At 62.4% G+C, this 55539-nt stretch carries 55 protein-coding genes, 1 rRNA gene and 2 pseudogenes; 26 read left to right on the top strand and 32 right to left on the bottom strand.

Translation table 11 applies throughout. The annotated features are described in order from the left end of the window. Window positions 1–252 precede the first annotated feature (252 nt). Together GCT13_RS21020 and GCT13_RS21015 are read right to left on the bottom strand one after the other, a co-directional pair. Window positions 253–447 (bottom strand): hypothetical protein, encoded by a 195-nt coding sequence (locus tag GCT13_RS21020; RefSeq protein ID WP_152761216.1) that lies wholly within the window; start codon window positions 445–447, stop codon window positions 253–255. 241 nt (window positions 448–688) lie between these two features. Then, window positions 689–1741 (bottom strand): FUSC family protein, encoded by a 1053-nt coding sequence (locus tag GCT13_RS21015; RefSeq protein WP_152761214.1) that lies wholly within the window; start codon window positions 1739–1741, stop codon window positions 689–691. A gap of 170 nt (window positions 1742–1911) precedes the next feature. Between GCT13_RS21015 and treF the strand changes: the two genes are divergently transcribed. The 3 genes from treF (at window position 1912) to GCT13_RS21000 (ending at window position 4874) form a co-directional block, all read left to right on the top strand. Further along, a complete protein-coding gene (gene treF / locus GCT13_RS21010; protein ID WP_152761369.1) occupies window positions 1912–3726 on the top strand; it encodes an alpha,alpha-trehalase TreF in 1815 nt (604 codons plus the stop codon). 221 nt (window positions 3727–3947) lie between these two features. After that, entirely contained in the window at window positions 3948–4187 is a 240-nt protein-coding gene (locus tag GCT13_RS21005; RefSeq protein ID WP_152761212.1) for a hypothetical protein, read from the top strand. A gap of 201 nt (window positions 4188–4388) precedes the next feature. Then, the gene (locus tag GCT13_RS21000; RefSeq protein ID WP_152761210.1) at window positions 4389–4874 is read left to right on the top strand and encodes a hypothetical protein; all 486 of its coding nucleotides are present in this window, start codon (window positions 4389–4391) and stop codon (window positions 4872–4874) included. A gap of 71 nt (window positions 4875–4945) precedes the next feature. Here the strand turns inward: GCT13_RS21000 and GCT13_RS20995 are convergent, their stop codons facing one another. Next, window positions 4946–5656: a lysophospholipid acyltransferase family protein gene (locus GCT13_RS20995; protein ID WP_152761208.1), complete on the bottom strand. Its 711-nt coding sequence runs from the start codon at window positions 5654–5656 to the stop codon at window positions 4946–4948. Window positions 5657–6272: 616 nt separating this feature from the next. Here GCT13_RS20995 and GCT13_RS48470 point away from each other — a divergent pair. After that, complete coding sequence (locus tag GCT13_RS48470; RefSeq protein ID WP_193727715.1) at window positions 6273–6416, top strand: hypothetical protein; 144 nt, start codon at window positions 6273–6275, stop codon at window positions 6414–6416. A 90-nt stretch (window positions 6417–6506) separates the two neighbouring features. Here GCT13_RS48470 and GCT13_RS48465 read toward each other — a convergent pair. The 3 genes and pseudogenes from GCT13_RS48465 to GCT13_RS20985 all read right to left on the bottom strand — a co-directional run. After that, window positions 6507–6662: pseudogene (locus GCT13_RS48465) on the bottom strand (hypothetical protein); the annotation flags it as partial. 14 nt (window positions 6663–6676) lie between these two features. Continuing rightward, complete coding sequence (locus GCT13_RS20990) at window positions 6677–7378, bottom strand: SDR family NAD(P)-dependent oxidoreductase (RefSeq protein ID WP_152761206.1); 702 nt, start codon at window positions 7376–7378, stop codon at window positions 6677–6679. Beyond that, window positions 7375–7566, bottom strand: a complete 192-nt coding sequence (locus GCT13_RS20985) for a hypothetical protein (protein WP_152761204.1) — start codon at window positions 7564–7566, stop codon at window positions 7375–7377. The genes GCT13_RS20990 and GCT13_RS20985 overlap by 4 nt, the downstream gene beginning before the upstream one ends. A gap of 439 nt (window positions 7567–8005) precedes the next feature. Between GCT13_RS20985 and GCT13_RS20980 the strand changes: the two genes are divergently transcribed. Continuing rightward, complete coding sequence (locus GCT13_RS20980; protein WP_152761202.1) at window positions 8006–8545, top strand: hypothetical protein; 540 nt, start codon at window positions 8006–8008, stop codon at window positions 8543–8545. Here the strand turns inward: GCT13_RS20980 and GCT13_RS20975 are convergent. Continuing rightward, window positions 8500–9507, bottom strand: coding sequence for an AraC family transcriptional regulator (locus tag GCT13_RS20975; protein WP_152761200.1), 1008 nt, complete (start codon window positions 9505–9507; stop codon window positions 8500–8502). The genes GCT13_RS20980 and GCT13_RS20975 overlap by 46 nt on opposite strands. A 267-nt stretch (window positions 9508–9774) precedes the next feature. Between GCT13_RS20975 and GCT13_RS20970 the strand changes: the two genes are divergently transcribed. Beyond that, entirely contained in the window at window positions 9775–10377 is a 603-nt protein-coding gene (locus GCT13_RS20970) for a phosphatase PAP2 family protein (RefSeq protein WP_152761198.1), read from the top strand. Window positions 10378–10421: 44 nt separating this feature from the next. Here the strand turns inward: GCT13_RS20970 and GCT13_RS20965 are convergent, their stop codons facing one another. The 5 genes from GCT13_RS20965 to gtdA form a co-directional block, all read right to left on the bottom strand. Further along, a complete protein-coding gene (locus tag GCT13_RS20965; RefSeq protein WP_152761196.1) occupies window positions 10422–11786 on the bottom strand; it encodes an MFS transporter in 1365 nt (454 codons plus the stop codon). Window positions 11787–11865: 79 nt separating this feature from the next. Next, window positions 11866–13074, bottom strand: a complete 1209-nt coding sequence (locus tag GCT13_RS20960) for a 3-hydroxybenzoate 6-monooxygenase (RefSeq protein ID WP_152761194.1) — start codon at window positions 13072–13074, stop codon at window positions 11866–11868. Between the two features lie 54 nt (window positions 13075–13128). Next, on the bottom strand, window positions 13129–13770 hold the full coding sequence (maiA, locus tag GCT13_RS20955; protein WP_321574509.1) for a maleylacetoacetate isomerase: 642 nt from the start codon (window positions 13768–13770) through the stop codon (window positions 13129–13131). A 35-nt stretch (window positions 13771–13805) separates the two neighbouring features. Next, the gene (locus GCT13_RS20950; RefSeq protein ID WP_152761190.1) at window positions 13806–14504 is read right to left on the bottom strand and encodes a fumarylacetoacetate hydrolase family protein; all 699 of its coding nucleotides are present in this window, start codon (window positions 14502–14504) and stop codon (window positions 13806–13808) included. 99 nt (window positions 14505–14603) lie between these two features. Continuing rightward, complete coding sequence (gene gtdA, locus GCT13_RS20945; protein ID WP_152761188.1) at window positions 14604–15650, bottom strand: gentisate 1,2-dioxygenase; 1047 nt, start codon at window positions 15648–15650, stop codon at window positions 14604–14606. A 198-nt stretch (window positions 15651–15848) separates the two neighbouring features. On the opposite strand from gtdA, the gene GCT13_RS20940 reads away from it, so the two are divergent. Then, entirely contained in the window at window positions 15849–16793 is a 945-nt protein-coding gene (locus tag GCT13_RS20940; protein WP_152761186.1) for a LysR substrate-binding domain-containing protein, read from the top strand. 29 nt (window positions 16794–16822) lie between these two features. Here GCT13_RS20940 and GCT13_RS20935 read toward each other — a convergent pair. Both GCT13_RS20935 and GCT13_RS20930 read right to left on the bottom strand, forming a co-directional pair. Then, window positions 16823–17071 (bottom strand): annotated as a pseudogene (locus GCT13_RS20935) (FAD-dependent oxidoreductase); the annotation flags it as partial. A 201-nt stretch (window positions 17072–17272) separates the two neighbouring features. Then, window positions 17273–17593 (bottom strand): DUF4148 domain-containing protein, encoded by a 321-nt coding sequence (locus GCT13_RS20930; protein ID WP_152761182.1) that lies wholly within the window; start codon window positions 17591–17593, stop codon window positions 17273–17275. A gap of 285 nt (window positions 17594–17878) precedes the next feature. On the opposite strand from GCT13_RS20930, the gene GCT13_RS20925 reads away from it, so the two are divergent. The 3 genes from GCT13_RS20925 to GCT13_RS20915 all read left to right on the top strand — a co-directional run bounded on the left by GCT13_RS20925 (window position 17879) and on the right by GCT13_RS20915 (window position 19125). Further along, window positions 17879–18223 (top strand): cupin domain-containing protein, encoded by a 345-nt coding sequence (locus GCT13_RS20925; protein ID WP_152761180.1) that lies wholly within the window; start codon window positions 17879–17881, stop codon window positions 18221–18223. Window positions 18224–18381: 158 nt separating this feature from the next. Continuing rightward, window positions 18382–18657 (top strand): hypothetical protein, encoded by a 276-nt coding sequence (locus GCT13_RS20920; protein WP_152761178.1) that lies wholly within the window; start codon window positions 18382–18384, stop codon window positions 18655–18657. Between the two features lie 192 nt (window positions 18658–18849). Next, complete coding sequence (locus tag GCT13_RS20915) at window positions 18850–19125, top strand: hypothetical protein (RefSeq protein ID WP_321574508.1); 276 nt, start codon at window positions 18850–18852, stop codon at window positions 19123–19125. Window positions 19126–19149: 24 nt separating this feature from the next. On the opposite strand, the gene GCT13_RS20910 is transcribed toward GCT13_RS20915, so the two are convergent. After that, a complete protein-coding gene (locus tag GCT13_RS20910; protein WP_152761176.1) occupies window positions 19150–20115 on the bottom strand; it encodes an alpha/beta fold hydrolase in 966 nt (321 codons plus the stop codon). Window positions 20116–20523: 408 nt separating this feature from the next. Between GCT13_RS20910 and GCT13_RS20905 the strand changes: the two genes are divergently transcribed. Next, window positions 20524–22527, top strand: a complete 2004-nt coding sequence (locus GCT13_RS20905) for a sigma-54-dependent Fis family transcriptional regulator (protein ID WP_152761174.1) — start codon at window positions 20524–20526, stop codon at window positions 22525–22527. Between the two features lie 173 nt (window positions 22528–22700). Here the strand turns inward: GCT13_RS20905 and GCT13_RS20900 are convergent, their stop codons facing one another. Further along, on the bottom strand, window positions 22701–23870 hold the full coding sequence (locus GCT13_RS20900) for an NHL repeat-containing protein (RefSeq protein ID WP_152761172.1): 1170 nt from the start codon (window positions 23868–23870) through the stop codon (window positions 22701–22703). 180 nt (window positions 23871–24050) lie between these two features. Next, entirely contained in the window at window positions 24051–24467 is a 417-nt protein-coding gene (locus GCT13_RS20895) for a plastocyanin/azurin family copper-binding protein (RefSeq protein WP_152761365.1), read from the bottom strand. 270 nt (window positions 24468–24737) lie between these two features. Between GCT13_RS20895 and pqqA the strand changes: the two genes are divergently transcribed. The 5 genes from pqqA (at window position 24738) to GCT13_RS20870 (ending at window position 29286) form a co-directional block, all read left to right on the top strand. After that, window positions 24738–24812 (top strand): pyrroloquinoline quinone precursor peptide PqqA, encoded by a 75-nt coding sequence (gene pqqA, locus GCT13_RS20890; RefSeq protein WP_143810907.1) that lies wholly within the window; start codon window positions 24738–24740, stop codon window positions 24810–24812. A gap of 80 nt (window positions 24813–24892) precedes the next feature. After that, window positions 24893–25174 (top strand): pyrroloquinoline quinone biosynthesis peptide chaperone PqqD, encoded by a 282-nt coding sequence (pqqD, locus tag GCT13_RS20885; protein WP_152761170.1) that lies wholly within the window; start codon window positions 24893–24895, stop codon window positions 25172–25174. Window positions 25175–25502: 328 nt separating this feature from the next. Beyond that, window positions 25503–27230: a methanol/ethanol family PQQ-dependent dehydrogenase gene (locus GCT13_RS20880; RefSeq protein ID WP_152761168.1), complete on the top strand. Its 1728-nt coding sequence runs from the start codon at window positions 25503–25505 to the stop codon at window positions 27228–27230. A 59-nt stretch (window positions 27231–27289) separates the two neighbouring features. After that, complete coding sequence (locus GCT13_RS20875; RefSeq protein ID WP_152761166.1) at window positions 27290–28528, top strand: c-type cytochrome; 1239 nt, start codon at window positions 27290–27292, stop codon at window positions 28526–28528. A 317-nt stretch (window positions 28529–28845) separates the two neighbouring features. Further along, window positions 28846–29286, top strand: a complete 441-nt coding sequence (locus tag GCT13_RS20870) for a zinc-finger-containing protein (protein ID WP_152761164.1) — start codon at window positions 28846–28848, stop codon at window positions 29284–29286. 51 nt (window positions 29287–29337) lie between these two features. Here GCT13_RS20870 and GCT13_RS20865 read toward each other — a convergent pair whose 3' ends face one another. Next, complete coding sequence (locus GCT13_RS20865; protein WP_152761162.1) at window positions 29338–30045, bottom strand: DNA-3-methyladenine glycosylase I; 708 nt, start codon at window positions 30043–30045, stop codon at window positions 29338–29340. Window positions 30046–30319: 274 nt separating this feature from the next. Here GCT13_RS20865 and msrB point away from each other — a divergent pair, with 274 nt between their 5' ends. Next, window positions 30320–30772 (top strand): peptide-methionine (R)-S-oxide reductase MsrB, encoded by a 453-nt coding sequence (gene msrB, locus GCT13_RS20860; protein WP_152761160.1) that lies wholly within the window; start codon window positions 30320–30322, stop codon window positions 30770–30772. A gap of 73 nt (window positions 30773–30845) precedes the next feature. Here the strand turns inward: msrB and GCT13_RS20855 are convergent, their stop codons facing one another. Continuing rightward, entirely contained in the window at window positions 30846–31361 is a 516-nt protein-coding gene (locus tag GCT13_RS20855) for an MOSC domain-containing protein (RefSeq protein WP_152761158.1), read from the bottom strand. A 113-nt stretch (window positions 31362–31474) separates the two neighbouring features. Between GCT13_RS20855 and GCT13_RS20850 the strand changes: the two genes are divergently transcribed. Continuing rightward, entirely contained in the window at window positions 31475–31795 is a 321-nt protein-coding gene (locus GCT13_RS20850) for a hypothetical protein (RefSeq protein WP_152761156.1), read from the top strand. Between the two features lie 13 nt (window positions 31796–31808). Here GCT13_RS20850 and GCT13_RS20845 read toward each other — a convergent pair whose 3' ends face one another. Next, a complete protein-coding gene (locus GCT13_RS20845) occupies window positions 31809–33089 on the bottom strand; it encodes a DUF445 domain-containing protein (RefSeq protein ID WP_152761154.1) in 1281 nt (426 codons plus the stop codon). A 264-nt stretch (window positions 33090–33353) separates the two neighbouring features. Between GCT13_RS20845 and GCT13_RS20840 the strand changes: the two genes are divergently transcribed. After that, on the top strand, window positions 33354–33782 hold the full coding sequence (locus tag GCT13_RS20840; protein WP_152761152.1) for a DUF3293 domain-containing protein: 429 nt from the start codon (window positions 33354–33356) through the stop codon (window positions 33780–33782). Between the two features lie 249 nt (window positions 33783–34031). On the opposite strand, the gene GCT13_RS20835 is transcribed toward GCT13_RS20840, so the two are convergent. The 5 genes from GCT13_RS20835 to GCT13_RS20815 all read right to left on the bottom strand — a co-directional run bounded on the left by GCT13_RS20835 (window position 34032) and on the right by GCT13_RS20815 (window position 41333). Further along, on the bottom strand, window positions 34032–34328 hold the full coding sequence (locus tag GCT13_RS20835) for a hypothetical protein (RefSeq protein ID WP_152761149.1): 297 nt from the start codon (window positions 34326–34328) through the stop codon (window positions 34032–34034). Between the two features lie 1569 nt (window positions 34329–35897). Next, complete coding sequence (locus tag GCT13_RS20830) at window positions 35898–36866, bottom strand: ParB/RepB/Spo0J family partition protein (RefSeq protein ID WP_152761147.1); 969 nt, start codon at window positions 36864–36866, stop codon at window positions 35898–35900. 11 nt (window positions 36867–36877) lie between these two features. Further along, entirely contained in the window at window positions 36878–38029 is a 1152-nt protein-coding gene (locus GCT13_RS20825; protein WP_152761145.1) for a ParA family protein, read from the bottom strand. Between the two features lie 84 nt (window positions 38030–38113). Beyond that, entirely contained in the window at window positions 38114–39817 is a 1704-nt protein-coding gene (locus tag GCT13_RS20820; RefSeq protein WP_321574516.1) for a replication initiation protein, read from the bottom strand. Window positions 39818–40493: 676 nt separating this feature from the next. After that, on the bottom strand, window positions 40494–41333 hold the full coding sequence (locus GCT13_RS20815) for a MipA/OmpV family protein (protein ID WP_152761143.1): 840 nt from the start codon (window positions 41331–41333) through the stop codon (window positions 40494–40496). A gap of 271 nt (window positions 41334–41604) precedes the next feature. On the opposite strand from GCT13_RS20815, the gene GCT13_RS20810 reads away from it, so the two are divergent. Continuing rightward, window positions 41605–42021, top strand: a complete 417-nt coding sequence (locus GCT13_RS20810; RefSeq protein ID WP_152761141.1) for a MarR family winged helix-turn-helix transcriptional regulator — start codon at window positions 41605–41607, stop codon at window positions 42019–42021. A gap of 225 nt (window positions 42022–42246) precedes the next feature. After that, a complete protein-coding gene (locus GCT13_RS20805) occupies window positions 42247–43188 on the top strand; it encodes a LysR family transcriptional regulator (RefSeq protein WP_152761139.1) in 942 nt (313 codons plus the stop codon). 328 nt (window positions 43189–43516) lie between these two features. Here GCT13_RS20805 and GCT13_RS20800 read toward each other — a convergent pair whose 3' ends face one another. The 3 genes from GCT13_RS20800 to GCT13_RS20790 are packed head-to-tail and all read right to left on the bottom strand — an operon-like array spanning window position 43517 to window position 49478. Then, a complete protein-coding gene (locus GCT13_RS20800; RefSeq protein ID WP_152761137.1) occupies window positions 43517–44977 on the bottom strand; it encodes an efflux transporter outer membrane subunit in 1461 nt (486 codons plus the stop codon). A 19-nt stretch (window positions 44978–44996) separates the two neighbouring features. Then, entirely contained in the window at window positions 44997–46271 is a 1275-nt protein-coding gene (locus GCT13_RS20795) for an efflux RND transporter periplasmic adaptor subunit (protein WP_152761135.1), read from the bottom strand. Between the two features lie 9 nt (window positions 46272–46280). Beyond that, on the bottom strand, window positions 46281–49478 hold the full coding sequence (locus tag GCT13_RS20790; RefSeq protein WP_152761133.1) for an efflux RND transporter permease subunit: 3198 nt from the start codon (window positions 49476–49478) through the stop codon (window positions 46281–46283). Between the two features lie 352 nt (window positions 49479–49830). Here GCT13_RS20790 and GCT13_RS20785 point away from each other — a divergent pair, with 352 nt between their 5' ends. Next, a complete protein-coding gene (locus GCT13_RS20785; protein ID WP_152761131.1) occupies window positions 49831–50157 on the top strand; it encodes a DUF4148 domain-containing protein in 327 nt (108 codons plus the stop codon). 133 nt (window positions 50158–50290) lie between these two features. On the opposite strand, the gene GCT13_RS20780 is transcribed toward GCT13_RS20785, so the two are convergent. Together GCT13_RS20780 and GCT13_RS20775 are read right to left on the bottom strand one after the other, a co-directional pair. Beyond that, on the bottom strand, window positions 50291–50971 hold the full coding sequence (locus tag GCT13_RS20780; RefSeq protein WP_152761129.1) for a hypothetical protein: 681 nt from the start codon (window positions 50969–50971) through the stop codon (window positions 50291–50293). Between the two features lie 231 nt (window positions 50972–51202). After that, a complete protein-coding gene (locus tag GCT13_RS20775) occupies window positions 51203–51463 on the bottom strand; it encodes a hypothetical protein (RefSeq protein WP_152761127.1) in 261 nt (86 codons plus the stop codon). A gap of 35 nt (window positions 51464–51498) precedes the next feature. Here GCT13_RS20775 and GCT13_RS20770 point away from each other — a divergent pair, with 35 nt between their 5' ends. Next, window positions 51499–51810: a hypothetical protein gene (locus GCT13_RS20770; RefSeq protein WP_152761125.1), complete on the top strand. Its 312-nt coding sequence runs from the start codon at window positions 51499–51501 to the stop codon at window positions 51808–51810. 111 nt (window positions 51811–51921) lie between these two features. Beyond that, window positions 51922–52356, top strand: coding sequence for a response regulator (locus GCT13_RS20765; protein WP_152761122.1), 435 nt, complete (start codon window positions 51922–51924; stop codon window positions 52354–52356). A gap of 40 nt (window positions 52357–52396) precedes the next feature. Here the strand turns inward: GCT13_RS20765 and GCT13_RS20760 are convergent, their stop codons facing one another. Together GCT13_RS20760 and GCT13_RS20755 are read right to left on the bottom strand one after the other, a co-directional pair. Further along, window positions 52397–53791 (bottom strand): FAD-binding oxidoreductase, encoded by a 1395-nt coding sequence (locus GCT13_RS20760; protein ID WP_321574506.1) that lies wholly within the window; start codon window positions 53789–53791, stop codon window positions 52397–52399. Window positions 53792–53983: 192 nt separating this feature from the next. Beyond that, entirely contained in the window at window positions 53984–54727 is a 744-nt protein-coding gene (locus tag GCT13_RS20755; protein WP_152761120.1) for an SGNH/GDSL hydrolase family protein, read from the bottom strand. Window positions 54728–55140: 413 nt separating this feature from the next. On the opposite strand from GCT13_RS20755, the gene GCT13_RS48460 reads away from it, so the two are divergent. Both GCT13_RS48460 and GCT13_RS20750 read left to right on the top strand, forming a co-directional pair. Then, window positions 55141–55284: a hypothetical protein gene (locus GCT13_RS48460; protein ID WP_193727713.1), complete on the top strand. Its 144-nt coding sequence runs from the start codon at window positions 55141–55143 to the stop codon at window positions 55282–55284. A 179-nt stretch (window positions 55285–55463) separates the two neighbouring features. Continuing rightward, window positions 55464–55539 (top strand): 16S ribosomal RNA (locus GCT13_RS20750); the annotation flags it as partial.

The raw sequence follows: 55539 nt of genomic DNA, 5'->3' as shown, positions 1-55539 counted from the left end.
GTCGGGGTCCGGCATGCGTGACGCTTGACTGATGTGAGAGACGCTTGATTATCGCCCACGCCCCGCGCCGATATTCCTTCTTCGTGGTTGATAGATTCTTTCGGCCAGGGAGTTGTGGGCGCGTGCGTGGCTATGCTGCGGCGGCTGATGAAATCAGCCATCAAGGCGCAAAGACGCTTTGCAGAAGCAGGGATTTCGTTGCGGCGGGCAGCCGGGACCGATCCACCGCAAACAGAACCTACCGCGAAACCACTACCGGCCCGAAGTCGACGACGCCTGGCCATGCTCCGCCTGCCGCGCAGCGTCTTTCGGATCTCCGGACGTATTCCGCACGCGATCTTCAGCGCGATAGTAGTCCGCGTTCTGGTCGATCTTCGCGTAAGAGGCCAAGGGCGCGGCCAGCCCGGCGAAACCAGCAAGTGCAAGTGCAAACGCAAGGGTCTTCATTTTTCAACTCCTTGTCCGATCGTTGCAACTTCAATCGATTGACGCGAGCGCGCAAGCTCACGCGGCCCTGGCAAAGTCGTTTGCTAACGTCGAAGCTATGTTCAACACACGTCAGCTCGATATAACCGACGCAATGCCCAAGCCTCATAAAAGGATAGTCGCTGGATCGCGAGGGCGTTAGTTTTGCCGAAGCGGGACGTGCGCCAGACCACGCATGCGTGTACAACGCGCACACGATTCGTCACATCGAGCCGCCTTTGCCGGACGGCATCAGCACTTGTACGAGCCCGTCCATATCCTTGACGATCAGGCTCATCACAAGCTCGACACCCGGCGCGAATGCGGGACGATTGCCGCCCGCATGTCCGTTGATCCTTTCCAGCAACGGCGCGAGCGACGCCCGCGCGTCGCGCAGCTTGCGCTGACTCACAGGCACAGCGCCGACCGCATCGGCGAGCAACGTCAATACGCGCGGCAATGCCGGCCACGCCTCATCGACGCGCGCCGAACCGTCGCCCATCCGCTCATGCAAGAGCGCCTGGCCGAACACGAGCACATCGCGATGCAGGCGGACTAAAAACGGCTGCACCTTGTCGATCGCATCCGAGCTGCCGCGCAATATCGGCACGAAGACGTGCTCGCGCCCGGCCTCCTGCAACGCTTCGGCAAGCGCCGACTGCGCGTCGATGCTGCGCTGTTCGAGCCGCGCCAGCGCGGCATCGTCGCTCGTCGCCGCAAGCCGAAGCTGGATCATCTGTGCGAGCGCTTCCAGACATTCGCGCGCATTGCGATGCGCGAGCTTCACCGCGCGATTCGGCCACATCACGGTCGCGATGAACGCGGCCGCCGCGCCGATCATGATTTCGGCCACGCGATGCAAAGGCCGCTCGAATGCCGACCCGCCGCCGCCCGGAACCAGCACGACGATCACGAGCGTCACGCATGCGAGCCGCAGTCCGGGCCGCGCCGCGGCGAGCGCCGCGAGCGGCAGTAGCGCGATCGAAACGACGGCGACCGGGTCCGCGCCGCGTTCGATCACGACGATGCCGATCCCGCCGACAATCGCACCGATGCACGCGCCGATGACCTGGTCGCGCGCCGTCGTAATGGCTTGCGTGAGGCTCGGCTGCGTGACGACGATCAGCGTCGTGATCAGCGCCCAGTATCCCTCCGGCAAAGTCGCGAGCCGCGCAGCGCCGTAGCTGAGCACGCAGCCCGTCAGCGTGCGCGCGAAACGGCGCGTCTCGGGCGCGATCACCAGTCTTCTGATCCAGTTTTGCTGTTGAACAGTCATCGCGTGTTTCCGTCTAAACGCATGGTGCGATGCGCCGGCCGTCGTGCGCTTCGTTCGCGAACGCGCGGACATCCGCCGCCGGGGAACATACCTTGCTCGCGCGACTCCTTGTCTTCGAACGGTCTTCACTGAGGAGCGCCCTTCCGATGCCGCAACCCCAAGCCCGCCGCATGCTTTCGATAGCCTTCGACGCCGCCCGCATCGTTCGCATTACCCTGTGCGCCGGCGCGCTGCTCGCGTTCAACGCGCAGCCCGCCGACGCGCAGGCCTTACCCGCAAGCGCATCGTCCGGTGCATCCGCTACAGCGTCGGTATCGAACCGGGGCACACAGAACGCATCGCCCGTCGTGCCCGTTCCGCCTTCGGATTTATACGGCGACCTGTATCGAGACGTCGAACTCGCGCATCTCTATCCGGACAGCAAGACATTCGCCGATATGGTGCCCAACGTGCCGCCGAAGGAAATCGTCGCCGATTATGCCGGTCAGAAATCAGACGCGCATTTCGATCTCAAGTACTTCGTCGACGAGCGCTTCACGCTGCCCGCACGCGAAACGAAAAACTACGTGTCCGATCCGAACCAGAGCGTCACCGCGCATATCGACACGCTGTGGCCCGTGCTTCGGCGGGACCCCGATTCGAACGCGAGCCCGTGGTCGTCGCTGCTGCCGCTTCCGCATCCGTACATCGTCCCTGGCGACCGCTTCGACGAAATCTACTACTGGGACTCATACTTCATCATGCTGGGTCTTCGACAAAGCGGCCGTGAAGATCTGCTGAAAGACGAACTCGACAACTTCGCGACGCTGATCGAACGCTACGGCCACATTCCCAATGGCAACCGCACGTACTACCTCAGCCGTTCGCAACCGCCGTTCTTCGCACAGATGGTGCGTCTCGCGGCCGAACGCGAAGGCGATCGGGTCTATCTGCACTATCTGCCCGCGCTGCGCAGAGAATACGCTTACTGGATGGACGGCCAGAACCAGATCGCACCCGGCAGCGCATATCGTCATCTCGTGCGCCTGCCCGATGGCACATTGCTCAACCGGTATTGGGACGAACGCGGCACGCCGCGCGACGAATCGTATCCGGAAGACGTCGTCACCGCGCAAGCGACGCCTCAGCGCAACGCGGACGACCTGTGGCGCAACCTGCGCGCGGGCGGCGAAACGGGCTGGGATTTCAGTTCGCGCTGGTTCGCCGACGGCAAGTCGCTCGCGACAATCGAGGTCACGTCGCTGATTCCCGTCGATCTGAACTCTCTGCTCGTCGATCTCGAACGCACGCTGGCGAAGGCGTATCGCGTGCAGGGCGACGCGTCGCACGCAGAAAACATGGAACAGCGCGCGGCTGTGCGCGCCGAAGCGATTCGCCGCATCACATGGGATTCGCAGCTGAATGCGTTCGGCGACTACGACTTCGTCAAGCATCAGCTTACGCACCGGCTCAGCGCGGCGACCGTCTATCCGCTGTATTCGGGCATCGCGACAAAGGCGCAGGCTGCGTCGGTTGCCGCGACGGTCCGCGCGCGCCTGCTGCGTCCCGGCGGCATCGCAACGACGACAGTCCAGTCGGGACAGCAATGGGACGCGCCGAACGGCTGGGCGCCTTTGCAATATCTCGCGGTGACGGGCTTGCGTCGCTATGGCCACGCGGACCTCGCGCAGCAGATTGCGACGCGCTGGATACACACCAACGTCGCGTACTACCAGCACACGGGCAAGCTGGTCGAAAAATACGACGTCGATGCGAGCGCGGGCAAGACGTCGGCGGGCGGCGGCGAGTACCCGTTGCAGGATGGATTCGGCTGGACGAACGGCGTGCTGCGCACGCTGATGGCGATGTATCCGAACGCTGCGGGCCCTGCCACGCGTCCCGCCGATGTGCCTTCGGGTCCGAGCGGCGTATCGGAAGCGGCATCGGCGGCGGCCGCCGCGCCGAAGACCTCGCACCGTCTGCGCGCGACGCCGCCGCCGCAGTGACCGTGCACTGTCACGTGACGCCCCGCGCTGGAATTGAAGGGCGCCACGCCCTTCAATTCCGTCTAACTGCTTGTTACGAAACTCGCAGACGTGTTGCACCTTCGGCCTGGGCTGCCGCGTACACTGCGCTGACGCTATCGTTGCGAATCGACTCGTGAAGGCTATTGAATTCAGCCGCGCCGACGCAACATCGGATCGAACAACTGAAACGGGGTATCAGCATGACAGCATTCGGTAAGGCCGCGCTTGCCGCCGCAACACTTCTTGTCGCCGTCAGCGGGACGGCGCACGCGGCGGGTTGCCTCAAGGGGGCTGTGGTCGGCGGCGTCGCGGGACACTACGCGGGGCATCACGCCGTCATCGGCGCGGTCGGCGGCTGTGTCGTCGGGCATCACGTTGCGAAGAAGCATGCCGAAGAACAGGCGGCGCAGCGTCAGGCAGCGCATGCGCAATACCAGTAACTTTCAATGAAGCCCGCGTGCGGTGATCGGCACGACACTCGCGATTTAATTCTGTCTTAATTGTCGCGGCTCATTATCCGTACGCAGATAGTCATTGATTTCTTTCCCCTGTACGTGCCGCCAGTGCATCGGCGGCATCTTTTTCCGCGCGTTCATGAGCTATCCGCACTCGCCGGAATCGAAGAGAAGAGGTACACCACCATGTCGCACAAATCGCGAAGCCGCAAACAGACCCGTCCCGCCATGTCGCCGCTGCTGCGCGCGCTGACGTTCAGCCGCGCCGCGCACGAGCCCATTACGCGCGCGATGCTGCTGCAGGCGTACGCGAGTCTCGACGCGTTCCGCCGAGGTCACGGCACGCGCGAGCTGTACACGACGCTCGGACGGCAACTGCTCGTCGCCGAAGAACTCGGCCGCATCGGCCATCTTCCTGAAGCGCTCGACGATATCGCCGAAGCGCAGATCGCAATGACGGAGATCGATGCGATCGAGAAGATGCACGGCAAGTGGATCATCGAAGGTGACAACTACGCGTGGCTGACCATCGCGCTCGGTATCTTCGAGCGGCAACTCGCCGATGCATCGCTGGATGACATTGCGAAGGCCGAAGCGCGGATGATCGAAGGCCTGATGCGCATCGAGCAGCAAATCTCGCACGGCACGCTCGCTGCCACCGTGACGGCATGAGCAGCTAGCGCGTCACGCGGCGCGCGATCCGGCGACCCGGCCTTCGCGTGGCACGATGCGAAAGGCCCGCGCTAGAGCTTCTTCAGCTCCGACTGCATCCAGTCGTGAACGTCGTGAATCAGTTCCTGCGGCGATCGCTCGGCAGGCGACAGCGTAGGACCGACGACGACACGGATGTGTCCCGCCCCCGTCGGCCAGCCTTTCGCGGGCCACACCTTGCCCGCGTTGTGCACCACGGGCACGATCATCGCGCCCGTTGCGCACGCGAGGCGCACGCCGCCCGATGTCAGCCTGACGGGCGCATCATGCTGCACGCGCGTGCCTTCCGGAAAGATCACGACGACATCGCCTTTCGCAAGGCGCTCCGCTGCTTCGCGCGTGACGGCGACATGTGCCTGCCGCGGCGAGCCGCGGTCGAGACTCACCATGTCGAGTCCCTTCAGCACCCAGCCGAAGAACGGGATGCGCAAAAGATCCTGCTTGAACACGAAGCTGATCCGGCGCGGAAAGAGCGCGAGAAACGCGAGCGTCTCCCATGTCGACTCGTGCCGGCAGAGGATGATCGACGGTTCTTTCGGCAGATGCTCCAGGCCTTCTATCGAGCAGCGGATGCCAGGCAACACGCGCATCACCCGCACCAGCGCGCGGCACCATAACGCCGCGAGCGAATAACGGCCCGAGCGGCCGACAAACGGGTAGAGCAGCAGCATCACCGTGGACCAGATCGTTCCGCTGCCCAGCAGGTAGACGATGAAAAGCCATTTGTTGAGCACAGCGCGCATGTTATGTGGCATCGACGGATAGGGAGCGAAGGCGCAAGCCAAACCCAGATACTACCGGCGATGCGCGATCCGCACGCAGTAATGCTGCAATGCGCGGGCGATCGGCGTCGGGCTATCCGCTGTGTTGTCCTTTGATCCGCTACCGCGCCGCACGGCACGCGATGAAGAAAACGCCGGCCAGAGCCGGCGTTCAGTCTTTGGTTTTTGAGGCCGAAGTGCCGGGCGGCGCCGCAAGGCCAGATGTTCGGCAAAGGTTCGCGCCGCGTGGCGCTGGTGGCTTGCAGACGCCACAACGCTTTGCCTCTTTCGACTTGTCGTGATGCGCAAGCTTCCCCGTGCGCGAGCACAGTATCGCCGACAAATGCGCGCTGCACCGTGGGCAAGCCAACGTTCAGACGAAACCTGCCGCGCGTATCGACATTCAAATCATGCGTCGCGTGAATCGTCCTCCTCTTCATCGACGCATCCGTTTGCGCATGCCCTGCTTCGCGCGCACGTGATGCTTCGGTAGCGGCGAAGTCTGGGTCCGGAACTTCCAGATTGTGAGCGGCACGCAAGGGCATTACGCTCCAGTCTCACGTTGCCGGCACCCATCGCCCGTGAAGAGGAGACGTTCATGCTTTCCGCGTTGGTCGAAACAATCGGTGCGCTCGGCATTCTGGCGAGTGTCGCGGCGAAGATCGCCGAGTTGCGCAAGCAGTACAAGCGTTGCGCAAAAGTGTGCGGCGATAAAAAGGCCCCTCCGAAGAGGGGTCGATGAACCGCGTGAGAGCCATGCCTTTCGTTTCGGCCCGAAGCGTCATCAATTTCCCCGTGATGCGTCTTGACGGGACCGCTGCGAGCGTTGCCGTCAAGCCGGCTTGATCGAGGTGGGGTCTGCCGTCAGATAGCCGACCGCCGCACCGGAGCGATCCTTGTAGTTCGCGCGCACGAGCGGATCGAGCGTGGACTGCACCTTCGCGTGCGGGCTGCTCCAATCGCCCGCATGCTGGAAATTGCTCATCATGCAGGGCGATAGGTTCAAACACGTCCGGCGACCGGAATCAGCGCCCCTGTGATGCACTGCGCCTCTTTCGACAGCAGGAACGCGATCACCGCGGCGATCTGCTCCGGTGTCACCCAGCGCGTGAAATCGGCGTCGGGCATGTCGGCACGGTTCTGCGGCGTATCGATGATGCTCGGCAAGATCGCATTGACGGTCGCGCCCTTGTCCTTGAGTTCTTCGGCAAGCGCTTCCGTCAAACGCATCACGGCAGCCTTCGACGCCGCGTAAGCGCCCATCCCCATTCCCGCTTTCAACGCAGCCATCGCGCCGACATTGACGATGCGGCCGCCCGCCACCGCGGTCAGATGCGCAAGCGCCGCTTTCGATGCGTTCAGCGTCGTCTTCACGTTCACGTCGAACATTCGCTCCCAGGTCTGCGCGCTGCCATCGGCGACCGTCTCCCAACTGAAGCCGCCCGCCACGTTGACGAGCGCGTTCAGGCCGCCGAACCGGTCCGCGATCGAATCGATCGCACGTTGGGCGGCTTCTGGTTCCGCGAGATCGACAGCGCTCGCGATGCAGGCCTGCGCGAGCGGCGCGGGCAGGTCCGTGGGCGCCGCTCCGCGTCCGATGAGCGCGACTTTCGCGCCGCGCTGCGCCAGCAAGTTCGCCGTGCCGAGACCCAGGCTGCCGAAGGCGCCCGTCACGGCGACGATGGTTCCGTCGAGACTGTTCATGAAGTACGCGCTCCCAAATCTTTGTCCGTCTCATGCCGCTTCGAAAACGAAATGCCATGCGCGTTGCTGCGCGCCGCGAAGATTTCGTCGGGCGGAAAGCCGATGCCCTCCGCGAGATGCGAAGGATCGAAGACGGTGTTGTCGCACGGCTCGCTCGCGCCGACAGTGTTACCGCCTTGAGCATTCATATGACCACTCCTTTTTAGTCGACGCAGACGCCAGGTCCACAGACCAGTTTTAGAGCAATCGAAACGAAAGCGCACGTCAAGAATAACTAAAGGGCGGTCGCGTCAACGCTATGCGGCGCGTCCGGCGCGGTTTGCGTGCTGTCTTGCCGTGCGCCGCTTGCAATATGAGTCCGCTCGACGCACCCACGAAAACAGGACGATCGGACAAAGAGGCGCGACGCAAGGGCAATGGTCATTCGCATGCGCGGCCTCATAGTGATTCACAAGACGGCATCGAGCACCATGAATCATCTGTTGCAGCAAGCGCGTTTCTTAACGTCGGGCAGCAAGGTCTTCTGAAATCAGGGTGTCCTGCCTTTTCCGTCGCCGTGACCGGATGCGATGCATCACCGGCTATCGGCGACAAAAACGCGCCCCTTGCGAACGAGGAGACCCTGTCATGCATCATCTGCCGGACCCGCGCCGACGCTCCATCAGCGAAGACCCATACGAGCAACTCCTGCTGCAACTGCAAGGCGATGCGCTGATGCAAGGCGGCCTCGCGCTCTTGCCGCCCGTGTTGTTGCTCGCGCTGCTGCATGTGCATTCGCATGTCGGCTGGGATGCCTGCTATGCGGCGCTGCGTCAGCTGAACAACGATCACGGCAGACATATGCGGGAACTCGGCACCGCGCTGTCGTTATTGAAGTCGCTGCGCGGCACCCGGATACTCGATCCGCTCGCATGGCACGCCGCGATGCGCCGGTTGATGCATGACATCGGAAGCCGTTTGCATCCATCGCCTTCGACGCGGATGCGAGCGATGCGGCGCGCGGTCATTGTCCGCGTCACGCGCATCGACCCGCGCGGTTTTACGTTGCGCAAGCCTTCATGCATTACACCCACAGTGAGCCCGATGCGCGCCGCGCGAACGCCGGTCGATTGGCAGCAACGTTACTGGCTTTCGGCGATGACCTCGGCGCCGTCGACATGGCTATGACGCTTTCGCCACGCCGCGGGCGGCATGCCGAACTCGCGCCTGAACGCGCGATGGAACGCCGATTCCGATTCGTAGCCGACCTGCTCGGCGATCGCCGCAATCGCCTTGCTGCTGTACGACAGCTCCTGCGCCGCGACGATCAGACGCCAACGCGCGAGATATTGCATCGGCGGCTGCCCGAGCAGATCGCTGAAACGATGTGAAAATGCGGAGCGCGACAGACCGACTTTCCGCGCAAGCTCGTCGACGGTCCAGTCGTATGACGGTTGCGCGTGCAGCATCGACAGCGCGCGGCCGACGAACCGGTCCTTCACGCCCGCGAGCCAGTTCTTGCGTTCGGCTGGCAAGTCGTCGATGCAGCGTCGCACGGCCCACACGAACAGCAGTTCCGACAGCCGTGCGAGAACGATCGCGCTGCCCGCGCGCGATTGCGCGGCCTCGGAGGCGGCGAAGCGCAGCGATGCTTCGAGCCACGCCGACTGCGGATCGTTGCGCACATCAACCTTGAAGAGGCGCGGCAGCGAGCCGAGCACGGGATTGCTCAGCGCGTCGTCGCAAGCAAGAAAGCCGCACAGGATGCGCGTGGGCGCGCCGCCGCCGCCATGCGAGAGATTCAGCAGTTCGCCCGGTGTGGTATCGAGCTGCGATTCGAGGAGCGGTCCCGCCGGCACGGGCGCGAGATCGAGCGCGCTTCCCATGATGTGCGCCTCGCCTTGCGGCACGACGAGCAGTTCGCCCGCGCTCACGCAGATGGCGGGATCGGCGCGGTCGGGAAGATGCGCCCAGCAGGTCCCTTCCGTGATCAGATGATAGGAGACCACGCGATCCGCTCGTGGCAGCCAGGCGGTGCACAACGTCTGATCGGCGTGGCCGATCAGACACCACGGCGCCGTCAGTTCAGCGTGCAGATAGACTGCGCCGGACAGACGCACGACACGCAACACATCGGAGACCGCATCCATGAAGCACCGCCATTCGATTTCGGCACGTAGCTAAAAAGACGGCGATGACGCCGTCTTTTGCAAGCCCATCGAAAGAATACTCCGTTCACCCGATGGCGGTGGCGTGAGGCGCCATCAATGCCCTGCGCGGATAGGCAGCGCGTCGGAGCGCCGTTCTGAACGCCTAAGCGTGACATAAGTTTCGGCCGGTACGATTGGGCCGTTCTTCTGCCTTCCTTTCTTCTGCCTTCCTTGTCAGGCAGCTCCGTTCATCGACACGATCGCAGCATGCATACACTCGAAACATTCAATCAGGCGCTCTTTCTGATGATCAACGCGACGGCCTCGACGCCGCGCGGGCAAATCGACATCGCGATTGCGATCGCCGATTACGTTATCTATCTCGTTCCGCTGACGCTCGCCGTGCTGTGGCTGTTCGGCGGCCAGCACCAGCGCGCAGCGGCCGTGCGCGCATGCTGCGTCGCGCTGCTTGCACTCGGGTGCAATCAGATCATCGGGCTTTACTGGATGCATCCACGGCCCTTCATGATCGGGCTCGGCCATACGTTCGTCGAACATGTCGCTGATTCGTCGTTTCCCAGCGACCACGGCACGGTATTCGCCAGCGTCGCGCTGACACTGCTGCTGGCTCGCGTTCGATGGTACGGCGCGCTAATGCTCGTGGCCGGGCTGGCGGTTGCGTGGGCGCGCGTGTTTATCGGTGTGCACTTTCCGTTCGATATGGCGGGCGCAGTCGTGATTGCATGCGCAGCGTTCGTCGTTGTGACGCCGCTTTGGTCGTCGGCCGGCGAAGCGATGATGGGCGTGCTGATCGCGCTCTATCGCAAGTTGCTCGCGTGGCCGATCGGGCGTGGGTGGATTTCGCGGTGAGCGTGACGTAGTCCTGGCGCGTGCACGCGCCGCGATCATGTCGATCAGCCCATCTGCTCCGGCGCAAGCGTATCCAGCGTCTCGCCGCGCACATCCCGCATCGCCCACGCACCCAGCACGAAGATCGACGCGGCAGCAACGACCGCGGGTATCGCGATGAGCACGAACATCGCCGGCAGCGGCAGCCCTGCCGCCAGCATCGCGCCGCCCGCCAGCGAACCGACGACCGATCCGCTACGTCCGATTCCGTTCGCCCAACTGACGCCCGTCGCGCGGCAGTTGGTCGGGTAGAACACGGCCGACAATGCATTCGCGCCCACTTGCGAACCCGACACGCAAAAGCCCGCCGCGAACACAGCCAGCGCCGCGAGCCACGGCGACGCGGCAAGACTGCCGATGGCCGCCGTGAAGAGCCCCGCCAGCGCATAGCCGAGCGCCAGCACGTAATGCGGATTGAAGCGGTCCATCAGCCAGCCGAGCACGATCGCGCCAACCGAACCGCCGACCTGGAACATCGCCGTCACGAGCGCCGCCGTATGCAGCGAAACGCCTGTCGTGCGCAGAAGCGTCGGCAGCCAGCTCGACAACAGATAGATCACGAGCAGACTCATGAAGAACGTCAGCCACAGCAGCAGCGTGCCGCGCAGCAGATCCGCGCGAAACAGGTGGCTGACGGGCGAGCCCGCCGGCTCGCCATGCGGCGCGACGAACGTCGCTTGCGAAAAATCTTCATGCGGCGCGATGCGCGCGAGCAGCCGCGTCACATGCTCCGCGCGCTTACCCGCGTTGACGAGATAGCGCACGGATTCGGGCAGCCGCCACGCGAGCAGGGGCACGAGCAGAAGCGGCGCGACACCGCCCGTCAGCAGCACCGAGCGCCAGCCGAAACGCTCGATCAGTTCCGCCGCGACGATGCCGCCCAGCGCCGAGCCGATCGTGAAGCCGCAGAACATCGTCGTGACAAGAAACGAGCGGCGTCTCGCCGGGCAATACTCTGACGTGAGCGTGATCGCATTCGGCATCGCGCCGCCGAGACCGAGTCCCGTGAGAAAGCGCCACGCGATCAGCTCATGCAGTCCGCCCGACCACGCCGACGCCGCACTCGCAGCGCCGAAGCACAGCACGCACGCGAGCAGCAGGCGCTTGCGTCCCACGCGATCGCCGAACGGGCCGAACACAAGCGCGCCTGCCATCAAGCCCGCGAGCCCCGCGCCGAACACAGGCGCAAGCTGCGCCGGCGACAACTGCCACTGCGCGCGAATGACGGGCGCGATGAAGCCGATCGATGCCGTATCGAATCCATCGATCGCGACGATCAGAAAACACAACATGACGATCGTCAGCTGAAACGGCGAAACCGGATTGCGGTCGATTACGTCCGTGACGTTGACTGGCTGCGCGTACACCATCACCTGTCTCCTTCAGTTAGACGCCGGCGTCCGTTGTATTTTTTTGGCGGGCCGCCCGTCATTCATTTCACTTCGCGTTTCAGGCGATGCTCTTCAAGCAATCTTCCGCGCGCCATCCATGCAGCCATTGCAACGCATCGTAGAACTGCTCCTGCGTGCGGCCGACCCACAGCGAATTGCGCACCAGACGCTCGACGCCCTTCGCGTGATAGATGCGGCCCATTTCGCGCGTCGAGTACAGCACGCGCGCAGTGCGCGGAATACGCACCGTCTCGTACAGCTTGAACGCCGCTTCGAAATCGCCATCGGTGGCGGCGACGGCAGCGCCGAGCGTGACGGCATCTTCCAGCGCCTGACAGGCGCCTTGCGCGAGGTATTGCGTCATCGGATGCGCGGCGTCGCCGAGCACGGTCGCGCGTCCATAGCTCCAGCGCTCGACAGGCTCGCGATCGGCCGTGGCCCAGCGCTTCCATGAAGTCGGCCGGTCGAGCATCTGATGCGGCAGCGGATGAATGCCTTCGAAGTACGACAGCACTTCCTCCTTGCTGCCTTCGCGCACGCCCCATTCCTCTTTCTCGCGACTATGGAACGTGACGACGAGGTTGTATTGCTGGCCGCCGCGCAGCGGATAGTGCACGAGGTGGCAATGCGGCCCGGCCCACACGACGGGCGCATTGATCTGCAGATCCTTCGGCATGTTGTCGACTTCGACGACGGCGCGATACACGACGTGTCCCGTCACGCGATGATCGTCGCCGATCAGCGTGTTGCGTATCGCCGACTTCACGCCGTCGCAGCCGATCACGGCATCCGCGCGATAACGCTCGCCGTGCTGATCGGTGACGGTCACGCCGCTTGCATCCTGTTCGAGCGAGCAGACCTGCGTGTTCGTGCGGAACTGGATCAGCGGATGATCCTGCACGGCTTCGAGAATCGACAGATGGATGTCGGCGCGATGAATCACCGCATACGGATTGCCGAAGCGCGCGCGATACGGCGCGCCGACGTCGATGCGCACGATTTCCTTCGCGTCGAGCGCATCCATCAGCTTCATGTAGTCGGTGAACACGGCGCGGCTGCGCGCCGCCTCGCCGACGCCGAGCGCATCGAGCGCATTGAACGCGTTCGCGCCGAGCTGGATGCCGGCGCCGATCTCCTTGATCTCGGCGGCCTGCTCGAGCAGTTGCACGCGAATGCCTTGACGCGCGAGCGCCAGCGCTGCCGCAAGGCCGCCGATCCCGCCGCCGATCACGAGCACGCGCCCGCCTTTACTGTTTGTCTCACTCATGACTGTCTCCATGCCTTACTCGTGGTCTCGTGCAAGATGGTTGCGATCCTGCAATCAAGCGGTGTAATCGGGCTGACGCTGCGGCTGCGCGGCGTCGAATGCCGGATGTTTCAATGCATGCTCATACACGGCGAGGCTGCGTCGATACGCGCGCAGATCGCAGTCCATGCGCAGCGCGTTCGCGATCTGCGGCACGAGGCACACGTCGGCGAGCGTCGGTTGCGCGCCGAAGCACCACGGCCCTGCGTTGCTGCGTTCGAGCAGGCGCTCGATGCCCGCCATCCCTTCCGCGATCCAGTGCCGATACCACGCGGTCTTCTGCTGCGGCGTGACCTTCAGCTCCGCGTCCAGATAGCGCAGCACACGCAGGTTGTTGACGGGATGAATATCGCAGGCAATGAGCGCAGAGAGTTCGAGCACGCGCGCGCGCAATTCGCGTTCGAGCGGAATCAGGCGCGGCTCGGGATATTTCTGGTCGAGATAGTCGATGATCGCGAGCGACTGGCCGAGTCGAAAGTCGCCGTCGATCAGCGCGGGCACCGACGCGGACGGATTCACGTTCGCCACGTAATCGTCTGCGCGATGTTCGCCGACGCGGATATTGACGGGCAGCGTGTCGTACGCAAGGCCTTTGAGCGCGAGCGCGATGCGCACGCGGTACGACGTCGAGCTGTTGAAGAAGCTATGGAGTTGCACGGCTTGACCTTCCATCGAAATAGCAGAGCGCCGCGTCAGACGACGCGCACAGTCAGTTCACCCAGACGCTCGACGCCGACTTTCATCGTGTCGCCCGGCTTCACCGCGCCGACGCCCTCGGGCGTGCCCGTGAAAATCACGTCGCCGGGTTCGAGGCGGAAGAACTTCGACAGATATGCGACCGTCTCCGCGACCGACCAGATCAGATGCGATACATCGCTCTTCTGCTTCGTCTCGCCGTTGGCCGTCAGCCACAGGCCGGCGTTCTCGAAGTGGCCGGCCGTGCTCGCGGGATGAATCGGGCCCATCGGCGCGGAACGGTCGAACGCCTTGCCGATTTCCCACGGACGGCCCATTTCGCGCATCTTCATCTGCAGATCGCGGCGCGTCATGTCGAGGCCGACCGCGTAGCCCCAAACGTAATCGAGCGCATCTTCGACGGCAATATCCGAGCCGCTCTTGCCGATCACGGCGACGAGTTCCGCTTCATAGTGATAGTTCTGCGTCTGCGACGGATACGCGAGTTCGAGCGTTTCGCCATAGGCGACGGGCACGACGGCATCGGCTGGCTTGCAGAAGAAGAACGGCGGCTCGCGATCGGGATCGAAGCCCATTTCGCGCGCATGTGCCGCGTAATTGCGGCCCACGCAGTAGACGCGGCGCACCGCGAATTGAGCGTCGCCACCGGCGACGGGAACAGCGACGGGCGCTTCGGGCGGGAAAACAAAAGCCATGATGAGTTCGACTCGACAGATAAAAGGATGGAGCACGCGCCGCCGATGCGGCGCGCGACGACAAAAGATGCCGAAAGAGGCGGACGAAAAAGCGCGCGTCTAGCTGCGTTCTTCGCGCAGCAGATTCAGCGCGGCGAGCACAGGGCGATCCGAATAGCTGAACAGCACGCTTTCCGCCGACGCCGACAGTTGCACGGGCGCCCACGACGGCGCGACGAACACGTCGTGCGGCTCGAACGCGAATTCGTCGTCGCCGATCTTCACCGTGCCCTTGCCCTCGACGACGCAGTAGATCGTCGCGTCAGTGCTGCGATACGTGCGGCCCTTGAATCCCTTCGGCAGGTATTGCATGAAAGTCGCGATGGTCGGCATCGGCCAGCCGCCCGTCGCCGGGTTCACGTAGCGCAGCTTCACGCCGTCCCATTCGTCGAACTCGCCGTTGCGGTACAGCGCGTCGAGCGCCTCGCGGCTGCGCTCGTACGGGTAGCTGAAAATCGGCGACGTCGGATCGGACACGCGATGCCGCACGGGCACCATGTTGTGACCGAAGCGCGCGAAGCTGTCGCCTTCGGGGCGCGAGACGGGCTGCGTCGCTTCGGGATAGTTTTCGGCAAAGCCTGCATCCATCTGCGCAACGAGCGGGATGTCGAGACCATCGAGCCACACGACGGGCTCGCCGCCTTCTTCGACGGACGGATTGCCGTGGTCATGCCACGTCCACGACGGCGTGATGATGAAGTCGCCGGGATGCATCGTCGTGCGCTCGCCGTTGACGGCCGTCCACGCGCCCTTGCCTTCGACGATGAAGCGCAACGCCGATTGCGTATGCCGATGGCTCGGCGCGATCTCGCCAGGCAGGATCAGTTGCAGTCCCGTGTACAGGTTCGGCGTCATGCTCGACTTGCCGGGCAGGCCGGGGTTTTCGAGCACCAGCACGCGGCGCACGGCTTCTTCCGCGCTGATCACGGACCCCGCCTCCATCACGAGGTCGCGCACCTGCGCATACTTCCAGATCGCGGGCCGCGCTTTCGGCTGCGGCGACTTCGGCACGAGGTTGTGCAGCGACTCCCACAGCGGCGTCATGCGCTGGCGGGCGATCTGCTCGTAATAGGCCGCGCGCGATGCGCCCGGATTGTTGTTCGTCATTCGCGTCTCCTGTCTTGCTTTCGGTGTCTCGCGGGCCGGATACGCTGGACCGCGCGTCGCTTTCCCGGACCCTGTGCATCATTTATATGCGACGGAGCTATACCCGGTAAAATGGCGAATTAATCTAATTCATATGGTTTCGGATATACCTCCGCCAATCCGGGCTGGATCGGCGGATCGTCAAGGGAGGACTGTGCGATGGACTGGACTTACCGCCTGCGTCTGCGGCATCTGCAGGTGCTGCTGAGCCTTGCGAGCACGGGCAACCTGAGCCAGTCGGCGGCCGCCCTCAATACGACGCAGCCGGCGCTATCGAAATGGCTGAAGGAACTGGAGGAGGACGTCGGCCTGGCGCTCTTCGAGCGACATGCGCGCGGCTTGCGGCCGACACCTTATGGCGAGGCGCTGATCGAACACGCGCGCCGCATCGAAGCGCATCTCGACAACGCGCGCGACGACATGCTGGCGCTGCGCGAGGGCGGCAGCGGACTCGTGAGCATCGGCACATCGGGCGTATCAGCGGCGGACACAGTGCCGCTCGCGGTGTCGCGGCTGCTCGAACGCATGCCTCGCGCGAAGGTGCGGATCATCGAGAGCACGATGAACCAGCTGATGCCGCAACTCGCGCGCGGCGAGCTGGATATCGTCGTCGGCCGCTCGGGTCAGGAATACGACGATCCGCAATTGCAAACCGAGCCGCTCTATACCGAGCCCATCAACTTCGTCGCGCGGCCGCATCATCCGCTGACGGACAAGACAAAGGTCGGCTGGGACGACGTACTGGCGTATTCGTGGATCGTCTGGCCGCAGGGCACGCCCGTGCGCAATGCGCTGGAGACCGCGCTCTCCGCAGTGGGCCGCGCGTTGCCGAACCATTGCGTCGAAACGAATTCGTCGATCCTCAATCTCACGCTGCTCAACAACACGGACCTGGTGGGCGTCGCCTCGCATCGGGCCGCGCTGCGCTTCGAGCAGTTGAATGCCGTCCACATTCTGCCGATGCAGCTCGAAGGGTTCGGCTCGGTGTCGATGTACTGGCACGCGGAAAACGAGAATCGCGCAGCCGTGGCGACGGCGCTCGAAGCGCTGCGCGCCTACGCTGACCCGAAGACGGGCGGATGGCATATGGCGCGCGAAGGCTGATCCGCGTCTGAATCGTCCGTTAAGCGCGCTCAGCGCAATCCACCCGCGAGCCGCTGACGCTCGCGCAGCACGCCATGAATCTGCCCGACTACGGCGGCACCTTCGCCGACGGCGGCCGCCACGCGTTTGGTCGATCCCGAGCGCACGTCGCCGATCGCGAACACGCCCGGCACGCTCGTTTCGAGCGTGAGATCGACGTCTTCGTAGCCTGCGTGCACGGCGGAGCCTGTGCGGATGAAGCCTTTGTCGTCGGTCTCGACGCTGCAGCCTTCGAGCCAGCCGAATTGCCACCGCCCACGACGACGACATCGAGCGCGCGGCAGATTGGGCGGCCGCCACTACGATACGAACAGCGTGTTCGCCGCAAGCGACGCTCGTCAAAAGAAGAAACCGCGACATGCATTCCGTCGTCTGACGGCGCGTGTCGCGGCTGGCTGGTTTGCTACGTCACGCTGGCTGCATGGAGCCAGCGCCGTCGATCAATGATGCTCGAAGACGGGAACCGAGTACGAGCTTGCAGCGAACGATGCACGTTGTCCTGCCTGCGACGTGCCATCCGCCGTGCCGCCGATGCCGCTGGTTTGGGCGCCATTCGCAGCTTGAACCTTTGCTTCGGCTGACTGGATGTTGGCGGGGTATTGCGTGTCGCTGCTGTTCGAAGGCACATAACCGGTCTTCTCCAGTTGCACCAGTTCAGCGCGAACCTGTGCACGGCTAACCGGCTGACTGGATTGCGCGAACGATGCAACCGGGACAGCGAGGACAGCAGCAAGTGCAACGGCCTTGATGAGCGATTTCATGATCATTACCTCCAGATTGATTTGAATGCGTCGAACGATTTGTTCGTTGCGTTGAAGACAGTCTAGGAGTGTCGGCACCTGGGATAAACACCTATTCGGCCAACTCACAGTTGCGCCAAACGTGACAAATCGGAATCGCTTTACATCGATGAATTTCCGTCGCGGCAGGGCTCGTCGCTGATCGCATTCCGAGCCGCATCTACACTTCGACTACGCACACTCCGGCGGATCGCGCAGAAGTGATTGCGCGTCAACGCTCTGACGCCATACGAAAAGGGAGACGAAATGAACGGACAACACGCCACGCCGCACTTCTCTTCTGTCGATGCGCAAGCGCTGCCGTGGACACAATCGGTTTGTGCGAGCGGCGTGCAGATCAAGAATCTCGGCAAGGCCAACGGCCGCGCGATGCAACTCGTGCGGTTCGAGCCGGGGACGGTCTTTCCCACGCATCTGCACACAGGCCCGGAGTTCATCTACGTGCTCGAAGGCGAAGCGACGCAGAACGGGCAGCGTCTGTTGCCGGGCTGGGTCGGTATCGCCGAATCGGGCACCGTCGACACGGGCTTCAAAAGCGATACCGGCTGCGTGTTCCTGTTGATCTACGAGCTGACGCAGCGCTTCTGCTAGTGGCGCATCTATCACACGCGCGAGCGAAGACAGCCGGCCGTTACTACCCGTTACAGACGCAACATGCGGGATGCAACATGAGAACGAGTGCATTTATAGAATGCCATCACTCGCCACCGTGGCATTCATTGCGCGAACGCCCGCAACGGAGCAACAAGTTGAAACGCCTAACCCTCATTTGCACCGCAGGCCTCATCGCCGCCTGTACGTCTACGGCCGCATTCGCCCATGTCGATGTCGGCGTGACGTTCGGCATCCCCGCTCCCGTTTATGTCGAGCAGCCGCCTGTCGTGTACGAAGCCCCGCCGCCCGCCGTCTATGCGCCCGCGCCCGTCTACTACGACTATGGATACGGCTATCGCGACGACCACTGGCGGCACGACCACGGCCGTCATCGCGGCTGGCATCATCATCACGACGATGACGATGATTGAAGGCAAGGCGCTTGAACGCGCTTGAATCGTCTCGAAGTCGATCGGGCCAAAGCTTCATTTGTTGAACTCGACGACAGCCGCTCCACGATTTTCGGCAAAGAAGTCGAATCAGGCATTGCCATCCGACGAACCGTCGTGGTAGAAGCTCCGCTCGCCCGTTTCCGGCGCGAAGTCAGTGAACAGGAGCATACGGTGAAGAGGACCGCCGAAAACAAGTTGAAGGTGGTTGCGGTACGGGTGGACCCCGCGATCGAACGAAGGTTGCGGCTATTGGCCGAAGTCACGGGGCGCAGGCAGTCGTTCTTCCTGCAACAGATGATCGAGAGCGGGATCGGCGCGATGGAAGAGACCTGGCTGCCGCCCGCCGTACTCGCACAGGTCCGCGACGGCACGTTGCCGCCGCGCGAGCAGATGGACGATACGATGCCCGATCTCTTTAGCGGCATCGTCGCTGAACACGAAAGCTAACGCGTGATGCCTTTATCGGCAGGTTTATCGGCTAAGAAACGCTTCGCGAATCGTTGCGATCAGCGCGCGTGCAAGACGCGGATCGGATGCGAGATGACCTGCATCGACGAAGCGTCCGTGCACGGCAGGAACCGCGTGCATCAGTCGATGCAGATTCTCCGGCGAGCACACGGGGTCACGCAGGCCATGCACTGCGCGGATCGCGACACCCGCTGAAACGGCCCGCTTTGCCAGCGCAATCAGACGCCGCTCGCCGAGCCAGCAGCCGTGCATCAGATAGTGGGCCTGGATGCGGTACTTCGCCGTTATCGCATCGTCCCGGCCACGCGTTCTCGTCTTGCGCGACGCTGAGGGTCGCGACGACGCCTGCATGAGGATCGCGTTTTCATACGCGCGCCACGCCGACGCGACGGCATCGGCCTGCATGCGCCGCATCGCGGGCATCCGCATGCACGCCGCCGACAACGACGACGTGCGCTCGCATCCTGCCGCATGCATCAGCGCGCGCCAGGCTCGCGGCGCACGAGCACGCGACGTCACGAACAGTCGGCGCACTTCGCGCTTCGACGTCAGGAAGAGTCCGCGCAACACGACGGCGCCGACGGCCGCCGGATGCGTTCCCGCATAGGCCAGCGCAAGCGCGGCGCCCCACGATCCGCCCACGACGCCCCATCGCGCGATGCGCAGTTCGGCGCGTATCGCTTCGAGATCGCCGATCAGCCGTTGCGTATCGTTGTGACGCAGACTACCGCGCGGCGTCGATGCCCCTGTGCCTCGCTGATCCACCATCACGACACGCATGCGCGCAAGATCGAACAGACGCAGCGCGCCAGGCTGACTGCCGCTTCCCGGCCCGCCATGCAACACGACGACGGGCACGCCGGCGGGGTCGCCGTGTACGGTGTAGGCGATCGTATGGCCGTCGCGGGTGAGTCTGCGATGCGTGGTGTCGGGCGATCTGATGCGCGATGCCGCGCGAGGACGGGTCATGGTCGAGTCATCCGTTTTCTTCGCGGCGAACAGGCGTGCGCGAGTTGTGCATGCTATCCGCGCATATCGCCGCAGTCCGCGTAATCACCAATTTTCGCAGCCGTCGCGCGACCGTAACTTCGCGATAGCTACAGCCGTGGCCATCACGAAGGACCACTGGCGTACAGCGTCTCGCGATCTGACCATCACGTCGCTCGCGCCCGTTCGCCGCCCGCAAAGGACCAAGGCGAGTTTGCCCCGACGACGACCGCTTCGGCCATGACGCTACCCTTTCGTTCGGCTGACGGCTTCATTCGCTGCTGAAGAGAGTATCGGCTATTTGGCGCAGGTCTTGCTTTTTAATCCGGCGATGCCGGCACACGACCGGCACGACAACAGCCACCATCTTGCATGGGACCGGAGGAGACAATGCGCGAAGAGGCCCACCCGATCGCTGGATCATTCGTCAGCCGCGACTGCGGCTGGCTCACGCCGTCGATCCAGAAAGCGCACGAGCGGTCCGAAACGTTCGGGCTCAACGCGACGATGCGTCCGGACTACGATGTGCTGACGCAAAGCGAATTGCGGATGAAGCTCGAGCAGAACCGCGCGCTGTGTGCGCACGCGACGCCTGTGATGGAAACGCTGCGCGAGCAGATCGCGAACACGCAAAGCATGATCGTGCTGACGGATGCACAAGGGCTGATCCTTCATTCGATCGGCGACGACGACTTTCTGCGCCGCGCCGAAAAGGTCGCGCTCAAGGCAGGCGCGAACTGGGCCGAAGAACGGCAAGGCACGAATGCGATCGGCACGGCGATCGCGGAGCACTGCGCGACCGTCGTGCACGGCGACCAGCACTACCTCGCCGCCAACCGCTTTCTGACGTGCTCCAGCGTGCCGATTCTCGATCCGTATGGCGATGTCGCCGGCGTGCTCGACGTGACGGGCGATCATCGCAGTTACCATCAACATACGATGGCGCTCGCGAAGATGTCGGTGCAGATGATCGAAAACCACCTGTTTACCAGCACCTTTCGCAACACGCTGCAAATCGCGTTTCACGGCCGGCCGGAATTTCTCGGCACGCTAATGGAAGGCATCATGGCCTTTACGTGCGACGGACGCTTTCTGTCCGCGAATCGCAGCGCGCAGTTTCAGGTGGGCTTGCCGCTCGCGGCGATGCGCGCGCATACGCTGTCGTCGCTGTTCGGCCTGACGACGCCGCAACTGATCGACCGTCTGCGCGCGAGCCGGGGTCATCACCTTTCGCTCGATCTGAACAACGGCACGGTTGTTTGCGCGAGCGTCGAGTTTCGCCGCGCGACGCACGAAGAGAGCGCATGGTCCGCGGACACCGTCACCGCACCGCCAACCGCCGCCGCCCGCGCGCAGCCCGCGAGACGCGCGTCGCTCGTCAACGCGCCGTCGCGGCTCGACTGCCTCGACACGGGCGACCCGCAGATTGCCGCCGTCATCGCGAAGGTGCGCAAGGTGATCGGCAAAGACATTCCCATTCTGATCACGGGCGAAACGGGCACCGGCAAGGAACTGCTCGCGCAGGCCATCCACAACGATTCGCCGCGCCGCGCGGGGCCGTTCGTCGCCGTGAATTGCGCGTCGATACCGGAAAATCTGATCGAGTCGGAACTGTTCGGCTATGAGGAAGGCGCCTTTACGGGCGCGCGGCGCAAGGGCGCCGTCGGCAAGCTGTTGCAGGCGAATGGCGGCACGCTCTTTCTCGACGAGATCGGCGACATGCCGTATCCGTTGCAGGTGCGGTTGCTGCGCGTGCTGCAAGAGCGCGTCGTCGATCCGCTCGGCTCAAGCAAATCCGTTCCCGTCGATATCGCCATCATTTGCGCGACGCACCGCAATCTGCGCGAGATGATCGTGCAGAACCGTTTCCGCGAGGACCTGTACTACCGTTTGAACGGCCTCGTCGTCAAACTGCCGCCGTTGCGCGAGCGCACGGATCTCGCCGGCGTGATCGAAAAGATGCTGCAACTGACGCCGCCCGACGAAGTCACGGGCTCGCGGCTCAGCGTCGCCGACGATGTGATGACGCTCTTCGAGCAATGCGCGTGGCCCGGCAATTTCCGGCAACTCGGCAATCTGCTGCGCACGGCCGCCGCAATGGTGGACGACGACGGCCAGATCAGGCGCGAGCATCTGCCCGAAGACTTCTTCGACGATCTGCGCGTAAAGCCGGCGCCCGCGCCACAGCCCGCAGGCGATACGTTGCCGCTGCCGGGCACGCGGCTTCAGGACGTTCAGGCATGCGCGATCGCCGCGGCTGTCGCGAGACACAACGGAAACGTGTCGGCGGCTGCACGCGCGCTCGGCATTTCGCGCAACACGGTCTATCGCAAGATGCCGTCGTTGGGCAACGGCAGCGGCGCGCAAGCGGACTCAACAGGCGACGACACGTAGCACGCTCCCCTTTCCTCTGTGTATTTGCAGCGTGCTGCGTGCTGGCGCACCCACTGTTGCTTTTCGGAACAGGTGTGCTCCAAATCTAGACAACCTGTTCACCGTCGAGCAGCGAGATCGCTCGCGCTTGCTGGCGTCATATGCGGTATCGCTCGATCCGTCCTCCTCCAAGGTCAGTTGCCACTGCTTGTGCGCAACGTCCAGACGGTAGCCGTATTCGTGTTGTCGTTGACTGCCGCGAACTGCGATTGGCCACTGCTGCTCAGACCGAACGCAAGGCCGAATGCGGAGCCCGGCGTCGGATCGACCTGCATCTGCGCAACGAAATGCCCATCGGGTGTGAACTCGACGATTTCACTCGGTTGCTGCGCGTCAGGATTGATGGCATCGCCATTCGACGTCACCAGATCGCCGTTCGGCGCAAGCGCCAATGCCAGTGGCCCGTGAAGATGGTCATTGTCCTGATAGATGACCGTTCCCGGACCGTTATCGTGCGTGAGCGCCGCAGCACCCGAAATGGCGAACACCTCGTTGTTGTTGGTCGATGCGACGTAAAGCACGTCGTGGGCTGCGTCATAGGCCAGCCCCGTCGGGCCGACGACGAGCGCTGCGGGATCGGGCCGATGCGCGTAGCCGGACGCAATGATGCGCGAGCTGTTCAGGAGCGTCGCGCCGCTTGCGCCGATGTTGATATCGATCCGCGCCACGGTACCGTTCAACACGTTCGAGACGAACGCGGTGACTTGCGCCCCCTGTTCGCTGATGACGGTCATGTCCCACGGACCGTCCAGCAGGGTTGAATCTTTCAGTTCGCTGAGGAGCCCGCCTTGCGGGTTGATCACCAATAGCGAGCCAGGCGAGGTGATGGCTGTGCCATTCGTCGTCGGAAGATTGCCGACCAGCACAAAGCCGCTCTTCAGTACCGCGAGTGCGGTGGTGAGGCCCAGATTCTGCCCCTGGAAAAAGGTCACTGGCTTGCCGTCGGTCACCAGCTTCACGATGGTCGTCCCGGTGCCTTGCTTGTTCGACCCGGCGTTGAAGTTCGACACGAGGACGTCACCGGGGCTCAGCGCGCTGCCCGACGGCACGCCGCCCGGCACGAAAGCAATGCCGTACGGATTGAGGTCATGCTTGACTGGAACCGTCGAAGCGACGGTCGATGTCGGCGGAATGACAGGCTCTCCGCCTGCAATGGAGGGCCCCAGCAACAGTACTGCGAGGCCAATGCCGCACATGGCGGCGTGTAAGCGCACGGGCGTGAAGCGGAACGGGCGACGGAGTTTCGACGGGCGTATGAACGCCGTGGGTGATTCGAAGGCAGACAACTGCATCAAAGCTTTCATAGGGCACCTCCTTCCCTTGCGGGCACCCCAGCTGCCCCGGCGGCTGGGAAAAGCTCTGAGAGTCTTCAATGCTTCGGCGCGAAAAGCCGCTCGAACGCGTAAACGTGCGAGCGGCCCATTTATTCCGCGTCTCTCTGTGCTTCGCGCAAAGAACCTCCATCTTCGCCCGGATAACGCCCTTCACGGTGTGGCCGCAAGCGACGCATGCATGCCCATCGCATAGTGACCAGGCTTGTTACACACGAGTACGTAGTGGCCCGGCGCAAGCGTGATCGTGAGGCGTCGACTCTTGCCTGGCGCAACGTCCTCGACTTCGCCCATCTTTTTGAATTTCTGCTCTGGCACCTGGCCTTTATGAACCGGAAGCGCATTGTCGGCGAGCGATGTCTTCAACACGACGAGTTCGTGAACCATCTTGTTGTCCGCGGCATTGCGGACGTCGAACGTCACGGGACCAGCTTTGACCTCGCTGGTGTCGAGCTGAATTGCATCCGAGAGCAATGTCGCGCTGACGTGTTGCTGAGCGTCACCGCGAGCCGGGAAAATGCCAAGCGCAATTGTGCTGGCGAGAATCATCACGTGTTGAACGAATCTCATGGCTGCACCTTTCATAAAGCCCTGCTGCCGCAATCGACTGATTCTCCATAGGACAATGACCGGCATGCACACGCAAACAAGCGTGTAGAAGCAGGTCAATTGCGCGCCGGCACGCGTTTCACCTAAACGCGGGCCACGAGCGATTTATTCCGACGCCAGTGCGACGGCGGTTTCATCTGCATCGCGAGTGCTTCCGGCATGGAGCTTGCGTTTCACGGCCCCGACCGCCATCGAGCCGCGGTCGTTCGTCAAACCATCCAGGAGACAGCCATGCAGTGGAGCACACCCGCCTATACGGATCTGCGTTTCGGTTTCGAAGTGACGATGTACATCGCCGTTCGCTGAGGTCATGCTGAAATGCCGTCGCGCGTTGCACGCGGCGCGTGACGGCGCATCATCGACGCAAACAAAAAGGCCGACACGCCATGATGCCGATGCCCGCCGATGCCGGTCCGAGCACGCGCCCGCGCCTCAGCCAGCTGTTCCGGCTGCACTGGGAGCCCGGCGAGCACGTCTATGTGCTGCGCTATCCGCAAGGGATGGTGAGGCTCAATCCGAGTGCGGGCGAAATTCTCTCGCGCTGCGACGGCACGCGCGAACTCGATGAAATCATCGACGAGCTCGAAGCGCTCTTCAACGCGTCCGGCCTCGCACCGGATGTCTATCAGTTCATCGACCACGCACGACAACGCGGCTGGCTCGACTGACGTTTCCTATTCCCGCGCAGAACGTGAGGATCACCTCATGTTCTGCTTTGTCGTGTTTCGACAGCCGCGCTGAACGACGTCGCGCTGTCACTTTTGGCAACACGCGATCTGTCCACTGCTCCACGATGCAACACAACACGCGCTGCGCCACCACGCGCCTTGTCGGCATGCACGCCTGCGACGCATGGGCTCCAAGCCGATTCGAGAGGATCGCCAGGTAATGAGGAGGCAATGGCATGCGACTTGCCTTAACGGCCACGCAGCCGACACGCAGAGCTAGGACCTTCTGCCGACAGGCGTCGCACCGATAACTCAACTGGAGACAACGATGAAGACAAGTTCGGCTTCGCCCGCGCGGCTCGCGATACTGGCCGCTGCCGTCGCGGCAACCATCAGTCTGAGGCCGGGGCCCGTTGCCGCCGCGGCCGACTATCCCGCTGTGACGTATGACCGGCTCACGTCGGCGCAAAGCGATCCGGGCTGGCTCACCTACTACCGCACGTACAACGGCCAGGCGCATTCGCCGCTCAAGCAGATCGACGCGTCGAACGTGAAGGGTCTCAAGCAGGCATGGGCCTACAAGTTTCCCGCCGATCTTCAGCAAGGCTTCGAAGCGACGCCGCTCGTCAACGGACGCTATCTGTTCGTGACAACGCCCAAGGACAACGTCTATGCGTTCGATGCCGTGTCCGGCAAAACGCTGTGGAAGTACGAACCGAAGCTCGGCGCCGAGTCGTTCAAGACCGCGTGCTGCGACGTCGTGAACCGGGGCGTGGCGCTGTACGGCAAGAACGTCTATGTCGCGATGCTGAGCGGCGAAGTGGCTGCGCTCGACGCGCAAAGCGGCGCGCTCGTATGGAAGAAGCAGATGTTCGATCCGGGCACGGGCTACGCGTTCTCGCTCGCGCCGCTCGCACTGGACGGCGCGCTCGTGGTCGGCAGCTCGGGCGGCGAGTATGGCGCGCGCGGATTCATCGCCGCGCTCGATCCCGCGAACGGCAACGTGCTGTGGAAGCGCTATACCGTGCCCGGCGCGAAGGAGCCGGGCGGCAACACGTGGCCCGACGGCATGCAGGAGCACGGTGGCGCCCCCGCATGGCTGACGGGCACCTACGATTCCGGCAGCAAGACGCTCTATTGGGGCGTCGGCAATCCGGGGCCGTGGCTCGCCGATCTTCGTCCCGGCGACAACCTCTATTCGGACTCGCTGCTCGCGCTCGATCCGAAAACAGGCGACCTCAAATGGCACTACCAGTACACGCGTCACGACACGTGGGACTATGACGGCGTCAACACGCCCGTGCTCGCCAATATCAAGTACGAAGGCAAGGACTATGACGCGATCATTCACGCGGACCGCAACGGCTATTTCCACGCGATCGATCGGAGCAACGGCAAGCTGATCTATGCGCGCCCGTTCGTGAAGGCGACCTCGGTCACGGGTTATACGGCCGATGGCAAGCCCGTGCAGGACGAGTCGAAGTATCCGAAGACAGGGACGACCATCGAGACCTGTCCGAGCTTCCTCGGCGGCAAGAACTGGTGGTCGGTTTCATACGACGCGGACAAGCACATCGCCATCGTGCCGACGCTGCACGCGTGCATGTCGCTGTCCGGCAAGTCGGTGAACTACATGGAGGGTTTGCCGTATCTCGGCGAGGGCTTCGAGATCAAGCCTGAACCGGGCAGCCAGGGCTACGGCGAACTGCAAGCGATCGACGTGAACACCGGCAAGAAGCTCTGGAGCCACTGGAGCAAGCTGCCGTGGAACGGCGGCGTGGCAACGACGGCAAGCGGCCTCGCGTTCAGCGGTTCGCTTGACGGCCATCTGTACGCGTTCGACGTCGCGAGCGGCAAGGTGCTGTGGCAAAGCCCGAAACTCGCGAGCGGGATCATCGCGCAGCCGTCAGTGTTCGAGATCGACGGCAAGGAATACGTCGCGGTGCTCGCGGGCTACGGCGGCGCCAATCCCATCTGGGGCGGCCCGATGGCAAAGGTCGCGGACAAGGTGCCGCGCGGCGGAACGCTTTACGTATTCGCGCTCAGCCATTCGTGATTTCGCAGAACAGGGACGCGGCGCGTCGCGCCCGTCCCGATCTTTCCGGACGCTTCGACATGAACCACTCTCTCAATCGTATTCCGGCAGCGAGCGCGCTTGCTGCCTGCCTCGCGCTCGCATCGGTGTCATCGATGGCAAGCGTGAAGGTCTGCGCGTTTCCCGGCAGCCCGTCCGCGGCACTGGATCAAACCATCGCGCGCAACGTGTTCGCACAGGCGGGCATCCCCGCGACGCTCGTCAAGCGCGGCATCGGCGATGGCGATGACGACGGCGTTTCGCTGAAGGAACTCGACAGGACACTCGCACGCGATTGCGACGTGATCGCCGGCTTTCCGCGCTCGACGGTCGCGGATGCTTCCAACAGCAAGCTGCAGTTTTCGCGCGGCTATCTGCGCGCGGGCTATGTGAGCATCGAAGCGCCCGACGCGAACCCGCAAGGTGCCGCAAAGAACACAGTCGCGGCAATGTACGCGAGCCCCGCGCAGCTGATCGCCGTGCAGCAGCCGAGCATCAAGCTCGATCTGCAGAACACGTCCGCATTGAGCGTCGATGCCGTCGCGAAAGGACATGCGCAGCGCGCGATCGTCTGGTATCCCGCCGTCGTCGCTTATCGGCTTGCGCATCCGCAGCAGCGCTTCACGGTCGCCGCCGCGCGCTCGCCGTACGCGGACTGGCAACTCGTGTTCGCATTCGGGCCACGTACGACCGCTTTGCGCGAACGGATCGACGCGGCGCTCGATACGCTGTCGAACGATGGCCGCCTGCTCGCCTTGACACGCGACTGGACGATGCCCGCGAATGCGATCGCCGAAAGCTCCGCTGACGATCCCGCACGCTATCGCGACGGACCGCGCGCATCGCATGCATCGCGCGCGGTCGTTCGGCCAGCGCTGCTCGCGGCCGCGAATGCGAACGACGCGGGCGGCTTCGTCAAGATCGCCGCCGACGCGGCAAGCGGCGCGCCGTCTTTCGATCAGGCGCAGGCGACGCACGGCAAGATGCTCTATTCGGCGGCTTGCGCGAAATGCCACGGCGCGCAGTTGCAAGGCGTGACGGCGCCCGCGCTGCAAGGTCCGGCGTTTGCGCCCGCGTCCAACGCGCATCTGACCATCGGCGGCGTGTACACGTATATGGCGACCAACATGCCCGCCGACAAACCCGGCAAGCTGAAGGATCAGGATTACGCCGACATCATGGCGTTCCTGCTCTACTCGAATGGCTATCGGCCCGGCGGTGCGAAGATGACGGCGGACAACGTGCGTGCGTCGGCGACGCCGCTCAATGCCGGGAAGTGACATCGGGCGCATGGGCCGCGCCGCGATCCTCGTGTTTCGGATCGGGCGCGGTCCATGGCTTTATGGCGCGCAGCAGTGCAATCGGCTCAAAGGGGGCCAAACCCCGTTCGTGATTTGGTCGCCGTCGGAGCCGTGCGCGTGCGCAGTCGTGCGGCTTCATCAAGCTCATGTGATAGCGCGAGGCATAAGGGCAAGCGGTTTGGCGAGCCGGCCCCGTTTGGTATGTTTCGGTAAGCTAGTGCTTTTGTCCGACCCGTGCGCTTCGGCCATAGAGCGAACCTTTTTATGAAGCCAGTGAAACCGACTGAGGCGTTGCCATGCGCGTAGGCAAACCCGTGAAGGCGCTGCCGCAACCGCTGTGCGACTACTGCGGGGCAAAAGCCGTGCTCGCGCGCGCAGGCGACGAAAGCTATCCGTATCGCGACGATCACGGTCCCGTGTGGATCTGCGCGCCGTGCCAGGCGTGGATCGGTATTCATGCGCGCAGCACGCGCCACGTGCCGCTCGGCCGGCTTGCCGACGCCGCGCTGCGCGACGCGAAGAGCCATTTGCACGATGCGCTCGAACCGCTCGTCGCCGGCAAGGTGCGGCGCGACGGCGTCAACGCGTTCGAAGCGCGCGCGAAGGCGATCCGCTGGGTTGCGACGGAACTCGGCTTCGATCCGCTGCCCAATTCGATTCATATGCTCACGCTCGATCAATGCGAGCAGGCGCTTCGCTTTGTCGAGGCGTTCATGGCTGCGCGACGCAGCAGCTGATTGCGTTAGCCTTTTGCGTGATCCCGAATCGCGATGTCGCGCACGTGGCGCTCACTCGCGCGGCCAGACACCTGAGCTGCCGCGCCGATGGCTGTCGACGAGATTCGTGTCGATGATGCCTGTCGCTTCCATCAACGCATGCATCGTCGTCGGTCCGACGAAGACGAAGCCGCGCTTGCGCAATGCCTTGCTCAACGCGACCGATTCGTCCGATGTCGTGGGAATTTCGGCGATCGTGCGCGGGGCAGGCGTCGCGTGCGGCTGGAACGACCAGATCAGCGCGGCAAGTCCACCCTCTTCACGCAAGCGGACAGTTGCTGCGGCGTTTGTGATCGTCGCCAGAATCTTCGCGCGATTGCGGATGATCCGCTCGTCGGCCATCAATCGTTCGACGTCGTTCTTGTCGAATGCGGCCACCACGTCGGGATCGAAGTTGCCGAATGCCTCCCGGAACGCTTCGCGCTTGCGCAGAATCGTTGCCCACGAAAGCCCGGACTGGAACGCCTCCAGGCTCAACCGTTCGAACAGTCCGTGCTCGTCGCGCACGGGCATGCCCCACTCGGTGTCGTAGTAATGCTTGAGCAGCGGATCGACAGAGGCCCACGGCGGACGCGCGAGGCCATCGGCACCGATGACGGCATCGAGCGGCTGCGGCTTCTTCGGACGCACGGCCTTCTTTGCCGCAGCACGCGCCTTTTTGACGGCGGGCTTCGCGGTGGGCTTCGTAACAGGCTTCGTGGCAGGGCTGGTTTTCTTCATGCTCGAATAAGTGGGTTTTGCTCGATGCGCGACCTTTGTGCTGACGCGCGCCTATTGTCGTATCGCTCTTCTATCGACGGCAAGGATAGCGGCAGCGAATGATGCGCCCACTGCAAGCACGCTGACATTTGCGTATGCTTGAGCGTATCGGTAGCGCCCATATATACGGGTACGAGTGGCCGTCGCCGGTCGCGCTGGAAAGCGGGACGCCCCTCGGGTCCGACAAAAGCGGCAGACGCAAGCGCTGCCCTGCAAATCAAGGAGAGATTCACACATGCCCGCGTACGCAAAAACTCCGGAAGCATTGGACCGTCTCACGCCCGAGCAGCGTCGCGTGACGCAGGAGAGCGGGACGGAACGCCCCTTTTACAACGAGTTCTGGGACAGCAAGGAAATGGGCCTGTACGTCGATGTCGTATCGGGCGAGCCGCTCTTCACGTCGCTCGATAAATTCGACAGCGGCTGCGGCTGGCCGAGCTTCACGAGGCCGCTCGAGGACGAACACGTCGTCGAGTTGCGCGACACGAGTCACGGAATGATCCGCACGGAAGTGCGCTCGAAACACGGCGACAGTCATCTGGGTCACGTGTTTCCGGACGGCCCGCGCGAAGCGGGCGGGCTGCGCTACTGCATCAATTCGGCGTCGCTGCGCTTCATTCCTGTATCGCGCCTCGAAGAGGAAGGTTACGGGCAATACCGCAGCCTCTTCGACAACACGAAGAAGTAAGCAACATCGCGCGACGGCGGCCCGCAGGTCCAAGCCGCTGTCGTGCGCAGCCACGACGTATCTCGCGGCAGCGCTAGCCGGCCGCGTGCAACGCTACGGGCAGCGCTTCGATCCCATCGCCAATCCGGATCTCTCCGCCCTTCACGACGCGCGCCGTAATGCCGCCGAATCCACGCACGGCGTTATAGCCGCCTGTACCCAGCACTTCTTCCATGCGGGAACACGGATGACACTCGCCCGTCGCTTGCAGCACAGCGCCGCCAATCTGGAATTGCCGGTCTTTCAGCGCCATCAGGTTGATGCCTTCCGTCACGATGTTGCGCCGCAAGTCGCTCGCGGCAACATCGCTGCGCGCCAGATGACTCGCGATGCTGCGCAGACTTTCGACCTGAATCAGCGTGACCTGCCGTTCGCCGCCACGGCTCGCGTAGTGGTCGCCGACGAGGCCCGCGTTTGCGTCGATCAGTGCCGTTTCGACGACCGTCATCGCGACTTTTCGCCGCGTACGCAAACCTATCCAGACGATCCTGCCGGGACGGATCGGACCGTTGATCAGCCTGGCGAGCGGCGACGAAGGATTGAGCGGCATGGGCAACCTGCGGATGCGGGTGAGGACGATATGGATCAGCGGGGCGTGCGCCACAGTGCATCGCGCATCCGCCCATCTCTATACTATCGCCCATCGGATAACAGGACCCGCAAATGAAACGAGCAGTACTCACGGCGGCGCTCGCCATCGGCCTCGTGCAACCGTCGATGCATGCGTTCGCGCAGACAGTCGCCGACCAGTGTTTCGCGATCGGCGATATCGCCGGTCAGGTCGCCTCCTGGCGCCTGCACAAGAAGACCAGGGCGCAGGCGCTGGACCAGGCGCGGAAGTACTACAAGGACGCGTCGGATCGTCAGGCCGTCGATGCGGTGATCGACAGAGTTTATAGCGGTGCAGCGATGACGCCCGACCAGGCCAGCATGGTCTTCACGCAGAAATGCGCGCAACAGAAGAAGCCGTCGGGCACGCAGTAATGCCGCGCACGCGTTACCACGCGTGCAGACGCACGAACGCGAAAATCTGCGAGCTCGCATAGAGCAGCAGACCGATGCAGCCGCCCACGATCGTCCCGTTGATGCGGATGTATTGCAGATCCTTGCCGATGTTCAATTCGATCTGCTCCGACATGTCGCGCGAATCCCAGTTCTTCACGGTGTCGCTGATGTGGCGCGTCAGATAGCCGGCAAAATCCGGCGCCATTGCGCGCGCCGCTTCTTCCATATGCTGATTCAGCGAACGGCGCAACGCTTCGTCGTTCGCGAGTTCGCGGCCGATCCATTGCCCCATCGCAGACACTTTCGTGTGCAGCACGGAGTCGCCGCGCTCGAGATCGACGCGCAGCCAGTCGCGCAACTGGCCCCACAAGTCGCGGACGTATAGCGCGAGATTCTCGCTGTCCTTCAGGTAGCCTTTGATCTCCTCGCCCTTCTGCAGAAAGACGGGATCGGACTTCAGCTTGACGATCAGGCGTGTCGCCGCTTCGTCGAACTTGTGACGCAATTTGTGTTCGGGGTCTTCGCTCACGCGCAGCAACATGTTGTTCACCGCCTGCGCGACAACGTTCGCGCCGCTCTCGCCGAGCCACTCTGACGGCATCAGCTTTTCCAGCGTCGGATACTCGCGCTTGAACCAGTCGACGATCTGCTCCGCGATGAACGCGCGGACGCCGGGCTCGCGAAGCAGCGCCATCAGATGCTCGATGCCGTCGTCGAGCAGTTGCTGGTGCCGGCCATCGCGCGTCAACGTATCGAGAATCGCGCCCGTTGCCTTCGACAGATCGATTCTGTCGAGCATCGCGTCGAGCGCATCCTTGATGAAACGCTGGATGCGCGCGTCGTCGAGCAATTCGAGTATCCCGGCCGTCAGCTTCACCACGTAGTCGCCGAGGCGCTGCGTGTTCGCGTCGACGCATAGCCAGTTCGTGACGCTCTGCGCGGGATCGTGCTCGCGGATCAAGCCGACAATCGACGATTCGTCGAGAAACTTCTCGCGTACGAAAAGCGCGAGATTGTCGGCGATCTTGTCCTTGTTCTGCGGGATGATGGCGGTGTGCGTGGCCACGCCTGGAATCGGCACGCGCCGGAACAACGCGACGACAGCGAACCAGTCGGCCAGCGCGCCGACCATCGCCGCTTCCGCCACAGCCTTGATGCCATCGACCCACAGGCTCGCGCGCATGAACGCGGTCGTGACGAAGACGGCGGTGGCGATCAAAAGCAAAAGCGTCGCGCGACGCTTCGCATGTTTGAGTTCTAGTACCTTGTTCATTGGACTGGCTTGTGTCGGTTCATTGGCATTCGGGACGCAGCAGATATTCGCACGCGGATTCGCACGCGGGGCGTTGGGTGGATCGCCAGCGTGGCCGTCGGGTCTTCGATGCGTTGACACCAGATTGACCGCCGTGCTGTACTGCCGCCTCATTACGCATCGGTGGACGCCTGCGCTCACGCTTCCCGTCCGCGCGCGGCGGTTGCGACAGCGATGTGGGTTTGCGGTGCGACGCTGCGTCGACTTTCGTTCAGCGGAGGTTATTTGTTTTCGGATTCGCAGATTCCCCGTGCGACGATCCAAGCCTATCTGGAGACGCACTATTGCGTGCGCGGTTCCATGCCGGCGACGCTGAAGATCGGCGAATACAACGCGTTGCTGGCTGCCATTCACGATGCGCATGCTGTGCGGAGCAGCGCGTTCATCACTGCGTGCAATCCGTTTAGCCGGATGCTCGACGACGCAGCCAACGTCGACCGGCAGCTCTCGCTCGCGCGCGAACTCTCGCAGCGCGGGTTGACGTCTATCGATGGCGTCGGCGAGCACCCGTCCAACGGCTGGCCCGGCGAGCCGAGTTTTCTGGTGCTGGGAGTGTCGGTGAAGGATGCCAAGGCACTTGGGATGCAGTTCGGCCAAAACGCAGTCGTGTGGTGCGGCGGCGATGCGGTGCCGCAGTTGGTGCTTTTGCGGTAGGGTTTGACGAGCCTTCTGCGCTTTGGGTCGCTGGCGCGCGGGCTCGATTGGCGAGTTGCCGGGAAATATGTAGCAAACATCACAGATTACGTACTAAAGAGTACATATCCGTGAATTTGCATCGGAAAATTAGCGAAAGCCGCGTTTGACGCAAAATATCTCGTGCCGGAGCCGAAATATCGTGAAACATACAGCAGTCGATCGGCTAAGTCATTGCATTGTAATGGTTTCTTCGACTGGGCGGTTTTCTTAAGGTTGTTTCACGGATTCTACGACAAGTGCTTGCCGATTAAAGGTTTTCAGTGATGTGCGGTGTTTTTGGGTCGTCGCAGCGGCGTGGGTTTTCGCGGTTGGCGGCTGGCGTGCGACCGCTAGAACGGCATGACTGAAATACTCTTGTGACCACTGCCCGGTCGTTGCGAGTATTTGTCTGTACAGCTGATTATCCTTTGAGATCAAGACGGGAGACCCATCTCGCTCCGAGGCATCCAAGGGCAGCTCTTCGATATAGTTCGGCGGCGCTTCCAGTGCGATCTCCCTGTCCATCAACGGCTTGGGTGCATGGTTGCGTACGGCGGCACATAGGTGTCGCATTTGTCGACCGATACGTAGGCGCGTTATCTACTTTTCGATCGTCAGTTTTTGACTCCGATTCGACGTCGCGTGTGGCATGTGCTGTCTTTGGAGCTGTGGTCGTTCGACCGGCGTGCAGCAGATCGGATCACACGCAAGTGCGTATTTCGAGTCGCTTGTATGTTCCAGCGAGACGGTGCCGGATCGCTAGATCAACTGGCTGTGATCGGTCACGTGCGAAGATTCACTGAAAATTCGGCAAAGAACTGTGCGTCGTTAGTCGTTGTCGCGCTCCACAGACGGCGGCCAACGCGGCAACGCGCATCTCCCACTGTTCATTTGCCTGGCGGCAACTCCAGAGGTCTCCGGTCGTCCGGTGATCTGGCGGCGTCCGCGAGTGTGGCGAGAAGCCAAAATCTATCGGAGCATTGTCGACCGCAAATCGGCGTTTTGGGTTTGACGGGCCGAGTGAATTCGCCGTGCCGATCCGCGGGACAGCTTCGCCTCAATCGCAAGGAATCCTGCTCCGGCATCGACGGAGCCGCTACCGCATGCGGACGTCCGCGCCATAGAGTCTCGCAATCCACACGTATCGGTTGCGCCGCCATTTGGTACGGTTCGTACCGCTTCCACATTTGGTCGCGTGTGGCGGGGCGCCGGTGCACGCCGATGATGTGTGATCGCTCCGGCACTTTCCCGCTCGCCGTCGCGGCTCTCGGTTGACAAGCACCGGCGCTGCGTTTCGATGACGAGCGCGCCAAGCTCCGCTTCATCGCTCCGCCTCTGTCTGTCGTTCCAAGAGTACGCGTTCCTCTATCGACGGTAGACGAGTGCCGCCTACGATTAATCTCGGGCGTTGCAGGTAAAGTACCACTCGTGGCTAGCCTAAGTTCAGCTTCCGCACCGGTCGCACATACAGAGTGACGCTTTATAACATGATGACGCCCGCCCTGACCGTGTGGCTGGAAGCGTCGCCTGGGCACAAGCGGTCGAGTTCACTCCGGGTGTCTCAGCGGCTGTAGGTGGTCGTGCCACCGGTTATTTACGGTAAATAGTCCGCGAAACCAGGCGACCACGGGCTCGTCGCGCTTCCACCTATTTACCGTAAATAGCCGCGAGCCGATTTTCTCGCAGAGAATGTTCACAGGTTTGAGGGCGGCGCCCGGTCCGGTTCTTGAGATGTCGCGACGCGAAGCCCACAGACACCATCCTATTTACGGTAAATAACCGTGGCGGTGGCCCACTGACATCGCAGTAAGCCTGGACGGCCCGAATTACTCGTCAGAGAAAAACACCACTCCCGCGACCTCAGATCGCCGGAGTGGTGTGCAGGCAAAAGAGCTGCGATTGCGGCCACTCATACGGCCGCGGGAAAGAAATAGGGGATGCAATACGAGGGGGCTGGTCGGTATCGACCGAGGCAAGGAAAACTACGAGATCACGTGGAATCAGAGCAGCGTCAGACCAACCACCGCCGCCCCTAAAACTTTTCAAAGAATCCAACAGCACCTACCGACCGCAACGGCAGGCACCGGTACACCATTAAGCTCCCGACGACTGCACGTCCTCGAGAAACCCGGTAATCAGCTGTCGAAGCTCCTCAACCCGATCTTGCGGAACGCCACTTGCACGCAACCGGATCACGAGCAAATCACCCTTCCGTTCGATGCCAACTTCCTCTTCCTTTCGAGCGGATGCCGCAGGACGCGTTGCTCCCAACAGCGCAGTCAGCACTTCCGGCGCCGTTCTCGTCGGATCCTCCGCAAGCTCGATGGCCCGTTGCACGATCTCGTCCCGCGCCTTCTTGACCGCGCCAGCCAATTTCCGGGCACCTTGAAACTGAATATCGTGCGGCGAAGGAAATGCGGCGATGACTTCATCAGGCAATTCAGCCACCAGCAGCGCACTCGAAATATTCCCTTGCGACAGCCCGCATGCCTTCGCCATCGCGTTTTGCGACGGCCACAACTTGTCATCCAGCGCGCGCTTGTACCAGACACCCTGTTCCCACGGACTCAGATTCTTGCGAGCCCGATTCTCCTGATCCATCTGAACGAACTGGCCTTGTTCGGTGATTTCGCGATCGACTATCGCATTCACCGGCAGCCCGAGCTCCAGACACGCGCGATGGCGTCGATGACCGAACACGATCTCATACCCTTCGCCCTCGGTGTCCGGTCGAACCTTGATCGGTTGCGTGTTGCCGCCCGCTTCCGCAATAAGCGACTTCAATTCGGCAAAGCTCTCATCCCCAAAATCCTGGCGATTTGCCCATTTCGACGCATGAATCGCCGTGGGATCAAGCGCGCGAATCGGCACGGTTCCGTCGTAGTCTTTCAGCTGCGCCTCCAGCTGCGAGACACGATCGGAACTCTCGCGCATCGCGCTGCGGAATGCGAGCATCTGACCGGGCGCCGTGCGAGGAGAAGCACCGCGGCCACCTTCCGGAGACGCTGGCGCGGGCACCATCAGATCACCAGTCTTTTTTGCAAGCCTGTCCTTGATCGACATTTAACGCTCCCTTATTTGGACTTTGCCCAAAAGGCCACAATGGATTGCTCGACGATTTCGGTCACGCGGTCGTACGCCTCACGCGCCCGGCGATAGGTCTTCGCATTGCCGTCGTATCGCGAGATGTCATACACGGTCCCGAACTCCGCCGAACTCGCCGCCGTCACAGCCGTCTTCGGAATCTCCACGGGCAGAACTTTTTCCGCATACGTCGCGGAAATCCATTCGCGGACGACACCCGCCGCCGCATCCGCAGGGTCGACCCGTGACAGCAGCACGTGAATGAACTCGAATGACTTGTCGGTGTTCGTCTCCGCAGTCAGATTCGAAGCGAGATCGCTGAACAGCGTCCAGAACTGAGCCGAGCTGGCGAAGTCGAGCGCATTCGGCGGTGTCGGAACGATCAGCCCGTCCGCGGCCATAAACGCGTTGACTGTGCCGTAGCTCAGCGCGGGCGGCGTATCGATGATGATCACGTCGTAGTTGCTGCGCGCCTGCTCAAGACTGGTGTTGAGCACGTTCCAGAATTCGAAGTCCGGCTCCTTCATCTGGCGACTCGGCAAAATAAATTCCACGTTGAACAGCGACGACGAAGCCGGGACGAGATCGATCCCATCCCAGTACGTCTCGCGGATCGCATATTCGATGCTGCTTTGGTCGCCCGTCGCGAGGGCAGTGATCGTCGAATCTTCTTCGACCTCTGTGTCCGGCAGAATTCCGAACAACGTGGTCAGCGATCCTTGTGGGTCGGTGTCGATCACCAGAACGCGGTGTCCGCGCAAGCTGAGGCCCTGCGCGAGCGTCATCGCCGTGGTCGTCTTGCTCACACCGCCTTTGAAGTTGCCGATTGCGACGGTCATCGCCGGCGCGCTGGCCGGACGCAGCGCGTTGTTGCGATAGGCCCGCACCCACTCGCGCGCTTCCGGCAATGAGAATTCGCGTCGCGAACCCGTCGCATTCACCGTGCCTGGCGGAAGATCGCCCTTCGATGCGCGATAGGTGATTTGACTCTTGTCGACTTCACAAAGTACGGCCAGCTGTGAAGCGTTGAAGACAGGCGGGATTTTGCGGGCGTTCGGCGCCAGCATGCGGCCCCGAACCTGCGAGACGATGTCAGTCGCGCGCGCGGCCTGATCGACGATGTCCTGGATGGTGATGTTCATTAGCTGATCCGCAGAAGACGATGCAGTCAGCTTATATCAGATGGCTCGACAGAAAGCCATTAATTCAACGGAAAAACGCGATTTTCAGGAATTTCGTTGCGACGCAATGTCCTGGTGATTTTGAGAAAGCCATGCATCGAACTTGTCACCGTCGAATTCCGGCCGCACGCGATTTCTTAGCCAGGATGCGAAATTCACGCGGCCGACAGAACCCGAGAAGAGTCCTGGACTGTCGGGCCGGAACTCGCGCGCATATTTGGCGCCATCGCCCTCGACGAACTGTCGCGCGAACGCACGCTTCTCATCTTGCGTCAGCGCCTTGACGGCCGCCGCGCACTGGAGACGATCGAAATCGATACGCAATTCCTGGATGCGCGCATCCAGCGTCCGCGAGCGAGCCGCAGCAGCCTGCTTCTGCGCCTTCTCGCGCTTTTCCTTTTCGTATTCTGGCTCGGAGACGTCTGCCTTGTTCTCGATCAACGTACGAATGAAGCCAGCCGTCGACCGCTTGATCTGCCCTTTGCGGTCCTTGTCTTCAGCGAGTTGCACGACGAGGCGCGCGCGCTCTTCGTCTTCGATGACAAAGCTGAGCGCGAGCTTGTCGCCAATTCCGTGCGCGCGAAGTTTCCGATAAATCTCGGTATCGCGTACGTGTGCGAACTCGTCTTCGGTCTCCGGCGTCAGAAGCGACTGCTGAGCGCCTTGGTGAATGAGAAATTTCACTCCCGTCACCGAACGACCAAGCCGTTGATATTCGACGTCGACGTTGATGTCTGAAACGTCGTTGATTTCCTTCACGGCCTTCTGAATGACCTTGCTGTTCAACCTGCGAAAATCGTCGTAGTACTCTTGGGTCGCGCCGAGCAGCTTCCGCAGCACCGGCAGTTCAATCCAGCCCGTCGAGCCGACCTTCTGAAAACGAAGGCAATTCTCGTAAAGCGTTAGCGCGTGCGATTTCGAAAACTTGCGTTGCACGCCGAGATTGACGGTAGCGTAAATCGACGGATCGTACAGTTTCTCGGCGAGCGCCTCGTCATAGCGATACGAGCACACGCCTGCCCGGATTTCGGCGAAGGACAGAATGGGCATCACGCTCCAGCGCTCCCGCCCATCGTCCATGACGTTGAACTCGACAGCCGTAGTGGCGAGCTGGCGCAACGCTTCGCGCAGCTTCTCGGTATTTTCGCTTTCCGTCCAGCCGAGCACGAGCATGAGCGTCCGCACCGGAAGGCGGTGCGTTCTCGTGGTCAGAAGGTTGTCGTACGAGTGCAGCAGCAGCACGTTGGAAAGCTTTCGCTCCAGCAGCGAAAGTTCGCCGCTCGTATGAATTGCGGCCACGTGCTTTTTGACGCTCTCGCTACGAACCTCACCCGGCAAAGTTTTGCGCATGGCGGGATTGTGCGCCAAATGACCCCAGCTTGCAATCATCGTCTGGGACATGTCAATTACGCATCCATCGGATTGTCCCGATTCGTCCGCACGTTTTGGGCAGGTCGATCTCGTTTTCCGCGAATCCACCACAGGCGGGGACAATCCCACCTCGATTGGGGGCGCAAGACGCCCCGGACGGGGACGTTTAGCCGAAAGTGACACCCCGACGGGGGACGTTAGCCACCCCAAACGGAGACATAAGGGCGCTTGAACCGTTGTCTGATAAGGGACTGAGCGATGTAAACGCTGTAAACGTTGTTTACCAAACGGTATACAAACCTCAAGACACCCTAGACGGGGACAACTCGCCAGAATTTGTTGCTGCTTCGATTGAGAAATCTCCAGTCTGAATCGCACCAAGGGACATTGGCCTCCAATTCCCGAAAGCTCGAAACATCGCGAGAGATTCGTGCTAACTCACTGAACCGAAAATCAATTTCCTCCTTTTCTCGTCGAGCGTGCTTTCTGCACGCATATATTTATCGTAAATAACACCCGGCCAATTCCCCAAGTTGCTGACCCAATCCACCCTAACTGGGGACACTCATCCTCTAGCACCGTTGGACAATAGCGCGCACCCCAACCGGGGACATTCGACCATTCTTTCCGACAAACGTGCACGAATCGGGCAATTGCAGCGCTCGCTGTCGCAGCATAGTGGCTCACATTGGGCAAATTCGTGCTTCCGTCACCCCAGATGGGGACCATTGCGATGTCGTGATTTTTCCCGAAGCCGCGCGGTGGAGCTTCGCCGCCCCAAATGGGGACATTCGACCCGTGCACCGTATTTACCGTAAATAGATTGCGAGGAATAGCGAGCCAGATCGAGCATCACTGCGCGTACGAATTGGCTCGCGTCCGAACTCAGTAGGAACAGAACGTACGTTGCGACAAACAGTCGCGTACTCCCTTACGCAACTGCTTGCGAAAAAGCTCCTCAGGTTCTCGAATTGCGCCCAATTACGTGAATAGTAAGGATCGCCAGGAAAACCGCCAACAGGCCCTTCCGACCCAGCCCGCACCGTTATTCACATCAATATTGGTAATTAATCGACACGTCGCACACGCCGTTGGTTTTCGACTGCGTAATCGGGCTGCCCGCCGCGCTGCCGAGCAGCCGCTTGATCGCGCCGTCAGCGGTGACGAACCAATGTTTGTCGACGAACCAGATCACCGTCACGCCGAATCCCGCCGACTTCAATCCCGCGCTTGCGTCGTACTGTGCGTATTGAGAGGCTGCCGCCTGCGCGGCATTCACGCCGAACCAGCTATTCATGTACTTGGAATCGGCGAACGTGACGGATGGCCCCGCAAACCAGAAGAAGTTTTCCGAACTGCCCGGCAGCGGCATGTAAGCGCCCAGATCGGCGATCCATCCGTTCGAGCCACCAAAACTGCGCGTCACGGTGCCGCGAAAAACGAGAGGGAATTCCTTGGAGATCACATACTCCCCTGCCAGCTTGACTTCGGGCGCGGGATTGATGTTGCCGAGTCCGTCGAGCCGAGACGGATCATCGTGTGCGCGCCGGCCCAGGTCGTAGACGGCTGCGATGCTGACGCGCCAGTTGTTCCCTTGCAGTACGTTGACGCCTACGCCTTCTCCCGTCGACAGGAAGGCGAGGTCCTTATACCGGATGTCGACGCTCGGGCCGACCAGCGTGTGATAGCGGTCCGATCCATCGTATCGAGGCTCGAGAGTCGAACCGACACCGAGTCTCACTTCCCAGTCGGGGCGGCTTGGCTGGTACATCTTTTCGAGCGGAATGCCTGCGGAATATTGCCACTCGCCGAGCGGCGACGGCGTTTGCGCGTTCGTGGCGGGCGCGCCGCAGATCATATAAGCGAGGCTGGCGTAGAAGGGTAGCTTTGTCATGTCGGCGAACATCACGGGTTGCGAGTTCGGGGATGCGGCTCATTGTTGCTACACACAACGCCCCCAATTTACGACATCTGGAGGCTACGCGGAAGCAGCAAGCCTCGTGCCCGTCTGCCGAAGCGCCGCGCCACTCATGACCTGATTTGCTTCACCAGCGAGCGCCCGTCCTCGGAACGAAGTCAACCACCATTCGACAGATCATCCGGCGAAGCTCTCTGGTTCATCTATATAGTTGTCTTGCTAATCAAATCGTGATCGAATGGTTGCCATGTTCGATCAATGCCTCTACTTCAATGCATCCGCGTTGGCCCGTCTCGTCGAGCGGGAGTGGGCGCCCGTCTATGCGGAATTTGGACTGACGCCCGCGCAGGGTTTCGTCTTGCGCGTCGTGCTGGCGTCGCCGGGATGCCTGGGCAGCGAAATCGCCGACAAACTGGGCATTGCGCGTCCTACGGCGACGCGGCTCGTCGACAGCCTTTCCGAAAAGAAGCTGGTCGAGCGCCAGCAGGGCACATCCGATGGGCGCGAATGGGGCGTCTATCCGACGCGCCTGGGCAAGGCGCTAGAAAAATCGATCGCCGACGCAAGCGCGCATCTCGCGAGGCGCCTGCGCGCGCGGATCGGACCGGACATCGTCGAAACGACGGTGACGGGCATGCGCAAGATACGCAAGGCCCTCAGATGACGAGGCGCTTTCGCCGGCAAACAGTTGTCTTGCTAATCAACCACGATTCATTGCGACCAACTTCAGCGTCCCGCAGATATTTCAGTGCATGAAATTGTAGGAGTGGACTGAACAGTCAATTCAGTGACAGCCGCTTTATCCGCGCGCTTTACCTTTGTACAGTCCAGCATCGGATCTCTGACTCTCGTTTTCCTCAAGGCAAGCGACTTCACAGAAGCGGCAACGATGGACTATTTGCAGTCACTCAGGATGTTTGTAAAGGTCGCGGAGCTTGGCAGCTTTACGGGCGCGGCGGACCGGATGAACGTATCCAGCGCGGTCGCGACGCGCAGCGTGGCTTCGCTCGAAGAACGCCTGGACGCGCGCCTGCTGCAACGGACGACGCGTAGCGTCACGCTCACGGAAGCGGGCCGGCTGTTTCTGGACCGCGTGCGCGCGATCGTCGCGGATATCGACGACGTCGAAGGCGGGCTGCTGGCCGCGACAGGCGTGCCGTCGGGCACGCTGCGCCTTGCGGTGCAGGGCACGGTCGGCGCCGGGTATCTCGCGAAACTGTTGGGCGCTTACACAGCCCGCTATCCGCTCGTCGTGCCGCAGGTGATTTATGCAGACGGTCCCATCAGTCTGGTGGAAGGGCGCTTCGACGCGGCCCTGACGAGCGACTACTATCCGCATCCCGGGTCAGTCGTGGTGCGCGTGGTCGCGCGTTCGCAGACGATGCTGGTCGCGTCACCGCGTTATCTGGCAAGCGTCGGCAGCATCAGACAACTGGCGGACCTCGACCGCCTCGTGATGCTTTCGCATGAAGACGGCGCATCGGCGGCCGAACACGATCCCGCGCGCCGATGGCTCGACGCGAACGCGCCGCATGCCACGCACATCCGCGCGAACAGCAGCGACATGCTGCGGCGCATGGCGCTCGAGGGCATGGGCATCGCGCTGCTGCCGGCGTCGATCGTCGCGGAGGATATCGACGGCCATGCGCTCATGCAGGTTTTGGCGGATACGAATTTGCCTTCGACGGGGCTGTCGATTGCATACGGCAGCCGCCGCAATCTCGCGCCGAACGTGCGCGCGTTTGTCGATTTTCTCGCCGCGCAGTCCGCATACGATTCGCTCACGGCGCCCATCAAGCACGACGACGTCGCGCTGGAAGAGGGCGCGTGAAGCAGCGGCCACGAAGCGCGGTCCAACCCGCTTCGACGACGAAGACGAAAGTTCGCGTTCCCGACGCACGAAGTGCCGCCCGCTGGACCACACTGTGACGTCACGCGGATCGATCGAAAAACGCATAGCCCCATGTTCAGGACCCTGTGCACGCGTGTCGCCGCATGCGATGTCGAAGCGCATCGCGCCGATATCGGCCACTGCGTACAAATCGCCATGACGCAATTCGGAGGTGTCGATCGTACCGGCATGCCACTCATGCGCCGAAAATCTCAATCGCGGACGGCGCCTGTCTTCAATATGCGCCCCGTTCGCGATGACAAGCACTTCATTCAGACGCTTGCGTGTCCGTCAACATCGCGCGATCCCATCCGCCGCCGAGCGCCTTCAGCAACTGCACGCTTGCGTCGACTCGCCGCGCGTCGATCTGATCCGCCGTGCGCTCGTTGGTGAGCGCGATGGTCTGCGCGGTGACGACGTCGAGATAGCTGACGGCGCCTGCCTGATAGCGGTTGGTCGTCAGCTTCAGCGAAAGCGCCGCCGCCGATGTCGCGCGTTGCTGGCTGTCCGCTTCGCTCGCGAGCGTATTGAGCGCGGCCAGGTTGTCCTCGACCTGCTGGAACGCGACCAGCACCGTTTGCCGGTAATCGGCGACGGCGCCGTCATATTGCGCGGTCGCGTTCGTCAGGACGGCTGTGCGGCGGCCGCCATCGAAGAGCGTCCCCGCGATCTGCGCGCCGAGCGACCAGAAAAGACTCGGCGCGGTGAACCACGGCGCGAAGTACGTGCTTTCGAGCCCGGCCGCCGCCGACAGCGTCAAATCCGGATAGAACGCCGCATGCGCTTCGCCGATCTGCGCATTCGCCGCAGCGACACGCCGCTCGGCGGCGGCGATATCGGGGCGGCGCTCGAGCAGTTGCGACGGCATGCCCGTCGGGATTTGCGGCAACGCGACGTTGTCCACTTTCGGCGGCAACGCAAACGACGAAGCGGGCTTGCCGATCAGCGTCGCAATCGCGTGCCGAAGCTGCGCGCGCTGCACGTCGATATCGCTGTCCTGCGTGCGCGTGCTTTCGAGCTGCGTTTGCGCCTGGGCGACGGCGGACGCATCGATCGCGCCGTCCTTCAGTTGCTGCTGCACGATTTGCAGCGCGGCGGCGTAGGCCGTCACGGTATCGTCGAGCAGTTTCTTCTGGCGGTCGAGCGAGCGCAGGTCGAAATAGTCGATCGCGAGATCGGTGGCGACCGACAGGCGCACCGATTGCAGATCCGCTTCGCTTGCTTGTGCGTTGTCGCGCGCATTGACGGTCGCGTCCTTCACGCGGCCGAACAGATCGGGCTCCCAGCTTGCCGCGACGCCGACAGAGTAGTCGGGTACCGTCTTGCCCGCGAGCGATTTGCCGACCACGTTCTGCGACGTGCGCGCCCGCGATTGCGCCACGCCCGCCGTGACGACCGGCGCGTAGCCCGCGCGCTGATAGTCCACCATCGCGCGCGCCGCCTGCAATTGCGCGACGGCCTTGCGCACGGTCTGGTTCGACACGTCGACCTGTGCTTCGAGGCGATTCAGCTCGTCGTCGCCGTAAAGCGTCCACCAAGGGCCGCGCGGCTGCGCGTCGGCGGGCGTGGCAACGGTCCAGCCGGACGCTGCCTGCGGCGCGCTTGCGTAGTGATCGGGCACAACCGTTTGCGGCTGCGAATAATGCGGCAAGGTCGAGCACGCGCTCAACGCGCACGCGATGCCGACGACGAGCGCCTTGCGGAAAAACGATGCGCGGACATTGAACATGATCAGCCTCATCTCGCGCTCAACCGTGCTGCGCGGACTTCGCGGCCGCCGTCGGCGTGGTCGGCGTCGTTGAGACATGCACGGTTTCGCCGCTGCTGATCGCGTCGCCGAGATTGTCGATCACGCGGTCGCTTGCTTCCAGCCCCGTCGCGACTTCGACGTAAGTGCCGAAATCTCGGCCGATCGTCACGGTCCTGAGCTGCACCTTGTTGTACTTGCCGATCACGGCGACGGTAATGCCATCGGGCCGGAAGAGCAGGGCGCTCACGGGCAGTTCGAGCGCGGGATGCGCGGTTTGCAGCGCGAGATGAACCTGCGCATATGCGCCCGGCAGCAACGCGCCATCGCGGTTGTCGACGTCCACTTCGACGCGCAACGTGCGGCTCACCGGATCGATCGAATCGGCGCTGCGCGCGACGATCGCGTCGAAGCGGCGGCCGGGATATTGCTGCGTCGTCAGATAGACCTTCGTTCCCGGCGACACGCTGCTCGCGTCGTTTTGCGGCACGTCGATGTAGACGCGCAAGCGGTCCGTCTGCTCGATGTGAAAGAGCTCGCCGGCGTTGGCCGCAAGGCCCGGCGATCCGCCCGCCGTCACCAGCGCGCCGACGTTCACGTTGCGCGCGGTGATCACGCCGTCGAAAGGCGCCGTTACTTTCTCGTACGACACCAGCTCGGAGAGACGCGCGACATTCGCCTGCGCAGCCTGCCACGCAGCGAGCTTCGCCGCGCTGTCGCTCGTCTTCGCGTCGGCGTCCTGCTGCGAGACGGATTGCGTTTGCAGCATCGTCTGCCAGCGCTGCGCGGTGCTGTTCGCAAAGCGGTAGTTCGCCTTCGCGTTCGCCTCGTCGGCGCGCGCCTGTTGAAGCTGCGCGTCGAGCTCCGGCGTCTGGATGTCGGCGAGCGTTTGTCCTGCCTTCACCTTCGCGCCGATGTCCTCGTACCAGTGCTGGATATAGCCGCTCGTGCGCGCGTAGATGGACGCATCGGCGTAGGGCGTCACGGAACCCGGCAACAGCAGTTCTTGCGACGCGGGCGCGCGCTTCGGCGTCACCGCATCGACGGTCAGATAGCGCTGTGCGTTCACCTGATCCGTGAGCGCCGTGCTCGCATGCAGGCGCGGCACGATGCCGATCGCGAGCAGCGTGGCGGCGATGGCCGCGAGCGCAATGGGCAAGACGAAGCGCGTGCGCTTGCCGGTGGTGGCGGGTTGCTGCGTGCCGGCAGAATCGGCGAGCGCGAGGTCCGCGCCGGTGGACGGCTCGTGCTCCGTCGGCAGATTGGGCGTGGTCATGGTATGTCCTTATTGAGCGTGTGTGGTCACGTCGGCGCGCTTCGCGTCGGCATGGGCGCGGCGCTTCGCGAGCCACGCATGCACGATCCCGAAGACGACGGGCACGAACATCAGCGTCGACAGCGTGCCGATCGCGAGGCCGCCGATCACCGCGCGGCCGAGCGGCGCATTCTGTTCGCCGCCGTCGCCGAGGCCGAGCGCCATCGGCAGCATGCCGATCAGCATCGCGAGCGCCGTCATGAGCACGGGGCGAAAGCGGTTGAAGCCTGCATCGATCGCGGCGGCGAGCGGCTCCATGCCGGCAGCGAGCGACTCGCGTGCGGTGTTGATGACGAGAATGCTGTTGGCCGTCGCGATGCCGATGCACAGGATCGTGCCCGTCAACGCAGGAACGCTGAGCGTTGTATGCGTGGCGAACAGCATCCACGCGATGCCCGCGAGCGACCCCGGCAAGCCGCTGACGATGATGAGCGGATCGAGCCACGACTGAAAGTTGACAACCATCAGCAGATAGACGAGCGCGATCGCGAACACGAGACCCGCGCCGAGGCCGGCAAACGACTCGCTCATCGACTGCACCTGTCCGCGAATCACAATCGACGAACCGGGCGGCAACTGCGCGCGCGCCGCATCGACGAGCTTCGTCACGTCCGCTGCGACGCCGCCCAGATCGCGCCCTTGCGTCGACGCGAAAATGTCGAGCACGGGCTGCACGTTGTAGTGCGACACGACGGCCTGCTGCGAGCTGCGCGACATCGTGCCGAGCGTGCCCAGCTGATTCTGCGGATTGACGCTGACTTGATTCGTCGTCAACGGAATGTTGGCAAGCGTCTGCAGCGAGTGAATGTCGTACTGCGGGACTTCCGCCATCAATGGATAGCTGACACCGTTCTTCGGATCGAGCCAGAAATTCGGCGTGGTCTGCGAGCTGCCGGATAGCGCGATCAGCAGATTCTGCGCGACGTCCTTTTGCGTGAGCCCCGCTTGCATGGCCTTCGTGCGATCGACGTTGACGTCGATGGTCGGTTCGTCGCCGGGCTGCTGGATGCGCGCGTCGACGAGACCGCGCACGCTGCGCATCTGCGCGAGCAGCTTGTCCGCGACGACGCGATTCTGCGCGAGCTTGTTGCCGACGAGCTGCACGTCGATGGGCGCGGGCAGACCGAAGTTCAGGATCTGGCTGACGATGTCGGCGGGCAGGAACGCGAACGTGACCCCCGGAAAGGATGCGGCAAGCACGTTGCGCAACTGCGCGACGTATTGAGCGGTCGGCTTGTGATCGGGCTTGAGCGTCACCATGATGTCGGCGTCTTCGGGGCCGATCGGGTCCGACGAGTCGTAGGTCAGGTTGATGCCGCTCACGGGCACGCCGATGTTGTCGAGCACGGCCGCCTGTTCCGACTGCGGGATCACCGTGCGTATCCTCGCTTCGACTTCATCGGTGATGCGCGCCGTCTGTTCGATGCGCGTGCCCGTCGGCGCGCGCAGATGCAGACGGATTTCGCCCGTATCGACGGCGGGGAAAAAGTCGCGGCCCGCGAACGGAATCAGCGCGAGCGATCCCACGCACAGCGCGAGATAGACGGGAATGAAGCGGCGGCGGCTCGCAATCGCGCGTTGCAAGACGCGACGATAGCCGCTGCGCAACGCTTCGAAGCGCTGCTCGAAGCGGGCCTGAAAGCGCGCGAAGATCGCAAGGCGGCCGCGCGCGGCATCGCCGTTCTTCGAAGGCGCGCGCATCAGGTACATCGCGAGCGTCGGGATTAGCGTGCGCGAGAAAAAGTACGACGCGCACATCGCGAACACGACGGCTTCCGCCATCGGCACGAACAGATAGCGCGCGACGCCCGAGAGCAGAAACATCGGTACGAACACGATGCAGATCGAGAGCGTCGACACGAACGTCGGCACGGCAATTTCGCCGGACCCGTTCAGTATCGCGTCGTGCAGCGGCTCGCCTTTTTCAAGCTGATGCGTGATGTTTTCGATTGCCACGGTCGCATCGTCGACGAGAATGCCGACGGCGAGTGCGAGCCCGCCGAGCGTCATGATGTTGATCGTTTGCCCAAGGGCCGACAGCGCGATCAGCGACGTGAGCACGGCAAGCGGAATCGACACGGCGATGATCAGCGTCGCGCGCCAGCTGCCGAGAAAGAGCAGGATCATCGCGGCCGTCAGACATGCGGCGATCAGCGCTTCGCGCACGACGCCCGAAATCGCGGACTTCACGAACACGGATTGATCGGAAAGCGGCGTGATGTGCAGCGCGCCCGGCAGGCCGGCTGCGATCTTCGGCAGCATCGACTTGACCTGCTGGATGATCGTGAGCGTCGATGCGCTGCCCGTCTTTTCCACCTGCAAGAGCGCCGCGCGCTTGCCGTCGCTGCGCACGATGTTCGTCTGCGGCGCGTAGCCGTCGATCACGTGCGCGACGTCGCGCACATAGACCACGCTGCCGTTCACTGTCTTGACGGGCAGATCGTTGAGCGCGGCGACTGTGTCGGTGCTGCCGTTCATCTCGACGTTGTATTCGCGCGAGCCGATCTTCGCGGTGCCGCCCGGCAGGATCAGGTTTTGTGCGTTGACGGCATTGACGACGTCACTGGGTGCCAGGCCTTTCGCCTGCAGCGCCTTCGGATCGAGCTGCACCATGATCTGCCGGATCTTGCCGCCGTACGGCAACGGCACGGCGGCACCCTGAACGGTCGCGAGCTGCGTGCGGATGAAGCTGTTGCCGAGATCGTAGAGCGTCTGTTCGGGCAGCGTCTGGCTCGAAAGGCCCAGTTGCAGCACGGGCACCGTCGATGCGCTATACGTGATGATGTTCGGCGGCAGCGTGCCCGGTGGCAGGACGCGCAGGATCGACGCGGAGTTCGACGCGGCTTCGGCGATCGCGCGATTGATGTCCGCGCCCGGATGAAAGAACACCTTCACGACGGACACGCCATTCAGCGATTGCGACTCGATGTGCTCGATATCGTCGACGTCGCTCGTGAGCGCGCGCTCGTAGTTCGACGTGATCCGATGCGCCATGTCTTCGGCGGAAAAGCCGTTGTATGACCAGACGATGCTGACGACGGGAATGTCGATGTTCGGGAAGATATCCGTCGGCGTGCGCAGAATCGCGAGCGGCCCGACGATGAAGAGCAGCACAGCCAGCACGACAAAAGTGTAGGGCCGCCGCAGGGCCAGCTTGACGATCCACATGACGTTTCCTTGGACGATGATCTGTCGGCATGCGCCATGCGCGGTTCACGCGCGGGCATGTCATCGGGTCGCAGTGTGGCGGCGGCGCACTTACCCATTAGTGACTGGCACATTACAAATCCGACATCTTGCGCGGCGATTGATGGGCCGTGATGCATGCCCATTGAGTAGATGACGCATTTGTCATGTGAGAGACAGGCTTAGGTCAGCACTCATTGCACACAATGGCGTTAACCCTTTGCGAACCGAAACCGACAAGAGACGAACCACGCGAATCTGCGGCGAAGGGCATTGGGGCCGCCTTCATGAAGAAGGTGGCGCTGGTCAACGACTCACATGCAGGTGAACCATCATGAAAGCACTGATTCAGGCTGTAATCGTTTCGTGCGCGCTGGCTGCGCCGGCACTTTCTTTTGCTCAGGCCGATCAAGGGCCGGTCACGCGCGCTCAGGTGCGTGAAGATCTGCAACGCGTCGAACAAGCGGGCTATCGCCCGGGCGGCGACGAGGCGACTTACCCTGCCGATATCCAGGCAGCCGAAGCGAAAGCATCGACAGGCGAGCAACAGCCGATGGAGCGGACGGCCGTCGGCGGCGTAGCGCCGAACGGCTCGATGCAGATGGGCGCGCCCAACGCGACGGACGGGCATCCGAAGTCGATTTTCTTCGGCGGGCAATGACCGCGATGCGGCGAGCGCAATACGCTCGCCGCATGTCTTGAGGAAGTCCGCACCGGAATCCCGTTGCAAGGACCGAGAGGAAAACAAAGAGCGGGGCGGACGCTCGTAGTCGATCGTCAGCGTCGCAACACGTTCACTGATCGTCGCCGCTGTGCGCGGCTTCGCCCGTCGCGCCATCCGATCCTTGCGAGCCGGCGTGCGCCGGCTTCGTGTGCTCGCTTGTTCGTTCCGCTCCCGTACTGACCTGCTCGGCGGCCGCTGTCGCGGGTGTCTCGACCGTTTCGTCGAGAACGGGTGGCACGCCGCGAACCGGATTCATGTCATCGGGCGTCGATGCGGGATTCGCTCGTGATGTCTTTGGGCGATGGCGATGCGGGGCCGCCGTCTTCTTTGCGGCCTTTGCGCTGGCCTGCGCGGCGGGCTGTGCATCCATCACCACCGCTACGGCTTTATTGTTGTCAGCGGGCGCGGCATCGGGCGATTGCAGTTCTCGCTGCAACGCCAGTGCTTGCGGATTGTTCTTGTCCAGCATCAGGATCGCGTCGACCAGCACTTTCGCGGATGCGCGGTCGTGACGGCCCAGGCTGTCGCGCGCCGCTTGCAACGTGGACGCAAAGCGCGGATCGAGCGGGCGTTCGAGCGAGATGGCGTCTGTGTCGTGAAGCGGCAGGTAAGCGCTGTCGCGCACGCTGGCGGCAGCCGCCGTTTTCATGTCAGACGGATGATGCCTGTCGGAATCGATCAGCCACGCCGTCACGACGGCGCCGCCGATCAGCAGCCCCGTTAGGGCAAGGCTTTTTGTCTGACTGATCATGCCGGCCATCCCGTGAGAATGTGAGCATTGATCTGATCTACGCGGCGCGGTTTCCCCTCAATGGTAAGTGTGAGTGTGCGGCGCTTGCGGTGCCGGGTCCGACAATGATTAGTCGCAGTCGGACAGCAACGCAGCGATAGACCCGCAACGACTTCTCGAAGAAGTGGGCACGTTTTCGTCTGTTGGATGCACGCGTACGGCCGGTCGACAAACGTTGGCTATCGCCCGACATCACGCCACCATCACCAAGGCATACAAGCAGCCCCAACTGCGGGCGAAGTCCTTTAATTCCGGGCGCTCAGGATCGTTTAGACGATACGCATCCCGGCATTGGCATAAGCCGTGCAATTGTGGATGCGGGCGCAACGACGACCGGTTTCGTGCTGCCGCTGCGGCGTCAGCAATATCGATCGGATTCCGAAAGGCGGGTTGTTCGTTCGAGCCTCTTTGCTGGCGCGCGGCCTGGCCGATCGTTCCATCAACGTTGAACATGGCGCGCGCAATGGACCTGAACCAGGTGCATCGGGATGTTCGACACGCTTATTGGAGTCGTCATGAAAGCGAAATCCCTCGCTGCGCTGCTGGTCGCGTGTGCTTCGACGCTGGCTGTTCCGTCCTTCGCGGGCGGTTATGGCTCAGCATCCTCCTCCGATTACTCCGCTGCCCATGCGCCTGTATCTCACCACGCTCAAACCGTTCGCCCCAGGACGATGAAACACGAGCAGGGCAGCATGGACGATCAGAATCAGGGCGACGTCGGCGGCGACGAATTCACCCGCTCGCAGTCGGGCCATCGCGAACCGTCGGACACGCTCGATCCGATGTATCACGGCGGTTGACGGGCGAGGTCGCAGAGCGCTTGACTCGCGCTCTGTGACCCGAACGTTCCTTGAACAGATCGGGCTTTGTTCATATGATTGAATCTTTCCGTGTTCGCGGAGCCTGCTGCGATGGAACGCGCCCTTCTCGTCGACGACGAGCCCTCTACGCTCGACGCATGGGCGAGCGCGTTTCTGCAGGCGGGCTATGAGGTGCTGACGGCCGCCGACGGCGTCGAGGCACTCGAATTGCTGTACGCGTCGACCGTCGATTACGTCATTGCGGATCTGCGCATGCCTCGCATGTCGGGCGGCGTGTTGTGCGAGCGCATGCGCGACGATGCCACGGTCGCCGACGCCATCTTCATTCTCGTATCGGGAGAGCTGACGCCACCCGCGTTCGTCCGCTACGACGGCTACTTCCGCAAGCCGCTGGACCTGGCGGCCCTGTTCGAAACGATGCATCGTTTGCGTTTCAGTACCGAGCGCGTGTATCGCGGTTTGGGTGAAGCACGCCTTCACCGCAATGCGCCTGCGGAAAGATCGATACGCAAAACAGATGGCTGATTGAAACAGGCCTGCGTGTCGCGTTCGTCAGCGAAGGCGCTTACAGTACTTTTCCCGGATTGAGTATGCCTTTGGGATCGAGCGCGGCCTTGAGCGTGCGCATCAATGCGAGTTCAGCCGGCGAGCGCGAATAGCCGAGAAACGGCTTCTTGTGCGTACCGATTCCGTGTTCGGCAGAGATCGAGCCTCCCATCGCGCGCACGACCTCGTACACGACGAGATCGACCGCATGCACGCCTTCCGCCGGCAGTTCTTCGATGGATACGCCGATGTGCACGTTGCTGTCGCCGAGATGTCCAAAGAAAAGGCTGACAACCTGCGGCCAGCGCGAGATCAGCGCCTTCTCGCAGCGCTCGGCGAACTCGCCGATGAGACCGATGGGGAGGCTCACATCGTAGTTGATCAGGTTGGGCAACTCGTCGATCGCGAGGCCCTCACGGATGAGCCATAGCGCTTGCGCCTGCTGCAACGAAGTCGCGAGGACTGCATCGCTGACGAGACTCGCTTCGAGCCAGGCGCCGAGGCAGCTTTCGAGGCGGGCGGCGCTCGCTTTCGTATCGTGGGCGGCCGTCGCGCATTCGACCAGTACATAGAAGGCCTGCTGGACCTGCAAAGGCGCTTGCACTCCAGGCGTATTCGCCGACACATAGCGATAGAAGTCCGGCCACATCACCTCGAAGCTGCTGGCATCGGGCAATTGCGCGCGCACCTGCTGCCAGAGCGCCACCACCGACTGATAGTCGGGCACCACGCACAGGCACGTCGAAGCCGAAGGAAGCTCGGGGTAGAGCTTGAGCACCGCGCGGGTGATCACACCGAGCGTGCCTTCGCTGCCTATCAACAGATGCTTCCAGTCGTAGCCGCTGTTGTTCTTGAGCATCTTGTTGAGCGAGCTGACAATCGTTCCGTCGGCGAGTACCGCTTCGAGTCCGAGAACCTGATCGCGCACGACGCCGAAGCGGATTGCTCGATTTCCGCCGGCGTTGGTCGCGAGATTGCCGCCGATCTGGCACGAGCCGCGCGCGCCGAGGTCGTACCCCAACTCGAACCCGGCGGTGCGTGCCGCTTCCTGCACCGTCTGCAGCACGGTGCCGGCCTTGACCGTGACGGTGCTGGCCGCAGCGTCGATTTCTTCGATTCCGCTGCAGCGCTCCATCGACAGCACGATCTCCCCGCCCAGCGGGACTGCGCCGCCCGCGAGACCTGTCATCCCCCCTTGCGGGACAACTGCGACGCCAATGTGGTGACAGAGCCGCACGATGCACGATACCTCGTCGACCGTGCGCGGACGCGCGAGCGCCAGAGGGCGGCTGCCGGGTGCCTCGCCGTAGCCTGTGAAGTAGCGCGGCGCGACGTCGATGCCCGGCGTCACGATGTCGGTTCCCAGTTCCTTTATCAAGGTGGCGAGGATGTCGGCTTGGTTCCGCGATTCCACTTGAACGCTCCAGAGACGGCCGGGTCAGGCCAGATGCTGACGCGCGAACGCGCACGTCGACGGCAGAGGCTCACTATTGCCGACTGGCCGATTCCGCGCAATCGATTAATCCGCATGCAATACATGATAAAAAATGATGCGGCATCGCGCGTGGCCGACGCGTATGCGTGCGTGGCTCTGGGCAATCGGATATCAGATTCTGTTCTTGAATTTGGGGATGCTCCGCAACTTCGAACGGAACCGCGCTGCAATCTTGTCGAATCCGTCAGGAGTGGGATGAAGTTCATTTGCCCAGTCACCGGATGACAGCGTACCTTGCGTTTCGACGAGGACGACGTTCTTGTTGGCCGCGCATAGCTCTTTCAGCCTGCTTCTAAAGGCTTCGAGAATGGCCTTCACAATGTGCCGGCCCTGCTTGACGTCGGGCCAACCTTGCTCTACCAGCGAAGGCCGAAGCCATGGGCCTGCAAACGGACATGCGCCAATGCCCGTCGGAATCGCGAAGTCGTACGCGTGAAGCAGTATCGTCGCGTGGCTCGCATATCGGTTTCGTATTCGGATCAACTCGAGATAGGCGCCATTGATGACGCCCAGTATGTCGCGCAAGAGTTCGTTGTTGACGCCTTGGGTCGGATCGTTATTCACGTCCGTTGCATTCTCCAGCCAGAAGCGAAACTGGTCGCCAACCAGATCGTTGCCTCCGCCTGAGAACATGAGGACGTCGATTGGGCCGTGGGCCGGCTCACTGATGTAGTCGATCAATCGCTGACGTTTGGTCACGCCCATCAGGGTCGTCGTTGCTTCGCCGTAGTGGGCGAGTTTCATCATCGCGGGTGTCAGTGTTGCCTGGCTTTGCAGGCTGTCTGCAACGTCTGTATGGCCGATCAACGGAAGCGGATAGTCGAACCACGAGTCGCCATCGGCCACGATGATCAACGGAGTGGGGCCCCCCGACAGATGTCTGCGCTGTTGCCTTATTTCGTCGACGCGCGCCTGATTTTCCTCTGCCCGTCGTTTCAGATCTTCTTCGATCCTGCGCTGTGTTTCGCTGTAGACGTTGTTCTCTGTGGCGTCATGTGTGCTCACGATGGCCCTCGATATCTCGTCGTATCGACTGTGACAGACACCCGACATCCGGTTTTCAGATCGCGCAGCTTGTGCAGCCTGTTCATCGAGTGTGTGCCAAAAGACTAGTCAACGGAGGTTCGTTAAACAACCCCGTGGTAAGCGAGCCCTGGTAGTCGGATGTGTGTGGCCCGGCGAACCGATGTGCCAATTGCGCAATGAAGTCGAACGCACGAAGAGTGCAAAGGAATTCGTGAGTGTCCCTTGACAAATGCAATTGCTCTATGCGCACGACCGCTTATTCTGGCCCGGAAAAATTATTTGCAGAAATGCTTGACGCGGTGAATGGCGATCCGCATAATTCGGCCTCTCCAAACGACGGGGACGCGAAAAAGCAGCAGCTTTTAGCGATGTTCTTTAAAAACTAACAGCCGACAGGTGTGGGTGCTCGATGACGGCGCGCGGTGGTTCTCAGGAGCTGCCGAAGGCAAAAGTAATCGAGACTCACACAGAAAGAAATTGAGGAAGGTTTGAGAAATCGAACCATCAGTCAGTGATTTTGAGTGAGCGACCGGGTTCGAGAGAGCCCGAAAACAGTAACAGGTTTGAACTGAAGAGTTTGATCCTGGCTCAGATTGAACGCTGGCGGCATGCCTTACACATGCAAGTCGGACGGCAGCGCG

The sequence above is a fragment of the Paraburkholderia franconis genome (assembly GCF_009362735.1).
Taxonomy (GTDB): Bacteria; Pseudomonadota; Gammaproteobacteria; order Burkholderiales; family Burkholderiaceae; genus Paraburkholderia; species Paraburkholderia franconis.
Note: the sequence above shows the minus strand (reverse complement) of the source record. Positions and strands in the feature narration are given on the sequence as shown.

Bases quoted from the DNA above. Each gene is read 5' to 3' on its own strand.
- GCT13_RS20810 (WP_152761141.1), top strand. From the start codon at position 41,605: ATGTTCGATCAATGCCTCTACTTCAATGCATCCGCGTTGGCCCGTCTC.
- GCT13_RS20770 (WP_152761125.1), top strand. From the start codon at position 51,499: ATGTTCGACACGCTTATTGGAGTCGTCATGAAAGCGAAATCCCTCGCT.
- GCT13_RS21020 (WP_152761216.1), bottom strand. From the start codon at position 447: ATGAAGACCCTTGCGTTTGCACTTGCACTTGCTGGTTTCGCCGGGCTG.
- GCT13_RS48460 (WP_193727713.1), top strand. From the start codon at position 55,141: ATGCGCACGACCGCTTATTCTGGCCCGGAAAAATTATTTGCAGAAATG.
- GCT13_RS20995 (WP_152761208.1), bottom strand. From the start codon at position 5,656: ATGCGCGCTGTGCTCAACAAATGGCTTTTCATCGTCTACCTGCTGGGC.
- GCT13_RS20830 (WP_152761147.1), bottom strand. From the start codon at position 36,866: ATGTCGATCAAGGACAGGCTTGCAAAAAAGACTGGTGATCTGATGGTG.
- GCT13_RS20795 (WP_152761135.1), bottom strand. From the start codon at position 46,271: ATGACCACGCCCAATCTGCCGACGGAGCACGAGCCGTCCACCGGCGCG.
- GCT13_RS20970 (WP_152761198.1), top strand. From the start codon at position 9,775: ATGCATACACTCGAAACATTCAATCAGGCGCTCTTTCTGATGATCAAC.
- GCT13_RS48470 (WP_193727715.1), top strand. From the start codon at position 6,273: ATGCTTTCCGCGTTGGTCGAAACAATCGGTGCGCTCGGCATTCTGGCG.
- GCT13_RS20925 (WP_152761180.1), top strand. From the start codon at position 17,879: ATGAACGGACAACACGCCACGCCGCACTTCTCTTCTGTCGATGCGCAA.
- GCT13_RS21000 (WP_152761210.1), top strand. From the start codon at position 4,389: ATGTCGCACAAATCGCGAAGCCGCAAACAGACCCGTCCCGCCATGTCG.
- GCT13_RS20765 (WP_152761122.1), top strand. From the start codon at position 51,922: ATGGAACGCGCCCTTCTCGTCGACGACGAGCCCTCTACGCTCGACGCA.
- GCT13_RS20815 (WP_152761143.1), bottom strand. From the start codon at position 41,333: ATGACAAAGCTACCCTTCTACGCCAGCCTCGCTTATATGATCTGCGGC.
- pqqD (WP_152761170.1), top strand. From the start codon at position 24,893: ATGATGCCGATGCCCGCCGATGCCGGTCCGAGCACGCGCCCGCGCCTC.
- GCT13_RS20905 (WP_152761174.1), top strand. From the start codon at position 20,524: ATGCGCGAAGAGGCCCACCCGATCGCTGGATCATTCGTCAGCCGCGAC.
- GCT13_RS20845 (WP_152761154.1), bottom strand. From the start codon at position 33,089: ATGAACAAGGTACTAGAACTCAAACATGCGAAGCGTCGCGCGACGCTT.
- treF (WP_152761369.1), top strand. From the start codon at position 1,912: ATGCTTTCGATAGCCTTCGACGCCGCCCGCATCGTTCGCATTACCCTG.
- GCT13_RS20930 (WP_152761182.1), bottom strand. From the start codon at position 17,593: ATGAAATCGCTCATCAAGGCCGTTGCACTTGCTGCTGTCCTCGCTGTC.
- GCT13_RS20910 (WP_152761176.1), bottom strand. From the start codon at position 20,115: ATGACCCGTCCTCGCGCGGCATCGCGCATCAGATCGCCCGACACCACG.
- GCT13_RS21015 (WP_152761214.1), bottom strand. From the start codon at position 1,741: ATGACTGTTCAACAGCAAAACTGGATCAGAAGACTGGTGATCGCGCCC.
- GCT13_RS20865 (WP_152761162.1), bottom strand. From the start codon at position 30,045: ATGAAGAAAACCAGCCCTGCCACGAAGCCTGTTACGAAGCCCACCGCG.
- GCT13_RS20980 (WP_152761202.1), top strand. From the start codon at position 8,006: ATGCATCATCTGCCGGACCCGCGCCGACGCTCCATCAGCGAAGACCCA.
- GCT13_RS21005 (WP_152761212.1), top strand. From the start codon at position 3,948: ATGACAGCATTCGGTAAGGCCGCGCTTGCCGCCGCAACACTTCTTGTC.
- GCT13_RS20950 (WP_152761190.1), bottom strand. From the start codon at position 14,504: ATGGCTTTTGTTTTCCCGCCCGAAGCGCCCGTCGCTGTTCCCGTCGCC.
- GCT13_RS20775 (WP_152761127.1), bottom strand. From the start codon at position 51,463: ATGTTCAACGTTGATGGAACGATCGGCCAGGCCGCGCGCCAGCAAAGA.
- GCT13_RS20825 (WP_152761145.1), bottom strand. From the start codon at position 38,029: ATGAACATCACCATCCAGGACATCGTCGATCAGGCCGCGCGCGCGACT.
- GCT13_RS20790 (WP_152761133.1), bottom strand. From the start codon at position 49,478: ATGTGGATCGTCAAGCTGGCCCTGCGGCGGCCCTACACTTTTGTCGTG.
- msrB (WP_152761160.1), top strand. From the start codon at position 30,320: ATGCCCGCGTACGCAAAAACTCCGGAAGCATTGGACCGTCTCACGCCC.
- GCT13_RS20965 (WP_152761196.1), bottom strand. From the start codon at position 11,786: ATGGTGTACGCGCAGCCAGTCAACGTCACGGACGTAATCGACCGCAAT.
- GCT13_RS20880 (WP_152761168.1), top strand. From the start codon at position 25,503: ATGAAGACAAGTTCGGCTTCGCCCGCGCGGCTCGCGATACTGGCCGCT.
- GCT13_RS20900 (WP_152761172.1), bottom strand. From the start codon at position 23,870: ATGAAAGCTTTGATGCAGTTGTCTGCCTTCGAATCACCCACGGCGTTC.
- GCT13_RS20975 (WP_152761200.1), bottom strand. From the start codon at position 9,507: ATGGATGCGGTCTCCGATGTGTTGCGTGTCGTGCGTCTGTCCGGCGCA.
- GCT13_RS20855 (WP_152761158.1), bottom strand. From the start codon at position 31,361: ATGCCGCTCAATCCTTCGTCGCCGCTCGCCAGGCTGATCAACGGTCCG.
- GCT13_RS20850 (WP_152761156.1), top strand. From the start codon at position 31,475: ATGAAACGAGCAGTACTCACGGCGGCGCTCGCCATCGGCCTCGTGCAA.
- gtdA (WP_152761188.1), bottom strand. From the start codon at position 15,650: ATGACGAACAACAATCCGGGCGCATCGCGCGCGGCCTATTACGAGCAG.
- GCT13_RS20990 (WP_152761206.1), bottom strand. From the start codon at position 7,378: ATGAACAGTCTCGACGGAACCATCGTCGCCGTGACGGGCGCCTTCGGC.
- GCT13_RS20835 (WP_152761149.1), bottom strand. From the start codon at position 34,328: ATGGACAGGGAGATCGCACTGGAAGCGCCGCCGAACTATATCGAAGAG.
- GCT13_RS20875 (WP_152761166.1), top strand. From the start codon at position 27,290: ATGAACCACTCTCTCAATCGTATTCCGGCAGCGAGCGCGCTTGCTGCC.
- GCT13_RS20870 (WP_152761164.1), top strand. From the start codon at position 28,846: ATGCGCGTAGGCAAACCCGTGAAGGCGCTGCCGCAACCGCTGTGCGAC.
- GCT13_RS20960 (WP_152761194.1), bottom strand. From the start codon at position 13,074: ATGAGTGAGACAAACAGTAAAGGCGGGCGCGTGCTCGTGATCGGCGGC.
- GCT13_RS20785 (WP_152761131.1), top strand. From the start codon at position 49,831: ATGAAAGCACTGATTCAGGCTGTAATCGTTTCGTGCGCGCTGGCTGCG.
- GCT13_RS20800 (WP_152761137.1), bottom strand. From the start codon at position 44,977: ATGTTCAATGTCCGCGCATCGTTTTTCCGCAAGGCGCTCGTCGTCGGC.
- GCT13_RS20805 (WP_152761139.1), top strand. From the start codon at position 42,247: ATGGACTATTTGCAGTCACTCAGGATGTTTGTAAAGGTCGCGGAGCTT.
- GCT13_RS20940 (WP_152761186.1), top strand. From the start codon at position 15,849: ATGGACTGGACTTACCGCCTGCGTCTGCGGCATCTGCAGGTGCTGCTG.
- GCT13_RS20895 (WP_152761365.1), bottom strand. From the start codon at position 24,467: ATGAGATTCGTTCAACACGTGATGATTCTCGCCAGCACAATTGCGCTT.
- GCT13_RS20985 (WP_152761204.1), bottom strand. From the start codon at position 7,566: ATGAATGCTCAAGGCGGTAACACTGTCGGCGCGAGCGAGCCGTGCGAC.
- GCT13_RS20780 (WP_152761129.1), bottom strand. From the start codon at position 50,971: ATGATCAGTCAGACAAAAAGCCTTGCCCTAACGGGGCTGCTGATCGGC.